The following is a 44,269-nucleotide window of genomic DNA, read 5'->3' as shown; positions in this document are numbered from 1 at the left end:
CAAAATACTCTCCTGACTTAAATGATATTGAGCATGATTTTAGTGCATTAAAGAGAGCTAAAATGTATGCGTCTCCTAACACATCTCTTGATGAAGTTATTCGTGCTTATTGTGCATAAAGAGTGTCTCATACTTATTTGAAATGACTATATGTCCTCTCGATCGGCTTCTCTAAAAGTTAGATATTCCATTGCATAGTGTGTAGGAACGCTGTCATACATTTGCGATTTTAACGCTCAGGTTTATCTATTCTAACAGCTAGATATAGAGCTCATACCAGATTTAGTTTTGTAAATATTTTAGGGGCGATCGCCTTCGGACAATATAATGACTGTAGGTATGTCTGCACTTGTGGGCGATCGCAAATAACTTCCAGATAGCGTGGTAGATACAGGGAAATCCTCAGAATCTTGTGACTTTTTCTTGACACCCAATAAAATATGCAGTAATTTAAGAAAAAATTTGAGTAAGTAAGATGATTGACTACCGAGATAACGAAAACTTGTCTTTTGAGGAATATTACGACTTCTTAAAAAGGAGCGATCTTGGTAGTCAGTATCCCAAAGAGCGTTTTGAAGAAAGGGTAAGGAAGCTGTTGACTACTCGCTCAGTCGCTGTTACCGCTAGGAATGATGAAGGGAAGCTAATCGGGGTAGCCTTTGGTATTACGGATTTTGTTTATTTCCTTTTTGTCACAGACCTGGGTGTGGACAGGTCTTATGCAAAACAAGGAATAGGAAGTGAATTATTGGTTCGCATCCGAGAGATGGTTGGTGGGGAAGATGATATTACGGTCGTTACAGTCGCACATGAAACCGCAATGGGTTTCTATGAGAAGTGTGGATATATATCTGAAAACTGTCTATTTTGGAAACCTTGCAAACTTTGGAGTGAATTCAAAGTAATTTAGCTCAGCAAAGGGATGAGTTACTTTCCCTTGTTTAATTAAGGAAAGCATAAGTAATTGAATCCAGAGAAACTCGCTTCCCCACAATTCGGTAGCAACTTTCCTGTTTTTCAATGTACTGTTTTGTTATTAAAGCTGCTGTAGTCATATCGATTAAGTGCTAAGAAACTACTGCAAAATCTGTGTACCGCCGCATCCCAGGCTCGTGAAATGCCAACACAATATCTTCCTTGGGAACCCCTGCACGCATCAAATCCCTTGCAATCCCATCTTCTGTCCAGTCTTCCTCGATCCAGAATTTACCATCGCGAATCCGAACGTAAACGGTAATACCGGTAATACGATCGCCCTTTTCCCAGCCAAGATTCATCCAGATGTAATGACCGTTTTGTTCGTCGGTAATTAAGAATGTTTCGATGTCTGGTTGAGGATGGCGGTACAATTATAGATACTCGGTTAAAATATGCTCTCTTACTTTGGGATATTCAGTTAGTTTATTCATTGCACTATTTTCTATACTATCGATCGACCTTTTTTGCCATCGCACTACGCGAATTGCGATCGCCTCAAATCCCTGATTCAGTAAAAGCTAGGTTCAAATCATCAATCAACCCCAATTGTTGGGCCCACTCTGTTAAGTAACCCCGATCCAAATTCTCTGATTGGACTTTCAGAATTCCCAAAATATCATTCCATTGTTTTTGAGACTGAGACTGTTGGCGCCAGAGCAGTTTCGCCAACACAATATCTTCAGGAGAAGCAAGCCAAAATTGTTCTACACCAGCTTCGTCAAGCGCTTCTAATCGTCGTCTTGCCATTTTTGAGCGATCGAATTCAGTATTAGAATTCAGCACAATATCAGCGTTCAATACTAAAGTCATGTGAGTGACGCTCAACACCATCCCTCTACCCTCTTGAATATCTTTTACCGAACCCGGAGGGCAGTAAAAACCAGCCGTTTCTAGTGCTTCAACTAATTGAAAAATATTGTCCCGGATTAATTCAATTACTAAATCTAAATCCCGTGTTGTTCTCGGGTCGCCATAGACAGAAGCGGCAACGCCTCCTGTAATATAATAAGAGACACCTAATGTTTCAAAAATTGGGTGCAACAGTCTAGCAATTTCGCTGGGGTCTTGCGTCCACATAGAGGGCTCACTGGTGGGGGTTAAATTTGGCAACCACTTGCTACCTAATATCGATCGAGCAAATCGCTCTTTGTAGGTTGAGGGACAAGCTTTTTTCATCCCGCGCAAGCTAACAGTTTTTGCCCAACGATTTAATTTGGCCCCCATTTGCCACCGTTGGGAATTGGTGAGTTGTCGCAGTAGGTAAAAATCAATTGCATCAGCTTCAGGAGTTTTATCATCCGATTGGGGACGGTATCCAGGTTTAATGGATATTTTCGGTATGGATTGAATCATTTTGCTTGTTGATTTCCCTAATTCTATACCTGATATCAGTTAAGAAGGTTCACTGTAGGTCTGTCTGCACTTGTGGGCGATCGCAAATAACTTCCAGGTAGCCTCGCAACTGCTACAGTGTTTCCCAACGGATCGAAGAACTCAACGCTATAACCTGTTTCTAGTCCCTCAACGTGATGCTATTCTACAACCGTACCGATATCGCCGACATCAAGTCCTTCTTCTGGAAGGTTGCACATCAAGAGGACATCTGAATAAAGCTGATAGTTTATATTGTTCCCTGTTAACTTGTGAATAGCGAGCTTATTTCAGATGGCAATTAGTAGAGATGTGCGATCGCGTGGGAGTCAGAAACCGGGTTTCTTCACCAAATTTCGGTGAGGATGCTTAAATTATGGCAGAAACCCGGTTTCTTGGATTGGGGGCGGAAACCCGGTTTCTTGGTTTCTTTCTATTCTTCAAATGTTAAATGCTGGATTAATCGATCGCTAGTTAAATCTTCTAAAAAGTAACGATAAGCATCTGCTGACTGAAATTTCGCTCGCACTCCATCTATTTTAGGTAAATTTCCCTGGCGCAAATCAATATATTCTTGATAGCTAGAAAACTCCCAACTCTCTGCCTTTTCAACTATATTAGCAGAGACTGGGTTTAAGTGAATATAGCGAGTTAAGTGTAATAAATACTCTTCTCTATCTACATGAATCGCCTGCAATCGGCCCTGAAACAATGAACCCACCCTTTGATAGCGTTTACTGAGCGCCTTAACATAAGACAGAGTAAACGCCTGCATCAGCTTGGAAAAACGATCCGTTTTCAAGTAAACTAATAAATGATAGTGATTCGGCATCAAACAATACGCAATAATATCTACACCATTCGCAATCATATGGTTTCTTAATTGGCGTAAAAAATAAATATAGTTGTCTCGCTCAAAAAAGATAAGCTGACGGTTATTGCCTCGGTTATAAACATGGTAGTAATTACCTGCTTGCAAGATAACTTGGCGACGTGGCATATTGTACTCTCTGCGTGGGGTTCAGAAACCGGGTTTCTTCCTAGATAAGTAACCGGACACAATTAATTACATCAAGCCTTTTGAAGAGGCAAGGTTTTTAGGCGGTATTTTGGGTAATTAATTGTGTCCTACTACTTATTGGTGAGGATGCTGAGATTATCGCAGAAACCCGGTTTCTTGGATTTGCGCGGGGGCTCAGAAACCGGGTTTCTTCCTAAATCTTGGTGACGATGCCAAAATTATCGCAGACACCCGGTTTCTTGGACTAACTGCCGCCAATCCGGGCGACATCGCGAGCGTTTTCTTCAAACGCAGCCGTCAGCGCATCATCACCGCTTAAACCCGATGCGATCGCCCTTTCAATGGCCTGCAACACCCGCTTATAATCCCTCGGCATCACCTTCACAAAAACCGGCACCATCTCATCCCACGCAGCCAGAACCTTCGATGCCTTCGCACTTCCAGTCAAATCAAAGTGAGTTTGAAGCATCTGCCGCAAATCGCTAATTTCCTCAACATCCTCCAATTTTTCCAAATCCACCATCGACATATTGCAGCGAGTAGCAAAATCCCCCGCCTCATCCAAAATGTAAGCAACACCGCCACTCATACCCGCTGCAAAATTGCGCCCGGTTTCGCCCAAAACTACAACTTTGCCGCCAGTCATGTACTCGCAACCGTGATCGCCCACACCTTCAACTACTGCATTCACGCCGGAGTTACGCACCCCAAAACGTTCGCCCGCCATCCCTCGGATGAAAACCTCACCAGCAGTCGCGCCGTAAAGCACTACGTTACCGACAATCACGTTTTCTTCCGCGACAAAGGTGGAAGCGTGCGACGGATACAGGATAATCTTGCCGCCGCTGAGCCCCTTGCCCAAATAGTCGTTAGCTTCGCCTTCGAGTTCCAGGGTGACTCCCTTGGGCACGAATGCGCCAAAGCTTTGCCCAGCGCTGCCTTGGAAGTGCAGGTGCACCGTGTCATCCGGCAAACCTTCCCAGTTGCGCTTGGTGATTTCGTTGCCGAGAATTGTGCCGACAACGCGGTTGACATTGGTAATCGGCAGTTTGGCGTGGACTTTTTCACCGTTTTCGATCACACCTTTGCACAAATCCAACAACACAGTCATATCCAGGGACTTTTCCAACCCGTGATCCTGCGCCATCTGACAATAGCGCCCGACATCCGCGCCAACTTCCGGCTGATAAAGGATTTTCGAGAAATCCAAACCCTTAGCCTTCCAGTGTTCCACCGCTTGCTGAGGTTCCAAAACATCAGTGCGGCCAACCATTTCATTCAACGTGCGGAAGCCCAACTGCGCCATAATTTCCCGGACTTCCTGCGCGATGAAAGTCATAAAGTTTACCGTGTGATCGGGGTCGCCGGTAAAGTTTTTCCGCAGCAGTGGGTCTTGCGTTGCCACGCCCACGGGGCAAGTGTTCAGGTGGCAAACGCGCATCATGATGCAGCCCAATGTCACCAGCGGCGCGGTAGCAAAACCGAATTCCTCAGCGCCAAGCAAGGCAGCAATTACTACATCGCGGCCGGTTTTCATTTGACCGTCAGTTTCCACGACAATCCGGCTGCGGAGATTGTTGAGTACCAAAGTTTGGTGAGTTTCAGCCAGTCCCAATTCCCAAGGTAATCCCGCGTGTTTGATCGAAGTTTGCGGCGAAGCGCCGGTTCCGCCGTCGTAGCCGGAAATCAACACGACATCGGCGTGGGCTTTCGCAACCCCGGCCGCGATCGTCCCGACTCCCACTTCCGACACGAGTTTCACGCTAATCCGCGCTTCCCGGTTGGAATTTTTCAAGTCGTGAATCAATTCGGCCAAATCTTCGATCGAATAAATGTCGTGGTGAGGAGGAGGCGAAATTAATCCCACACCCGGAGTCGAGTTCCGCACCTTGGCAATCCACGGGTATACTTTTTTACCCGGCAACTGTCCGCCTTCACCGGGTTTTGCGCCTTGCGCCATCTTGATTTGCAGTTCCCGCGCTTGGGAAAGGTACAAGCTGGTAACGCCGAAACGCCCAGAAGCAACTTGTTTGATCGCGCTGTTTTTCGAGTCGCCCCGATCGTTCGTCCAAGTGTAGCGATCGGGATCTTCGCCACCTTCACCAGTGTTCGATTTGCCACCAATGCGGTTCATCGCTACTGCTAGCGATTCGTGGGCTTCTTTAGAAATCGAACCATAACTCATCGCCCCAGTTTTAAAGCGTTTGAGAATAGATTCGATCGGCTCAACTTCCTCAATCGGTATCGATTCCCGCTGTTTGAATTGCAACAAACCGCGCAAGGTAAAATGCTGCTGGTTTTGTTCGTTAACCAGCCCTGAATACTGTTTGAAAAGCGTATAACTGCCCTCGCGCACCGACTTTTGCAGCGCATGAATTGTCTGCGGACTAAACAAATGCGCCTCGCCTTCTTTCCGCCACTGATATTCGCCGCCAACATCGAGAGTATGTCCGCTGGATGGGCGGTCTGGGAATGCGTGAGTATGGCGTAAAATTGCTTCTTGGGCGATGACTTCGAGGTCTACGCCTTCAATCCGCGATGCTGTCCAAGCAAAGTATTTATCGACTACGGATTTGTTTAAGCCGATCGCCTCAAAAATCTGCGCGCCGCGATAACTTTGAATTGTGGAAATCCCTATTTTCGAGGCAACTTTCGTCACACCTTTAGTGGCGGCTTTGACGTAGTTTTTGCAAGCTGTTTTGTACTCGACATTTAGCAGCAATCCTTCGCGGATCGAATCGGCGATCGTCTCAAAGGCCAAATACGGATTAATCGCGCCGCAACCGTATCCAATCAGTGTCGCAAAGTGATGCACTTCCCTCGGTTCCCCCGATTCGAGCACGAGTCCCGCCCGCGTGCGCGTACCTTTACGGATCAAGTGGTGGTGCAGGCCTGCAACTGCCAGCAGCGCTGGAATTGGGGCTTTGTCTGGACTGATCCCCCGATCGCTCAAAATGATGATATTCACCCCGGAGGCGATCGCGCTGTCTGCTGCTGCAAAAACCTCTTCTAAGGCTTGTTCGAGACCTTTTACACCGCTTTTGGGGTCAAACAAAATCGGCAGTGTAATCGACCGGAAATTGCCCTCATTTACGTATTTGAGCTTAGCTAATTCTTCATTGCTGAGAATGGGCGTTTTCAGTTCAATCAAATGACAGCTTTCGGGTTCTGGTTTGAGCAAATTGCGTTCAGCGCCGATGGTAGTTTCGGCAGAAGTTACAATTTCTTCGCGGATAGAATCAATTGGCGGATTGGTAACTTGAGCAAACAACTGCTGGAAGTATTCGTAAAGCAGTTTTGGGCGGTTGGAAAGCACCGCCAGCGGCGTATCCGCACCCATCGCGCCGACAGCTTCCACGCCATCTTTGGCCATCGGTGCTAACAGCAACCGCAGTTCTTCAAAGGTGTAGCCAAATGCCATTTGCCGCTGCAATAATGTTTCGGGATGAGATTCTGCTACTGCCGGCGCATCTTTCAGTTTGGCGATTTCGACCATGTGCTGGTCGATCCACTCGCGGTACGGGTGTTCTGTGGCGATTTTGGTTTTAATTTCCTCGTCAGAGACGATGCGGCCTTCCTCGGTATTTACCAGGAACATCCGCCCCGGTTGCAAGCGGCCTTTTGATACAATTCGTTCTGGGGCGATCGGCAAAACTCCGGCTTCCGATGCCATAATTACCAAGTCGTCTTTGGTAACGCAGTAGCGGGAAGGGCGCAAACCGTTGCGATCGAGCACGGCCCCGATCGAAGTACCATCGGTAAATGCGATCGAAGCTGGGCCGTCCCAAGGTTCCATCAAGCAAGAATGGTATTCGTAGAAAGCTTTTTTCTCGTCACTCATGGACTCGTGGGCTGTCCAAGGTTCGGGAATCATCATCATTACAGCGTGCGGCAAAGAACGCCCGGCCAAATTCAGCAATTCCAAAGCATTGTCAAAAATCGTCGAGTCGCTGCCTTCGATATTGATTAAATTGGGGATTTTCTTTAAGTCATCGCCGAATAGTTCCGACTCGAACAGCGATTGCCGCGCGTGCATCCAGTTAATGTTGCCGCGCATCGTGTTAATTTCGCCGTTGTGGGCGATGTAGCGGTAAGGGTGCGATCGTTCCCAGCTCGGAAAAGTATTCGTGCTGAAGCGCGAGTGAACCAGGGCTAGAGCGCTTTCCATGTCGGGGTCGTGCAGTTCGGGATAGTAATCGCCGACTTGCACCGGCATTAACATACCCTTGTAGACGATCGTCCGGCACGAGAGAGTGGAATTGTACCAGTAGGGGTCTGTGTTAGTCCTGCGGATGGCGTTGTGAGCGCGTTTGCGGATGACGTACAGTTTCCGCTCGAAAGCCGCCTCGTCAATACCTGCGGCCCGCCGGAGGAACACTTGCTGCATGAAGGGTTCGCTAGATTTGGCGGTGTCGCCGAGGGACGAGTTGTCCGTGGGAACATCGCGCCAGCCGAGCACTTCCTGGCCTTCTTCTGCCGCGATTTCCTCAAAAATGCGCTTGCCGTTTTCGCGTTCAGTTTGATTGGGCGACGAGTAAATCGCGCCAACGCCGTACTCGCCGGCTTCGGGAAGTTCGATGTTTAGGGCCGCCGTTACTTTCTTGAGAAACTTGTGGGGTAGCTGCATCAAAATCCCCGCCCCGTCTCCGGTGTTGGGTTCGCAGCCGCACGCGCCTCGGTGGTCGAGGTTTAAGAGGATTGTCAGTGCCTGCTCGACAATTTCGTGGGATTTGTTACCCTTCATGTGTACGATGAATCCGACTCCGCAAGCGTCGTGCTCGAACTGCGGATCGTACAAGCCTTGCTTTTGTGGCAGTCCGTTGCTGTTCATTTTGATGCTCCTGTCAAAGTGGCGAAAAGATGTTGATCTAGAGTAGAAGGCGGGAAGCCGATCGATCTAGTATGATGTATTATATATAGATTTACTGCATTGGGCAGATGCACGAAAAAATCAAAGCTGATGCGATCGAGCGAGCGTGAAAAAATAGTTAAAGGTGATGAGTTAACTATGAAACCGGAAGGTCTAAATATTTATGCAGAAAAAATCTCTAATTATTAGCGTATCTCCTGAAATTATGGGTGGCACTCCAGTCTTTGCTTTTACTAGGGTTCCGGTACAAACACTTCTGGACTATCTAAAAGCAGGAGAATCTATTGATGATTTTTTAGATGGATTCCCAACTGTGACTAAAGAGCAAGTCATCGCCTTGCTGGAAGAGGCAGAAAAACAGCTTGTTGGCATGGTCGCCTAACGAATGAAGCTTCTTTTGGATGAGTGCATCGATCGCAAATTGGCCATATAATTTGTTGACCATGAGATGAAAACGGTTCCACAAATGGGATGGGCAGGTGTAAAAAATGGTCAACTTCTTGCCCTTGCAGAAGCAGAGTTTGATCTTTTGATCACAGTCGATCGCAACTTGTCGTTTCAACAGAATTTGCCACAGTTCGATATTGCGGTAATTGTTCTGCAAGCACCATCCAATCGCTTGGCAGATTTGAAGCCTTTAGCTCCAAAAGTTTTAGCTATTTTAGCTATGGCAACTAGAGGACAAGTTATGATTGTCAGTGCATAGCTTTAAGAAATACGCTCACCGAGATCCGTGAATGAGAAATTAAACAAATTCACAACTCCTAGCAACCGCCAGCGATAGCCTGGGTCAATGGCTGCATTTGTATCAATAGATGCTAGAAGTTTGGCAGCAGCAGTCTCAAGAGCTAGATTAGGATTCACATTTAATGAATATTCAAGAACCAGCGCCCTTTCTATGAAGATTTGATGTAGATTGGGGCGATCGAGCGAATAACAGGTGACAACAGCTATGTTGGTTTTGCTATGGTTGTTAAGGCAAGTCGATCGGGCTGAGCACAACTCTTGCAAAACTCTACAGTCGGCTAACCAGTCCCCGCAGGTGGGCTTCGGTTTTAACTATAGATTAGTTAATCTCAAAAAACAACGTCGTTTACCGAAGGATTCAGCAAGCAATCCTCAAGGAGTGAAAATCATGGTTCAGATTCAAGAAATTTCTCAAGTATCTACCCTGCACGCACCTGCAGCACCCAACGCAATAGCCGCTACGGAATTGCGGCCTTGGGGTTCATTTACGACTCTAGAAGAAGGCCCAGGATATAAAATTAAGCGGATCGAAGTTAAGTCTGGACACCGCCTCAGCCTGCAAATGCACCACCACCGCAGCGAACACTGGATTGTGGTTTCTGGTACTGCAAAAGTTACTTGTGGCGAAACTGAACAAGTTCTGTTTACAAATCAGTCTACTTACGTTCCTCAGTGCACTTCTCACCGCCTGGAAAATCCGGGAGTTATCCCCCTGGTTTTAATTGAGGTGCAAAATGGCGAATATCTCGGAGAAGATGATATTATCCGCTTTCAAGACGATTATGCTCGTAATGAAAAGGCTAAGTAACTCAAGTTGCTAAAGATATAGCAGTAAGGTGCGCGGCGGCGCACCCTACATTCTACGGGTAAGGTACACGCCTAGGCACATTCTACATTTTCAAAACTCAACATTACTTCCCAATTACCAATTACCAGTTACCAATTACTCATAATGATTCATCTGAGCAAAACAGCAGCAACAGAAGTAACGCGCCTCAAGTCGAAGCATCCGAACCCCAATGCTTTATTTCGCCTGGGCGTGGAATCGAGCGGCTGCTCCGGTTTGTCTTATACAATGGCATTTGACGATGCGCCAGCCCCAGAAGACGCTATATGCGAGTCGGAGGGAATTGAAGTTGCGATCGACCCCCAGCACTTAAAATATCTCAATGAACTCACCTTGGATTATTCAGAAGACTTGATGGGGGGAGGTTTCCGATTTCACAATCCCAATGCCGCCCAAAGCTGTAGCTGTGGCAACTCCTTTTCTGCCAAGGAATAATCAATATGATGACACTCAAAGACTTAGAAAAAGTCCAAAAAACATTCAAAGAAGCCGGTCAAGACTACCAAGTTGAACTAGAAAGCGGGAGAATTATCATTGTGGGCCCGTCAGACATTGTATCTAGTGAAATTGGCATTCGCTTGAGTGCCTTTCTCTTCGTTTGGGTGAATCCCCGCCGTTTGGGTCGAGTTTTTGACTCCGCAGGCGGCTTTATTTTACCTGATGCTAACCTTACAGCACCTGATGTTTCTTTTGTCCGAGCCGCACGTCTCAGGCAAAGTCCCCGTTATTTCGGAGAATTAGTCCCCGACTTGGTAGTAGAAATTAAATCACAGAGCGATCGCATTAAACCGCTAGAAAAAAAGATTCATAATTTCCTAGAACTCGGAGCACAAGTGGGAATTCTGATTGACCCGGACGAAGAAACTGTTACAGTTTATCGTCAGGAATGTGAACCAATTGTGTTGGGAAATGAAGATATTTTGACTGTCCCCGAACTTTTTCCTGGCTGGGAATTGCCAATTGCTGAACTGTGGCCGCCAATTTTTACTGAAGCAGAAACTCAAACTGAAGCCTAAAGTTTATGCAGGTTTTACATAGCCAGGAATGCGAAAAGCCTCTCTTCTCTTCCTCTGTGTCCTCTGCGCTCTCTGCGGTTAAATAATTCCTATGCAACCGTAAACGATATCAGTGCAATGGAAAAGCTTTCAATCAAGCTGGTGTACCGAGAATCATCCACTGCATTAACTGCTGCCACCCGGGAGATTGAGCTAATAAATCTGCATCGAATTCATTTCCCGCATCCTGCGAAAACTCAGCGAAAGCTTCCGCCCAATTAATTACTGTTTCCACAGGCAAATAAGGCGTATAATTCCAAGAACGCTGCAAAAACTCTACCATCTCAACAGAATGACCGGTGCGGTACAAATACCAAGCAATCCAAACTAAGGTACTGTACTTGATTTGCCTTTCCAACAAACGTATTTTATCCGGCAACTCGGGGCGGGCAAAAAAATTGTCCATCACTGCGGCGAGGGATTTAGCCTGCGGTAAACCTTTGTACATGGCGCTTTGTTCGTGCTGGCGGTAGCAAACAGTTACTTGCTGCAACCACTCTGCTTCGCATCCCATTAAGGCTAAACGCAGCACTAAATCTGTATCTTCCGCCGGGGGAAATCGAGGATCAAATCCGCCGGCGCGCTCTAACCACTGACGGCGAAATACCATCGCGCTGGGTAAGACTGGTTTCCACCGCAGCCACATTTCTAAGTCTAATTTAGGGACATTTTGCCAGAGTTTGACATCTTTTAGCGGTTCGCCTATACTATTAACTAGACGCCAGCCACTGTGAACTATTCCTAGATTTGGTCGCGCTGCAAATACAGCCATTTGTGCTGCTAATTTGTCTGGTAAAAAGTAGTCGTCAGCATCAAGAAAAGCGATAAATTCTCCTCGGGCTAGCTCGATGCCGTGATTTCTGGCAATCGAAACTCCTTGATTTTGTTGGTAAATGTAGCGAATTAGATCGCCATATTTCTCTAAAACTAACTTGGTATCGTCTCTGGAGCCGTCGTCTACGACAATAATTTCCCAGTTAGTATAGGTTTGGTGCAGAACGCTATCTACGGCTTGGCCGACGTAAGCAGCGCAGTTGTAAGCCGGAATTACTACACTCACCTGCGGGGTGCGATCGCTCATAATTAATATCAAGTTTTATGGATTATACCATTTTAGATTTTAGATTTTAGATTTTAGATTTTAGATTTTAGATTAAAAAACTGGAAATGATTGATGACCGTCTGGCTGGGAACTTGCCTACAGTTGCATTCTTTTTGTGAACTGCTTGGAACTGGTATTAGAATCAATACGCGTTGAGCTGGTTTACGGAAATGCGGGCTTTGAAAGTCAGAAAAACCATGCAACCGCCCCTACAAGATTTATTGGTAAAATCCGGTGGCGTCTTTATTTTACAATACTTATCGGGTGCCCAGGAGGCTCACGCGCCCGATAAGTGACGCTTGATCAGCATAATTTGCGGTTCAAGAATTTGCCAGGGTAAGTTGTCGTGGATTAAGTATATCTTGGGGGCGGATTGCTGAAGGGTGGCGATCGCCTTTTACCTTCAAATACTTATCAACTATTTGCACAACCTGTTCGGGATTGGCTGGCTTGCTCAAAAAATCGGAAGCACCTGTCAATTTCGCCCGCGTGCGGTCAATTATACTATCTTGACCGGTCAAAAATACGATCGGAGTTTCCCGAAAAGCGGGTGTTTTTCGCAAAAAATTGCACAAAGCAAAGCCACTTGTCTTGGGCATCACCACGTCCATAAAAATTAAAGCAGGCTTTTGTTTGGCGAGGAGGCCCACTCCCTGCATGGGGTCTTGAATTTTTAGGACTCGATACCCCTCCGGCAATAAAATTTGCTCTAAAAATTCGCAAACTGTCGGACTGTCATCGATACAAGCAATCAAAGGGCGACCCGGCCCTGCCATCGCTGAGGCAAGGCGCCACTGTTCTATAGGCGACGGCAAGTCTGGTACTGTTCGGAAATTTACTAAACCTTGCTTGATGTAATTAACTAAAGCGCGAGTTGCCACTGTCACGCACTGCTTTTTCTTAAATGCAATATCCCAAAGAGTATTCTCGCCGTTGAATACGTTACCCAAAGCGATCAAAGAATTAGAACTAAATCGATTTTGCTGCAACTGAGCCGATGCTTTTAAAAGTGGTGCTTGTTCGGGATCTACCAGCCACAAACCCATTGCTTTCCACTTCTGCCAAATTTCTTCGGTACAACACAGAACTTTCTCTACTTCTGTTAAAGACAGCAGCAAAGAAGAGGTAATGGTAGAAAAATATTTCTGGGACGGACGCCACTCCCGGCGCAAACCAGATTGACCGATCAGAGCAAATAACACTTCGGAAAGGCTGGTGTGGACGATCGCCCTAGCTTGTTCCAGACTCATTTCGCTGGCTGCTATCCCTCGCTGAAGCAGTTGATATTCCCACAGTTCTCCAGCATCGAGGTTTCTGAGATCCACTTGAAAGTTTCGACAGTGTTGCCCGATCGCCCTGTACCAGCGCCTCGCTCTGTGCGCTCCTCCAGTGGCATAAACCAAACTACCCTGAAAAAAGTAAAGTTGCCACTGTTGTTCGCCTTGCTCTAACAGCAGTTTCCCCGTTGCTTGTTTCTGGCTGAGTACAGCCAGAGTATGGGACAACATTTTGTATCCGATTGCGGTAGCAGACATATCAACTCGCATCCCCTGTACTCTGTTTGTACCATTATATAGCTGCTGAGTTTTGAAAGATAACAGTAAAATTACTGAATTTAGGTTAAAAAACACCACTAATTGTGAGAATTTAACCCTCTTAGGGAGTGATTCCCCTCGGTAGTTTTAGCCATGAGGATACAACGCCTATTTGCACTATTAACTAATCATTAAAATCGGGATTCTCACTAATAACTAATTGCCTTCGCTATCTGTGGGAGGTACTGGATCGTAACCCCCTGGATGAAAAGGATGACAGCGTAAAATTCGCTTAACTGCCATTGAGCTGCCGCGGGCCGGCCCAAATCTTTCTATTGCTTCGATCGCGTATTGCGAACAAGTTGGCTGAAATCTACAGGCGTTAGGCAGGTAAGGAGAAATCCCCATTTTGTAGCCTCGGATTAATCCGATCAGCAATATTTTCACAATTTTTACCTCAGCGATTGATTAGATTAATAGGCCAATCTCGTCCCGTACCGCTGTAAGCTAGGTGCATCGAGAGCATTCACAGCGGTTAGAGTTGCGCCAACTTTTCCAGTACCAATTATACCTTTTTTCATTTTTATTTTAGATACTTAAATCACAATTTGAGGAGATAATATGGTACTTGTCTCTGAGTTGGCTACTTGACCGATACCTAAAAAATTACCGTCTCGATCGTACACCTGCAAGGGATAGGGAGGTTGGGGTATTGAGTTGTCGGGGGGATTGTTCCTACTTTCCTCCTCTGGCCCGATCGGCGTTTCGGGAATCGGGAGGCGCTGTCCTTGAAACCAGCGTTTGGTATATTCAGGGGAAAGGACGATCGCACCTAAATGTCCCAAAACCGCCGATGGCAAAATCGGGCAGAATTTATTCTCCTGCAATTGCAGTTCCAATTCTTCAAAACTGAGACTTTCCTCGATCGAAAAACCGCTACTTTCGGTGCGAGTCAAACAAGCCAAAGTACCGCCTGCATTCAACATAGCGCCCAAATCCCGTGCGATCGCCCGAATGTAAGTACCCGCCCCGCAGGCGATCGACAAATCCAATTCAGGAAAATCCCCCGGCCGCCAATCCAATATTTCCAGCCGAAAAACCTCAACATTTCTAGCAGCAACTTCCACAGTTTCGCCTTTTCTAGCTAACTCATAAAGGCGTTTTCCTCCCACCTGCACCGCACTAAAACTCGGTGGAAATTGCTCGATTTTTCCTATAAATTTGGGCAGTGCAGCTTGCACTTTTTCCAAACTCAACTCTGGCACCGGTTGAGAATGGATAATTTCTCCTTCTAAATCGTCAGTAGCAGTAGTTAAGCCAAACCGAATCGTGCCTCGGTAAGCTTTATTGTGTTGGAGAAATTGCAGCAGTCTGGTTGCTTTGCCCAGGGCGATCGGCAAAACGCCAGTCACAGCAGGATCGAGGGTTCCTCCGTGTCCGACTCGCTTGAGTTTCAATAGCCGGCGCACTCGCCCCACGCAGTCGTGAGAAGTCATGCCCGCAGGTTTGTTGAGATTGAGAAAACCGTCAGTAGTCATTAGTCATTAGTCAGTAGTCAGTAGTCAGTAGTCAGTTGTTATATCAAATCCGTTAGCATCGGAATAGTAAATTCGAGTTCACTGTTGACTGTTGACTGTTGACGCCGTGAACAGTCAACAGTCAACAGTCAACAGTCAACATCATTCCGGTGTAACCGGAAATGATATTATTTGTTATTTGTTATTTGTCATACCAAATCCTGCTTAAATAACTTTCTCTATCTTAGTCTGCGAAGGCAGACTTCGTTTGTGTAGTTTGAGGTCAAAAGCGGTTTCAAGCACCGAGTCTCATAAAATGGTTAGCCAACCCGGATTTTGTATCAGTCAACCGTCAACAGTCAACCGTCAACCGTCAACAATTCCCAATTAAAGAATAAAGTCTGCCTGACTGATAGAAGCGCGGGCAACTCCGAATAAAGTAGCCAGAGTTTCCTTGGTGCTTGTAAGCTGAATAATTGTACTCGGCGAAGTTCCTACCCCAGCGGCAATGGTGAGTTCGCCAAAGGTGAGGCCGGCAGCCAAGCGAATTTGATCCGTACCATCAGTAAAATCTGTAATGACATCAGCATCTGCCTGACGCCCGATCGCAAAAGTATCGTTTCCGGCGCCGCCAGTTAAAGTATCTCGGCCGCGATCGCCCGATAAACAGTCATCGCCGATGCCACCAAATAGCGAGTCATCGCCGGCCCCCCCAAAAAACGTGTCATTACCCGCGCCGCCCAACAAAGTATCGGTGTCTTGGTTGCCAAACAGCAAATCATTGCCAACGTCGCCCAGCATAGAGTCAGAACCTTTGCCGCCGTAGAAAGTATCGTCGCCGGCGCCGCCCAAAACGCTGTCACGGCCAGCACCGCCGAACAGTCTGTCATCGCCAATGTCGCCCAGCAGTGAGTCATCGCCGTCGCCGCCGTAGAGGGAATCGTCTGCGCCTAAGCCCAAAATGCTGTCAGGGCCACCCAAACCAAATATCAAGTTAGCGCCCGCAGTACCTCTGAGGGAGTCGGGGCCGCTGGTGCCGCGAGTGCCACCAGGTGCCCCTCCGGGACTGGTACCGCCGCCGGTGGGGGTTGGGGTTGTGACGGGAATTGGTCGAATTGGCACTGCTGATGGCATGATTCTGAAGATGGGTAGAAATTTGCAATTCTAACTTAACTTAAAACCGGAAGTTATACGCTCGCCAACCGCCTAGATCAGAAATATCGATCGCATCCGCCACAGCATAAGGTTCGCACAAAAAGCCCTGCACCGTCGAGCCGTCCTCCAACACCAGCGTACCAATTCCCAAGGGCGAGGGAATTTTAGCGACAAATCCGCCGAAAGCCGCGATCGACAACTCCCAAACTTCCACCTCGATCGCGCTACCGCCCTCTATCTGACGCACCAATCCCGGCTTGCCAAGAGCAGTACCCGTCAAAGCGTACAGCTTGTAAATCGGGCTGGTACGGCAGGCGCGAACCAAAATTCCTCCGATCTCGATTAGTTGATAATTCAGCGGCTCACCGCTCAAATGAGCGCCAACCACGGCTATTTTGACTCGTTCTTCTGAGTCAGATTTGGGGGCAATGGCTGGTTCCGGGAGGCTTGGTAGCGGCTGGCCAGTTGCGCCCAAAGTTCCCCCCAAGCGATCGTGGAAAGCAGATCCCAGGCGGCAGAGCGATAAATCGTGCCACGCAGGAGCCATCAGTGTCAATCCTGCGGGCAATCCGCTGCTTTGAAACCCGCTGGGAACTGCGATCGCGCACAAATCGAGCAAATTCGCAAAGTTCGTGTAGCGCCCGAGATTGGTGTTGAGCGCGATCGGCTCGGCTGCAACTTCTGCGACTGTATAAATCGTACCTGTCGTCGGTACCGCCAACACATCCATTGACTCCCACTGAATTTCTGCCTTCTTGCGGAGCTCTGCCAACCGGTACGACGCGCGGTAAGCCGCGACGGCATCGTAGCGTTTGCCGCCGCTGATAATTTCGTAGACGATCGGATCGATATCCTCTGGGTGCGCGTCGAGAAAATCGCCGATCGCGGCCAATCTTTCTGCTACCCAAGGCCCGCCGTAGAGTAGTGCGGCAGCATCCGCAAAGGGTTTGAAGTCAATAGGTGCGATCGTGCAGCCCAAAGATTGCAAGCGCGCGATCGCCTCTCGGTAGCGCTGTTCGGCTTCTGCATTCCCGAAAAATTCGAGTTCGCCTTGGACGGGAACTCCCACCCGTAAGCGGGATAAATCCGGCAAAACTTTCGTTTCAGGGTGGCGAGAAAACGCATCCTCAGCGTCAAAACCGCTGGCTACTTGCAGCACTGAGGCCGCATCCGCACAGGTGAGAGCGAACACAGAAACGCAATCGAGCGATCGCACTGCCGGCAGCAGGCCGCTAGTGCTGATCGATCCGCAACTTGGCTTCAGCCCGACAATGTTGGTAAAAGCAGCGGGAACCCGCCCTGAGCCTGCGGTATCGGTACCTAGAGCAAAACTCACCAATCCGGCGGAGACTGCTGCTGCGGAACCGGAACTCGATCCGCCCGGAATGTAGCGCCGATCGAACGGATTGCGGCAAACTCCATAAGGCGTGCGGGTTCCCACTAATCCTGTGGCAAACTGATCCATGTTTGTTTTGCCGATCGCGATCGCACCGGCCGCGCACAGGCGCTCTACGACTGCGGACGATCGCGCTGGAGTGCGAGCAAACGCAGGACATCCCGCCGTAGTCGGAACGCCCGCCCAATCGAGATTATCTTTGATCGCAAAAGGTATTCCGTAGAGCGGCAATTGTTGCGGATCTAGGTTTTCCAAAGCTTTGGCGCGTTCGAGGGTTTCCGCCTGCGGTGCTAAATAAATCCATACTGCCGGATCTGCATAGCGTTCGATCCGATCGTACACGCTGGCGATCACATCTGCAGGCGCGAGCGAGCCGGTGCGGTAGCGATCGAGCAGCGAATGAATGTCGAGACTCTGACTGTAGTTAACTTTTTCCATAATGCACCCTCAATTAACTCTGTCGATTTTAGATTTTAGATTTTAGATTGAAGATTTGACTTCATATCATTTCTGGTTATATGAGGATGATTTAACCGCAGAGAGCGCAGAGAACGCAGAGGGAGATCGGAGAGAGAGGAATAATTCCAATGCTAACGGATTTGACTTCACAGGCTGTGTTTGCCGATCGTTATTACAAATAGGATGTTAGTTTACCGCATTGTCGATCGTACTCGCATCCAGATTAGCGGGCGATCGAAGTATTTCTCAAGAAATATTCAACCCAGACCTTGCGGGTTTAGTCTTTGTGTGCAGGTAAACTTCGCGATTTCCAATTGCCCCGTCTCATCGCCCGGTTTAATCTTCCAAAAATTTTAATTAACTACTCCAAAAAAAAACATTTTTTGTAACATCTTACACATTTTCTCATTAAGTTTGCTGTTACCGTTTGAGACGTAGCAATCTAGTAAAATTCCACGCTACAGTATGCTTACCTTTCAAAAAGCTAAGTGCATTGCTGTTACCAACAGTCTCGAATAAATCCTTGGGTTGCAAACAGGACTTATACAGACAAGAACCGAAAAAATTTAACAGCTTCTAGGGTTCCGATTTGAATTAGTTTCTAACTCAGCTTAGAAAGTTCAAGTGCTGGTCCGAGAGAAGCAGACTGGTTCTCCCCAGATTGAATTTTAGGGAAACACTAGCCAGTTACACGGCGGGATAAAAGCCCGGGAGAAACGCGATCGGTCATCAAGACTCGGTTCGTTAGCTCTCGGGCTTTATCCTTGTATATCAGGGGGGTTTGCGGCAGCTAAGGAAGCCAAAGAAGTGCAAAAGCTCGATCGACATATTCACCTCTAACCAGCAACGAGAATATGCTATGAATATCCGATATTGCTCCCCAAAAATAACGCGATCGCCCTTGTCCTACTGCGCCATATTTTTCATCACCTTGTTTTTTGCTGTCGGCTGCGTCAACCCGGCAATTTATATCAAAACCACGACAGAAAGTGAAGCAGCTTCTTCAGTAAGTGCTAATGCAGTTAGCCTCGGATTCAGCGCGTGGCCCGGCTGGTTTCCTTGGCAAATTGCCAAAGAGCAAAAGATATTTGAAGCCAACAATGTTGCTGTAGACTTAAAATGGTTTGACGGCTACTTAGAATCGATCAGCACCCTCACAGCAGGACAGATAAATGCTAACAGCCAAACCCTCGGCGATACAGTAAACTCCATATCAGGCGGCGCCGACCAAGTAATTGTTTTAGTCAACGACAACTCGACGGGAAATGACAAAGTGATTGTCGCCGAAGGCATCAATTCCGTTGCCGATTTAAAAGGCAAAAAAGTAGCCGCAGAGGAAGGTACAGTCGATCATTTTCTATTGCTGTTAGGGCTGAGAAAAGCAGGTTTATCAGTGCAAGATATTCAATTTGTACCGCTGGAAACCGGCAAAGCTGCGGCGGCTTTCGTCGGAGGCCAAGTCGATGCAGTGGCAGTATTTGCGCCGTTTACCACGCAAGCATTAAAACGATCGAACAGCAAGGAACTGTTTAGTTCCAAAGATTTTCCGGGGGCGATTTCCGACCACTTGGTATTTACGCGAAAGTTTATTGGCGAACACCCCGATAGAGTGCAAGCCCTGGTCAATTCATGGTTTGCAACATTGGAATACATGAAAGCAAATAAAGAGAAATCTTACGAGATTCTAGCCAACCGCGCCGGAGTTAGCGTCGAGGAATACAAAGAATATGAAAACGGCACTCAGATATTTACGATAGAGGAAAACTTGAAAGCCTTTCAACCGGGAAATGACATGACATCATTGCAGTTTGCGGCGGCCGAAATGACTAAATTTCTCGTCGATGTAAATTTAGCAAAAACCCAACCAGATATCAGCACATTATTTGACGATCGCTTTATAAAAGCTTATGCCGAAGGTAAAAGCTAGAATGCAAAATTACAGCAGATTTCATGTTTATCGAGTACACCCCGATCGCCCTAGGGACTTAGGCAAAGCCCATTGGTGTCAACAACCAGCTCAAACCTAAGACCGGTCTGCTGTCTGACGATTAAGCCCAGATCCCCCCTAACCCCCCTTAATAAGGGGGGGATAAGAGTGTTCTCAAAGTCCCCCTTCTTAAGGGGGATTTAGGGGGATCTAGACTCGACGACAAGCGAGATTTCTGAAGGGTTTCCGTCTTAAGTTGACACGAAGAATGGCACGGCGCTGTGTCCTACCTCTGCTAATACCTGTCACAAATATTGGTTTTTAAAATTGCCAAAAATCACCGAAATTACTCGATAAACTATTCAGTAATTAAATCATGCCACCAAATCCCGATCCGCGATCGATCCAATCCCACCTCAAGCAAAAAAACCTAAATCCCACCGTTTTCTGGCGGATTGCGGAAGAGATACCACAACCCCTCAATATTGGGTTAACGGTAACATCGATCGCACTGCCACTGCTGCTGTGGTGGCTAGTAACAACCTTCGCCAACGTAGACCCCAAATTTTTGCCTTCACCCGGCAAAGTTTTAGAGGCATTTGGTCGGCTGTGGAACACTCGCGAACTTTTGAAAGACACAGTAGCGAGTTTGTGGCGGGTGGGAGTGGGCTTTCTGTTCGCCTTGGTTTTTTCCATACCAATTGGCGTGCTGATGGGCAGTTTTCCCAGTATTCGCGCCTTGCTGGAACCCATGTTCGGCTTGATGCGATATATGCCCGCACCAGCATTCATCCCCCTGCTAATTCTCTACTTGGGAATCGGCGAAGAACCCAAAATAATGCTGATATTTATCGGCGTCTTTTTCTTCAATTCGCTGATGGTGATGGATACAGTCAAGTTTGTTCCCAAAGACTTGATCGAAGCTACTTATATGTTGGGCGGCAATCGCTGGGAAATCCTGACTCAAGTTATTTTTCCCCACGTTTTGCCGGGAATTCTTGATGCTAGCCGCATCAACCTAGCTGCGGCTTGGCAATTGGTAATCGTCTCGGAATTGATTGCGGCAACCGAAGGTTTAGGCCGCCGGATCAGCGTCGCAGGTCGATTTCTCCGAACCGATGAAATTTTTGTGGGGCTGATTGTCATTGGGGCGATCGGACTGACTTTTGACTTGCTTTTTCAATATCTGCTGCGGGTTTCTTGTAAATGGTCAAGTCAGAAACAGTAAGCAGATGTTAAAAGTCAGAATGGTGTAATTTTTTTACTTACAATACAGAGGATAAACTCATGTTTCTACAAATCAACAACCTGCACAAAAACTTTGAAACGAAAAAGGGTAAATTAGTTGTCCTCAAGGACATCAATATGAGCATCAAGCAAGGCGAATTTATCTGCGCGGTAGGCGCATCTGGTTCCGGCAAATCTACTCTGTTGAGGCAGATTGCAGGATTGGACAAGCCGACAACAGGCGAAGTGAAAATTGATGGCAAGGAAGTTGTTTCGCCTGGGCCGGATCGAGGTATGGTATTTCAGCATTACACTCTTTTTCCTTGGATGAACGTGCAGGAAAATGCCGAGTTTGGCCTCAAACTTCAAGGTCTGTCCAAGAAAAAGCGGCGCGAACAAGCGAGCTATTATTTGAGTGTGGTAGGATTGACGCAGTTTGCTTCGTCGCTACCGAAGGAATTGTCGGGCGGGATGAAACAGCGGGTGGCGATCGCCCGCGCCCTCGCTTCTGAACCTAAAGTGTTATTAATGGATGAACCTTTCGGCGCCTTGGATATCCACACTAAAGAATCGATGCACGAATTCATGCTCGATTTGTGGCGCCGCACTCAGATTACAATCTTTATGATTACCCACGATGTCGAAGAAGCGGTGTTTCTTTCCAATCGGATTTATGCTTTGGGCGCTCGTCCCGGTACAGTGAGAAAGGAAATGTCGATTAATTTGCCCGATCGCACTCCCAGCATTAAACGCCACGCCAAATTCCACGATTACCGCGACGAACTCATGGATTTGATGCGGAAACACGGACAGGAAGCAGTTGCAATGGCTGCTTAAATAGAAATAGGTTTGTATAGCCTTTCTCAGGTAAATGAGGTACTCGTGGGCATTGGGTATTGGGCATTGGGCATTGGGCATGGGCATAGAACTCTCCCCCATACCTCACCACGCTTGAAAACCGCTATAAATATTACTTTGGGATCAGGCGGGTTGACCAGCTAATATCATGTCCGGTTGAATAGTTATAATACTTTTGTCCCATCATGCCCGATGCCCGATGCCCGATGCCCGTATAGGATTTATAAGTAATTAACCGGACTTGATATAAGACATACTATTGTTTTATTTCGCTGACCTACCCAAATACATCAAGAGGAACTTATGGTGCAACTATCATCGATCGACCCAAACTCACAAATTGATTCAAGCCTCGTATTAATCGAAGAAACCGTACCGGGCGGCGCGTACTGGTCGGGAGTCATCAAGCGGGGAAACACCCTGCGAATCACCGATTTAGAAGGCTCTCGCGGCGTTTCCATGCTGTGCTACAACGCCGACAATGCGATCGAACGTTTCAACGCAGCAGACACCGCCAAAATTCAATTCAACGCCTTTCTCAAACAAGGCATGGCGATCTACACAGACATGGGACGCATCCTATTTTCCATCACCCAAGACACCTCCGGCTGTCACGATTTGCTAGGAGGATGCAGCAACGCCATTAGCAATGCCAAAAAATACGGCGAAGGAGACTGGAAAAACTCCCGCGACAACTTCCTCAAAGCCCTAAGTCGGTGGGGATTGGGTAAAAAAGATATCATGCCCAACCTCAACTTATTTACTCGCATTGCCGTCAAACCAGACGGCACGATGGAGTTTCGCGAAGGCTGCGAAAAACCGGGTAGTTTTATCGATTTGCGAGCAGAAATGAACGTATTGACCATTATCTCTAACTGCCCCCACATCCTGCATCCGGGTTCAACTTACGATCCAAAACCCATCCAAATTCAGATTGTGAAAACCCCCGCACCCGCACCAGACGACTTGTGCCGCGCCGCCAACCCGGAAGCCGTGCGCGGCTTCATCAACACCGATGCTTTGTTCGTGCAATAGACTCGATTCCAGCACTCAATATTGTCCGCACCAATCTGCGGTGAAAAATTCTGCAATTCCATCACAAAAAGTGAACCATGACTGCAACTACCCAACAAATCCTCGATCCAAAAACAGCAATTTATAACGAAGTTTTACCAGCCAGACATCCCTGGTCTCGCGTCATCAAAAAAGGACAGATTCTTCGGATTGTAGATTTAGGCGGAAATCAAGCAGTAGATTTTTTAGTTTACAATGCCGATGACCCTTCCGAACGCTACAGCGCCCCCGATACGATCGTCAATCAAGGCAACATCTTTGTCACTACAAACAGCCAACTCATTTCCAACGAAGGGCGAACCCTGATGACCATAATTGCTGACTCCTGCGGGCGGCACGATACCTCCGGCGGCGCCTGTAGCTGCGAGAGCAATTCGGTGCGGTTTGGGCTAGATAAAAAATACCAGCACGCCTGTGTTGAAAATTTCCTCGCCGCAATTCTTCCCCACGGTTTGGGCAAGCGAGATTTAGTCAGCAATATCAACTTCTTTATGAATGTTCCGGTTAGCGAAGATGGCACTCTTGAAATTGTTGACGGCATCTCCGATCCGGGAAGTACAGTTGATTTGCGAGCAGAAATGAACGCGCTAGTTGCTATTTCTAACTGCCCGCAAATGAACAACCCTTGCAATGCTTACAATCCTACGCCGATTCAGTTAATTGTTTGGGATTCCGTGTAATCTGAAAATATCTAATTATTAGGACTTACGCACTCCGAACCAATAAACCGGGTTTTTTAACCGAGATTGAAGGTTTTAAGCAATTATTTTGGTGGACAAACTCGGTTTCTGACCCCCCTGAATAATCGATTGCCAATTAGCAATTACAGGACTTACGCACGGGGACTAAAGAAACCGGGTTTTTTAACCGAGATTAAGGGTTTAAACTAAATATAATGGTTAAAAAACCCGGTTTCCGAATACTCGTGCGTAAGTCCAAAATTACCAATGCCCAATGCCCAATGCCCAATGCCCAATGCCCAATTCCCAATTCCCTAAATGTTTAACAAAGTTTTGATTGCCAATCGCGGTGAAATTGCCTGCCGAATTATCCGCACACTCGATCGCCTCGGAATTGCTTCAGTAGCAGTATATTCTGAAGCCGACGCCCGCGCCAAGCACGTTTTCGCCGCCAGCGAAGCCGTTTGTATCGGTGCAGCCGCGGCAGCCGAGAGTTATTTGCGGTTCGATCGCATTCTCGAAGTTGCGCGCCAAACAAAAGCTCAAGCCATCCATCCGGGTTACGGTTTTTTGAGCGAAAATGCTGAATTTGCCGAAGCTTGTGCAAGCGAAAATATTGCATTTATCGGCCCGACTCCGAGTCAGTTGCGCTGCTTTGGATTGAAGCACACCGCGCGGGAAATAGCCGCTGCAAATCAAGTGCCGCTAACTCCCGGAAGCGAACTTTTAGCAAGTTTAGAGGATGCCCAAAAAGCGGCTGGGGCGATCGGCTATCCGGTAATGCTCAAAAGTACCGCAGGCGGCGGTGGCATCGGTTTGCAGGCTTGTTTTGGCGATCGAGATTTGGCAGAAGCCTTTGAAAAAGTACAGCGTTTGAGTCAAAGCAATTTTAAACAAAGCGGCGTTTTTTTAGAGAAATACATTCAAACAGCCAGACACATAGAAGTCCAAATCTTTGGAGATGGCAAAGGAAATGTCATAGCCTTGGGCGAGCGAGATTGTTCGGTGCAGCGGCGCAATCAAAAAGTAATTGAAGAAACCCCCGCCCCTGGTATTACCGACGAACAGCGAAATCAGTTATACGGTGCAGCAGTGCGGCTCGGAAAAGCGGTAAATTACCAGTCAGCCGGGACTGTTGAATTTGTATTTGATGTCGAGGCGAAACAGTTTTATTTTTTGGAAGTCAACACGCGCTTACAAGTCGAACACGGCGTTACTGAAGCTGTCAACAACATCGACCTTGTTGAGTGGATGGTAAAACAGGCTTCTGGAGATTTGTTCCCCCTGGAAGAGTACCGCTATCGGCCGCAGGGACACTCTATTGAGGTGCGAATTTATGCGGAAGATGCCGGCAAGAATTTTCAGCCGAGTTCCGGGTTGCTGAATAAAGTTGCGTTTCCCGAAAACGTCCGCTGCGACAGTTGGATAGAAACCGGGACGGAGGTTACTCCTTTTTACGATCCGCTGCTAGCCAAAGTAATCGTTTGCGGGGATAATCGAACCCAGGCGATCGTAAAACTAAAAGCTGCTTTAGATGCCAGTGAAATAGCGGGAATTGAAACTAATTTAGATTACCTCCGCCAGATTTTGGACGATTCCCGATTCAGCCGGGGCGAACTGAGCACGCGCTTTTTAAACTCTTTTGAATACGCACCTTTAACGATCGATGTATTGGATGGGGGAACCTACAGCAGCATTCAGGATTATCCGGGGCGGATTGGCTATTGGGATGTGGGCGTGCCGCCTTCTGGGCCGATGGATCATCTGGCATTTCGATCGGCAAATCGTTTAGTAGGAAATCCCGAATCGACAGCAGGATTGGAATTCACAGCTACAGGTCCAACTCTGCGCTTTAATGCCGATACAGTTATTAGTTTAACTGGTGCAACTATGAAGGGAACGCTAAACGGCGAACCCGTGCCGTTTTGGACGGCAATTCCCGTAAAAGCTGGCAGCATTCTCAAGTTAAAAGCCATTCAAGGCGGCGGCTACCGCACTTATTTAGCAGTAAAGCACGGCTTTAATGTCCCCGATTATTTGGGCAGCAAATCAACTTTTGTACTGGGCAAATTTGGCGGACACGCGGGCCGCACGCTGCGTCCGGGAGATGTGCTTAAACTGCATCAAACGGCAACTCTGGAAGCAGAATTATCTTTGCCTCCGGAACTAATTCCCACCTACAGAAATAATTGGGAAATCGGCGTTTTGTACGGGCCTCATGGCGCGCCGGATTTCTTTACTGAGTCAGACATAGAAATGTTTTTCTCTACAGAATGGCAGGTGCATTACAACTCGACGCGGACGGGCATTCGGCTGATCGGCCCGAAGCCCACCTGGGCGCGTCAAGACGGCGGAGAAGCGGGTTTGCACCCGTCTAACATTCACGATAATGCTTACGCGATCGGCACGATCGATTTTACGGGGGATATGCCTGTAATTCTCGGTCTTGACGGCCCGAGTTTGGGAGGTTTTGTCTGTCCTGCTACTATTGTGCAGTCGGAATTGTGGAAAATCGGGCAACTAAAACCGGGGGACAGCATTCGCTTTCACTGTTTGAGTTTTGCTGAAGCTTTGCAGCGGGAATTAGCACAAAATCTGCAAATTGCTACTTTTAGTTTGCCTGTTTTTAGGAAAAATGCGGAGGAATTGCCCGCAGTTTCCGCTTCTCCAATTTTGCACGAAATTCCCGAATCTCCGGGACAGGTTGCTGTTACTTACCGTCAAGCTGGGGATAAATATATTCTAGTTGAATACGGCCCCTTGGTGCTGGATTTAAATTTGCGTTTTCGGGCGCACGCATTGATGGAACAGTTGAAAGCAAATCCGTTGCCGGGTGTTATCGAATTAGTGCCGGGAATGCGATCGCTCCAAATTCACTTTGAGGGCAGCCAGATTTCGCAACAGCAGCTAATGCAGGCGCTGATTGCGGCGGAGGCGGAACTTCCGGCGATCGAGGATTTGGAAGTGCCGGCGCGAATTGTGCACTTGCCTTTATCTTGGGAAGATGAATCGACGCTGTTGGCCATTGAAAAATATATGCAGTCTGTGCGATCGGATGCACCTTGGTGTCCCAGCAATATTGAGTTTATTCGCCGCATAAACGGGCTTGACAGCATCGAACAAGTCAGAGAAATTGTATTTAATGCTAGCTATTTAGTGATGGGTTTGGGAGACGTTTATTTAGGCGCGCCCGTCGCAACTCCCCTCGACCCGCGCCACCGTTTGGTTACTACTAAATACAATCCCGCCCGCACTTGGACTCCTGAAAATGCAGTTGGCATTGGCGGCGCGTATTTGTGCGTTTACGGGATGGAAGGGCCGGGAGGTTATCAATTTGTCGGCCGCACGGTGCAAATGTGGAATCGGTTCAAACAAACGGCGGATTTCCAGTCTGGTAAACCTTGGCTTTTGCGCTTTTTTGACCAAATCCGATTTTATCCGGTTTCTCATGAGGAATTGCACCGCTGTCGGGAAGAATTTATCGAAGGGAAGTTTAAATTAAAGGTTGAGGAAATTACTTTTAATTTGAGAGAATACAATGAGTTTTTGCATTCTATTGCTAACAATGCGGCTGAGTTTAAAGCGCAGCAGCAGGCCGCATTTAATGCAGAGCGCGATCGCTGGGCCGCATCCGGGGAATTTGACGCTGAATCTGCCGCAGAATCCTCGGCGGATGTGGCTTCTGAAACGGCGGCGGAGGTTGTTTTGCCGATCGGTTGTGAGGCAGTTGTCGCCCACGTTTCGGCCAATGTTTGGCAGGTGCTGGTTAATGTGGGAGATACGGTTGCAGAGGGCGATCGCCTGTTAATTTTGGAAGCGATGAAAATGGAAATTGCTATTACTGCTGATGTTGCGGGCACTGTTGCCGAGTTGTTTTGTCAAAAGGGACAAACGGTGACAGCCGGACAAATTCTCGTGGCTGTTCAACCGAATTAATCCCTCTGTTGTCAGTTCGGGGAAAGTAGAAGCCGTTGGATAATTGCGGGATGATTTTGATTGTTTTGTGGGATGGGATATCGTAGCCAGTCAGGTGTATTTTCACTGAAGGCGAGACACCCCACAAGAATCATCATCAAATTGTGCAACCCGGCTCATTTAATGAAGGTTTAGCAGCAGTTAGGGCTTCAAAAGGGTGCGGATACATCAATCAAACAGGCTAGTGGGCGATCGCCCCCAAGTTTCCGCTGTCGGCAGTTTTTCAGAAGGCTTAGCCGCTGTCAAGCGCGATAGCAAATCTGGCTTCATCAATCAAGCTGGAAAGCTGGTTATTTAGCAGGTTCGATGCTCTGTTTAGGCTTTAAATTTGTTTGAATCTCGTTAACTTAACTCCAGCAGCCCAGAATTGACGGGCAAACCATCCTGAAATACCAGCAATTCTCCCGGCTGAATTTGCGTCCAAACTTCGTTATCTGTCAGCGGAAAAGTCGCAATAACAGCCACGCGATCGTCCTCCTTGGTCAATTCCCGGAAATCGACAGTTACATCTTCGTCGATCGAGTGAGCGCTAGCAAAAGGTGCTTGTCGCACAATATAATGCAGATTAGTAGAACAATGGGTGAACAAGTGTTCTCCATCGGAAAGTAAATAATTAAAAATTCCGTGTTCTGCCAAACTTTTAGTAATTTCCTCCAAAACCGGGTAAATTTCCGCTACAGCAGGCTTACTTTGAGGAAAAGAGGAGCGCAGCTTTTCTAATATCAAACAGAATGCTTTTTCGCTGTCAGTTTTACCAACCGGTTTGTAAACTCCGGCACATTCTGGATAAAAGTTTTCGAGATTGCCGTTGTGAGCAAACACCCAATAACGTCCCCAAAGTTCCCGAATAAAAGGGTGGCAGTTTTCCAAAGCAATTGCGCCTTGCGTAGCTTTGCGGATGTGAGCAATGACGTTAGTTGAATGAATGGGATAGCGGCGCACTACTTCAGCAACCGGAGAAGCAATCGCAGGTTTTGAGTCTATAAAAAGGCGACATCCTAAACCTTCAAAGAAAGCAATTCCCCAACCGTCTTGATGAACGTCTGTTCTGCCACCTCTTGCAGAAAAACCCTCAAAAGAAAAGCAAATATCTGTTGGAACATTGCAGTTCATTCCCAGTAATTGGCACATAGCTTTTAAATCTCTGGAGTTTGAATGGATGTCGCAGCTATTGGCAGCTACAGACTTGCGATTATACTATTATAGTATGAATTGATTTAGCCTTATAAAAAAAACACAATAATTTTGGATTTTCAACCATAATGCTACTTAAATTTTAAAAAATGCGTGAAGCCAAGCTATCCCGAACGCGCGTGCGAACCCGTTGCGGTAGGGAATCGCCCAAAATTCAATCGCGTTCCCCGCAGAACAGTCTTCATCGTTCCCTTTGTCTTGCAATTTTTTTAATTAAATTCATGTAAGATTCAATTTTCTGGGGGAAAATCTGAAAGTTGTTTGATATCCTTCAAAACTATTTGAGGCTTCCCTTTGTACTGTTCTACCTTCCCACTGACATACACATATCCCCGTCCCAGACCTGCATAACGTTTCTCAATTAGCCGCTTCAATGGAGCCATTTCATCAGTTTCAGCATCCGGTATCCACAAATCTAATTTATGATAAACTGAGCCAGCATAAATCAGAGCGCTACCGCCGATCCATTTAGTAATTCCCGCCTGCAAATCGCAGAAAATAGTAATAGATTTAGCTTTCTCAGAAGCAGCTAATATTTTCGGGTAGTGCAACCTCAAAGAAAGCGCTCCTGCCGTTGCTTCCGACAACCGAAACTCTTCAACAATCGAGCCTCGCATCGACCACCAAGGCAGTAAATTAGCATAGTTGCGAGAAGGAATTTTGGCATTAATAATCGGATTCCAAATCATCAGATTGTAAGCTTTTGCTGCCGATTCTGCTTCAGTCATTTGGCGGTGATACAATCTGGAGCGCCCGTATTTGACAAAGTAGGGACTCCAGCCTTCTTCAATCAGTTTAAGATTGTAATTTTCTCCATTTTTATGTACGTAACAGAGGAGACGCCCGTAGTTGTCGCGGTGTTTTTGTAGAGCCACTTCAACCGCATCGTCTGTATCAAATTCTATGTCAATTTGAGCAAGTCCGCCATCTGCTGTGGCGAAGTATTTTTTAGCCATTTCCGTACCTGCTTTCCCCGCCGCAGTTACAGGTTTGGAGCCTCCCGGATGACTTTCTTCTGTATCGACGCAAATCAGCCGCAGAGACTCGGTTTTGCCGTTGAGAGAAATTTTGATGCTGTCGCCATCAACTACTTTAGTTATTTGCAGGCTCGGAATTCTGGTTGCCATATTTTCAACCCTGTTGCACTTAAGATTTCATGCAGGTATCGGTTGAATCATACACGAGTTCGCTATCAATAGCAACTGTAATTTTTGTTGTTTGTATTAATATTTGTCAACTGTGGCGTATTTTATTAAGTCGGGGAAAAAATATCGAAAATCTGATTCTAAGCGCTGATAGTTAGCTGTCAAATCTTCTATGCCGCTTGCCAAGTTATTTGTCCGCTTGACTCGGGCCGACATTCTTGTAAGAGTGATGCCGATTTCGGCAATTTCCTGATAAGATGAAAGCAAGTCGCGGGCAATTATTGTTGGCAGCACCCGCTGGAGAGATTCAGGCAATATATCGCGATTGTCTTGCAGGACTTTATAGACATGGCGAGAAAAATCGGGAAGCGGAATTTCTGAATATTCCAGCCAATTTTTAGCTAAGAAGTGGTCGTAAAACACGTCAATCAAAACTCCCGCAAACCTGCGTCTCTCGGCACAAACAAGGCTTTTACTCGATCGCACTATTGGGTGAGAGTCCGTGTAGGTATCTACTTTGCGGTGCAAATCGATGCCTTTTCTAATTTCATCGGAATAAAGGTTGACAGCCGTTCCTTTGACAAAATCTCCTAAGAGGTTGCCAATCAGGGATTCTGGCGTGCCTTTTGATAAGAATAGATGAGCCAAATAATTCATTGCTACAGTAAAAATATCTAAGATAGCATAAGGAGAAAGAATAATGGCTGTTCTGGAATGTGTAAAACCGGGTGCTAAACTCGGTCAAATTATTCTTGCCGTTGATCTTACTGTTGCCGGTGCTGTCGATCGCATTTTAGCAAAAATTCAAGACTTAGGATATGACCCAGAAATCCGTCATGTCAACTATCCGTCTGGAGTTCACGTCTTGGCAATTCTCAAAGACGAACAGCATTCAGAAGCAGTCGATGATGACTACTTGTTAGAGGAGTGGCTGCAAGTAAGATCGGAAATAAACCCCGATGCGGTTCATTTGTGGCGCGGCAAATAAACCAATTAACAATTAAACCGCAGATAAACGCAGATAAACGCAGATGATCTGATGGGAAATTCATCTGCGTTCATCCGCGTTAATCAGCTAAAATCTGCGGTTGCATACCCCTACGAACCTCCCCGCAACTTATCTAAAACCGTCCGGTCTTCCAAAGTCGAAGTATCCCCAGAAACCTCTTCTCCCGCAGCTAAAGAACGCAGCAACCGCCGCATAATTTTACCACTTCGCGTTTTCGGCAAAGCATCGGTAAATCGAATTTCGCCGGGACGGGCGATCGCCCCAATTTCCTTAACAACGTGCTGCTTCAATTCCTTAGCCAATTCATCGCTAGGTTGCTGGGAGTTGTCCAGCGTGACAAAAGCCACAATATCCTCACCTTTAATCTCATCAGGTTTACCAACAACCGCAGCTTCCGCCACCGCTGGATGCGATACCAAAGCTGACTCGACTTCCATTGTGCCGAGTCGGTGTCCGGCCACATTAATTACATCGTCAACGCGGCCCATTACCCAGAAATAACCGTCTTTGTCCTTGTGCGCGCCGTCCCCTGCAAAGTACACAAATTCGCCATCTTTCGGGTGCAAATATTCCCAATAGGTGCGGCGAAAACGGTCTGGATCGTTGTAAAGTGTACGCATCATTCCCGGCCAAGGATGTTTCACCACTAAATAACCGCCGCTTTCGTTAGTTACTGGTTCGCCAGCTTGGTCAACAACATCGACCACAATTCCGGGGAACGGTAGGGTTGCAGAACCGGGTTTTGTAGGAATTGCACCGGGCAAAGCGGTAATCATAATTCCCCCGGTTTCTGTTTGCCACCAAGTATCGACGATCGGACAATTCGAGTTGCCAATTACTCGTTGATACCACATCCAAGCTTCGGGATTGATCGGTTCGCCGACGGTTCCTAACAATCGTAAAGAGGACAAATTGCGCGCGTTGGGCAAGTGTTCGCCCATTTTCATGAATGTTCTGATGGCGGTGGGTGCAGTGTAGAAAACGGTGACGCCGTATTTTTCAATTACATCCCAAAAACAGCCAGGATTTGAAGGGCGAGGAGCACCTTCATACATTAAAGTTGTCGCACCGTTGGACAGCGGCCCGTAGACAATATAACTGTGTCCAGTAATCCAGCCGACATCAGCAGTACACCAGTAAACATCGGTATCTTGGAGGTCGAATATCCATTTGGTTGTCATGTGGGTATAAAGGTTATAACCACCTGTTGTATGGACGACACCTTTCGGTTTGCCGGTACTTCCCGAAGTGTAGAGTACGAACAGCATATCTTCGCTGTCCATCGGTTCGGCGGGGCAGTCGGCGGAGGCGTCTTTTTGCAAGTCGTGCCACCAAAGATCGCGCCCCGGTTCCATGTCAATTTGCTGTTTGGTACGCTGAACTACCAGAACGTTGGTAACGCTGGGTACGGCATTATTTGCTAATGCTTTGTCTACTTGTGTTTTGAGGCCGACGGCGGTATCTTTGCGGAAGCCACCGTCAGCGGTGATGACGAGTTTTGCTTCGCCGTCGTTTAGCCGATCGCGCAATGCTTCTGCACTAAAACCGCCAAAAACAACGCTGTGTACTGCACCGATTCTGGCGCAGGCTAGCATGGCGATCGCAGCTTCGGGAATCATGGGCATATAAATGCCGACGCGATCGCCCTTTTGGACTCCCAATTGTTTGATGACGTTCGCCATTTGGCAGACTTCGCGGTGGAGTTGCGCGTAGGTGAGTGTGCGGGAGTCTCCGGGTTCGCCTTCCCAAATCAGGGCGGCTTTATTTTTGCGCCAAGTGGTTAAGTGGCGATCGAGACAATTGTAAGAAATGTTAATTTTGCCGTTGACAAACCATTTAGCAAAAGGCGGTTGCCAGTCGAGCACGGTATCCCAGTTTTGGAACCAGTGCAATTCTTGGGTGGCGAGTTCTGCCCAGAAGGCTTGGGGGTCAGCTTTGGCTTTGTCGTAGATGGCTTGGTACTCTTCTAGGCTTTTGATGTGAGCTTTTTGAGAGAATTCAGCAGGCGGCTGAAATAGGCGTTTTTCATGAAGAATTGATTCGATGGTATCTTGTGACATTGCTTTTAACTTTAACTTCAATTAGTCTTTGTAACTATTGTTTGCATAAGTTGGGGCAAAAGTATGTTTATTTTCCTTAAGACTTTGGGTAATTTTGTAAGAGGTTGAGAGGTTGTTCTTTTTTTGTTCGCCGATGAATGCCGATTAACGCAGATGAAGAGGATTTTTTAGCCTATTTAATGCTTGATTATTGTTACTAATTATTGTGCTACATTTTTTATAGTTTTTGGTAAGTTATATCAGCTATAATTAGGTAGTTAGTAAAATTTAATTAAATTAAAGCTATGACCCAAAATTTAGAAGCAAGCCAACTTTCGCTAAACGACGTTCGCCGCCTTCTCAAATTGGAAAGACAAACAGGAGGAGGTTTTACTGATTTTTTCTCTCTGGAACCTCTGACGGATTTTGAACAGCAGCAACTGTGGGAAATCAGCAATGACTTTTGGCGGTATCTAGAAGCAGGTAAAGTGTCTGAAGAATTGGTTAAGTTTTTAGCACTTTCACCGTTAATGAGATTAACGGGATTTTTTAAAGTTCCTGTGGTGCTGACAATGGAAGATAGCATCCCGATCGAGGTTGAGGATGGGGATACTTTAATTAAAGGGCGCTTGGATATTTTAGCGGTAAATCAGCCGGATGCAGAGCTCGCGGCGGCACAGTTTTGGATTTTGGTAGTGGAGGCGAAAAATAGTGCGATCGATCCTTGGGCCGGTTTGCCGCAATTGCTGACTTATGCTTATAAAAGTTTGCAGCAGCAATCGTCTGTTTGGGGATTGACGACGAATGGACGTAACTATCAGTTTGTGTATCTGACGCGCGGCAATCCTTGTACTTATCAGATTTTACCAGACTTGAGTTTGACTGACAGGGAGCGATCGCTCTTGTTGGCGCAAGTGTTGAAAGCTATTTGCAAGTTGCAGAATGTGCAGTTACAGTTGGCTTAATCTCTCAGGTGAAAATCTGTGCTTACCCATACTGCCTAGACAGATATTCTGTAACATCGGGGGAAACACCTTTAGTCGCTAATCGCCCTCTATCGCTGGCTCCAAATGTTGTTAACTTCTGTTTAGAAACTGCCGCTTTAATAATAAATTAAGATTTGTTAAAAGTTTGCTCTCTTGAGTGACAAACTACAATTTGTTCTCTAAAATAAGATAGAATTTGACCCGGAAACTGAAGGTAAGAAAATGTCTGAACTTAGACAAAATTTAATTACCAGAGATTGGGTTATCATCGCCACCGAAAGGGCGACAAGACCGGATCAATTCGCTAACAAAAAAAAGTGCGAAATATTAGTGCCACCGCACCGTGCCGATTGCCCGTTTTGCGTGGGAAATGAGGAAGATGGAACCTTAGAAACTTGCCGTTTGGGCGATTCCCTACGGGATAGCTTCGCTTCACGCACTGGCTGGAAAGTCAGGGCAATTCGCAACAAATATCCCGCCCTCTCCCCGACAGCAGAATGGATGAGGATATCATCGGGAATTCACCGCACGATGGCGGGAATCGGCATTCACGAGGTAATTGTAGAACATCCGCGACACGATTTGACGACAGCTTTGTTGAGTGTGGAAGAAGTTGCCAACATACTTTTAGTATACCGCCAGCGCTATGTAGAAATTAGAAAAAATTCTTACATTGAAACAATTATTATCTTCAAAAATCACGGCGAAACTGCCGGAACTTCTCTGGAACACCCCCACTCGCAGATAGCAGCGACGCCAGTTGTACCCAGCCAATTTCGTAGCCGCATCGACGAAGCTATTAGATATTTTGATGACACCGGAGAATGTCTGTTTTGCCGGACTTTGGAAGATGAATTAGCGGCGAAGGAAAGAGTGATTTGTGAGAGTGAACATTTTGTGGCTTTTATCCCTTACGCTGCACTTTCACCGTTTCACACTTGGATTTTTCCGCGCCGGCATTCCTCTTCGTTTGATGAAATTACTGATACGGAAATTACGGATCTTGCTGATACTTTGAAAACTGTACTGGCTAAGTTTTATTACGGATTGAACAATCCCGATTACAACTATAATATTCGATCTGTGCCGATCGCCCAACGGGCAACAAAATACTTTCACTGGTATATCGCAATTATTCCCAGAGTCACCAAGCAAGCTGGGTTTGAGTTGGGCAGCGGGATGTTTATCAATACTGCTTTGCCCGAAGAAAGTGCGGCGTTTTTGCGATCTATCGAAATTCCTACCGACAGTAATTTCCTCCCCATCTAAAGTATCCTACATCACAACAGTCAAATTTACTTCAAATTGAGGTGGAAATGCACGCAGGCAGTCTGAATTGCGAGTCTGTCTTGGGGGAGGAAAGTGATATTATTTGAGATTTGATATTTGAGATTAAAAAATTGGGGATCAAGAATGATCTAAGGGTTTAGATCACCCGGCTACAGTTGCATTCTTTTGTGAAAGTGGTATCATTTACGAGCTCAACTTATGAAGGTACAAATACTTAGGGATTGTACCAAACTCACAATAAACTTTCGACATACTGCCAGCCGTCGTCGCTAAAAGTAGCTCTCAACATATCTCTAATTTTGGCATCGATCGATAATATCCCCTCACCGGAGTCACAATTCTCGCCGATGTCGCAACTGTCTTCAGACATATGTTCTTGGATGTGGGCCAGAGTATCGGCGAAATTAGCCAGAAAATAATGTTCGTGCACCCACGCTGTCGGATCGGGTATTTCTGCACTCCCAAAAGCTCGATCGACTAAATCTTTTTTGGCAACATCGTCAGTCTGGTTTTTCATGTTGAGTTCGATTTAGGTAGATTTTGTAACTTATCCCATTTTAACCTTAATTGTCAACAGAATCGCGCTCCCGATCGACCACAGCAGTGACAAATTTGTGTAGTTTGTGCGATCGCGATCCTAATTTTTTGGTCGATCGCGTGTTATTATACTACCTCACACTCCGTGACCAATAATTTTCACCTCTGGTAAAATACACTTGGGCATCATTCCGTGAACTCCTTTTTGAGGATTGTTGACAGCCTGCGTAATCCGAAAATTTACCGCGAGGGAACACAAAACATAAGCATCTTCCTCTTGGAAACCTGCAAACTTTTGCAGCCAATAAACCGTCTGTTTTACCGCCATCTCAAACGCTTCATCTAATGTTCTACCAAATCCCATAATCACAATATGAGTGGGCGTTTCTGCAAACGGAAATATCAGAAATAAATCCTTGCGTAAGATGATTTGAATAGTCCCATTCATCGAAGTTTCTATAGCAGTACCGTCAACTTCACCATCTCCTTGTGCCGAATGTCCGTCGCCGATGGACAGTAAACCGCCCCGCATAAAAACAGGTAAAAATAACCGCGTTCCTGCTTGGAGTTCCTGATTGTCCATATTGCCGCCGTAGCGCGCTGGAGGAATAGAAGAACGGTTGATTTCTGCATTGGCAACGCCGATAATTCCAAAAAAAGGATGCAGGGGAATCCGAATGCCGCTACCTGCAGGAAATTCAGCATTTTTTTGCTCTAAATCTAGCGGAATAAACCGCAATTTAGGTTCTGAGAAATACTCCGGTAAAGCTCCCCATCCCGCGCGAATTGCATTAAATCCTACTGATAAACTCGGGTAAACATCCTCAATGTGAATTTCTAAAACGTCTCCCGGTTCGGCATTGTTAACATAAATGGGGCCTGTCAGCAAGTGGGGCCCAGGGCCAACTTTGCGGTTGGGAGGCAAATTCTGACAAATATCTAAAAATTCGGGGGTGAGAAATTCGGGCGGCGCTTTGTCAGCAACATAATATCCTGAATAGGTTTCGATATCGATGCGATCGCCCGAATCCACTCTTAAAGCAGGTTCGATATTCGGAGAAAAACCGCCCAAGTGTACGGTTTTGCAGTTAGCTTTGAGAAGGTGGCGGGTCATGGGATTTTAGATTTTAGATTTTAGATTTTAGATTGAAGGAAGGGTGTTAAGAATGTTATATCGTAAGTCTCAATCATTTTTGATAATTTTTTTTAAGGAACCGCAGAGGGCGCAGAGGGCGCAGAGAAAGAGAATTGAGAGATCAGAAGATGTGAAAAAATGGTTGAAGTTTGTTAGATGGAAAATATTTTACTAATTTCTTAACTTTTTGATAATGTTGGTAGTTTAAAATTTCCAGTTGGCGGGGCGGGTTTATATGTATTTGGGGGGGGACTTCTGTTTGGCTTCTGAAACGCGCCCCTACAAAATAATGGCTAATGACTTATGTTGACACCATTGCCCAATAAAGTAGAAATTTCTCAAGGTTATTCTCGCAATCCCTGGTTTTTTGGTGTTTTGATTTTGATTGTCCTATTGCTAGGTTTCATGATGCAATCTTACCTTAACAAACCTCAGCTTTTAACCGATCCGTTTTTGCAACTTCCAACAGCAAACTCGGTGCGAGTTGTCTGGTTCACCGAGTTTCCTGGTACTCGCAACACAGTTGATTACGGCGAAAATTTGAATCAAGTTGTGACGGCAAATACTACCAAGCTAAGCCACACTCGCGAAGACAAAGACTCGCGCATCTCCGATGAAATCAAACAAAGCATAATTGACAGCAATCCAATTGTCCGCGACATCTGGCGCCACGAAGCAGAAGTCCCCAATTTAATGCCCGGTGTTCGCATTCCTTATCGAGTTACCAGCCAAAGGAAAGACGGCGCATCTGTTAGCAGCAAATTTTTCACTTTTTCTCCCACACCAGCAGCAGGAAGTGCGCTCAAAATTCTCCTAACTTCCGACCATCAATTGATGCCTATGACAGCAGCAAATCTCCAGAAAGTAGCCGAAACAATTGGGAGAGTTGACGCAGTTTTTATGGCTGGGGATTTAATTAATATACCCGATCGCGCTTCCGAATGGTTTGACGATTACCGAGGCCGCGCCTTCTTTCCCGCTTTGCAAGGTCGCGCATTTTCCGAACTGGACAAAAACGGCATCAAAACCGTTTACAGCGGCGGCGAACTGATCCAACACGCGCCTTTATTTCCCGCCATTGGCAATCACGAAATCATGGGTCGCTTTGCAACCCACAGCAAACTTGATGACCAATTTAACGATCCTTTTCCCCGCGCCGCTGCCGAGAAAATATACGCTCAACGTCCTGCATCTTTGAATCCCAATAATGACCCTTCAGTGCGCGAAATATGGCTGAAAAACAATACTTTTAATAGCGATACCTATGACGAGATTTTCAATTTACCGGGAGGCAAAAATTACTATGCTGTGACTTTTGGGGACGTGCGGCTAGTGACTTTATACGTTGCGAATATCTGGCGGACTCCGAATTTAGATCCGGGTGCCAGAGGCAGGTATCGCGAACGGGACGCAGATTTTAATAATCCCGAAAAATGGGGATACGGACAGCATATTTTTGAGCCGATTGTCAAGGGTAGCGCTCAATATAATTGGCTGCAACAAGAGTTAAAAAGTGCGGAATTCCAGCAGGCAAAATATAAAATTGTGATGTTTCACTACCCGCCGCATTCTCTGGGTGACAATATTGTACCGGCTTATACTGACCCAGTGCAAATAGTCGATCGCGCTCTCGATGGCGAGATTAAAATGGTGCGTTACGAGTATCCGAAACAGCAAGATTATCTGATTCGGGATGTAGTGCCGCTACTAGAAACAGCGGGCGTGCAGTTGGTATTCTACGGACATTCGCACTTGTGGAATCGGTTTGTCAGTTCCAGCGGAATGCACTTTTTGGAGACTTCTAATGTGGGCAACAGTTACGGTGCTTTTGCGGGGGAAAAGCGCCGATTTGTGCCGCCGGCATATCGGGAAGATTACAGCGCTATTGGAGATCCGAACGGATTGGAACCTGTGGTGCCGACTGTTGCGCCTTTGTTGGGAGAAGACGGGCGGCCGCTGCCGTATATTGATAGCAATGATATTACGGCTTTTACTATTTTTGATACGGGGGAGGGTACGGTTAGCAGCTACTATTTTGATACGCGGAAACCGGAGTCTGAAGTGGTGAAGTTTGATGAGTTTAAGTGCGAAAGGTAAGGGCACGGCGTTGCCGTGTCCCTACAGATATCTGAGTCAACTGAGATGTTGCACTATTCTCAATTAGCTGTTTAGCAACGGGCCGGAGAGCCCGTTCCACAATAACATTGAGTTTTGTGGAACAGGCCTCTTGCCTGTTCTTAAGAATGCTGCAAGATGTAATACCAAGTTGCATTGTGATGTAGAATCTAGTTGAGGGTGATAAATGTCAAATAATTTGGAAATTTCCGAAAATATTCGGCTGTTGACTCAACCGTCTTATAGCCCCAAATTAATGCCCGTTGAACATCTGTGGGAAGATTTACGAGAAAACTACTTTAATAACCGAATATTCAAGTCAATGTCTAAGGTAGTCGATGAACTTTGTCATGGACTTGTCAATCTAGCATCTAATCCGGAACGCTTGCGCTCAATGACTTATTTCCCACATTTTAGAATAAGCTCTTTGAAAGCAACTTAGTATCAGCTTATACAACAGACCTACAATGTTCGCTGGAAAAAAAGTCGAGCTAATCGCTCACTGAAAACGTGTTAATACTTTGTTCAAACGTTGGCCTGCGCTGTTCAAATTCCTCAGCAGTGGTAGAGAATGCAACAATCCACATATTGCTCCCTTGCTTAATCGTGTAGATTATCTGTTTGGCAGTTACACCGGAAATTGTTGCTTCTATCACGATCTGACCTGCCTGATAGCGGTCAAGCGACACTTTCTTCTGCTCCACGACACGAAATTCGCTGGGTAATTGTTTAGGAATCAGATCCAAGTATGTATCTATTGTCACTGTAGGTCCAACTGACTCTATAGCAATAGCGACATTACTCAGAAAACCTGCTTTACTAACCTTCGAGTCAAAAGCCCAGATGACGAATGCGGATGGATTCTGTTTGAGTGACTGAGCTACCTGCTGATAGTAGGGCCCCAAAGATTCCAGCTTCTGAACCACCACGTCCAGATATTGGCTGAGATCTCCGCCGCTATAACTCTCCGGTAACTGCAATTGTACACCGCGTCCCTCAAATTTTTTCCAACCTGGGATGGTCGTGGTTTGTGTGGGGACAAAGGGACTTGATGTTTGTTGAGAGGTTTGTGGCTGCTTGCAGCCTATGACTAGGCTTGGTAGCAACAGACAGAGTACCAGCAAAAAGTTTTTCTTATTCATGGAATTACGGTTTATATCCCAATTTGGTATCACTCATGATTGTACGTCTGAACGCAACTTGGTATAAGATGAAACTGAGATGTTGCACCCTTTTTAATTACCTGTTTAGGAACGGGCCGGAGAACCCGTTCCACAAGAAAATTGAGTTGTGTGGAACAGGCATCTTGCCTGTGCTTAACAAAGGTGGAAGATGTAAGATTAAATCTTGTCTTTCGCAGGTGGAACCAAACCAGTTTTATTCAAACCCGCATCAATCTGCCTGAGCAATTTAAAATCGTCTTCGGGTAAGGAATTAACAGGCGAGTGTTTTTCCAGAAACGAGAATGCTTGGCGGAATTCACGCGGCCGGGAGTCGATCGCACTATCGAAATGACAAGGTACAATCCTTTGAAAGTCCCAACTCGCCACTTGATCCACCCAATCAAGAGTTTCCCTCGGCGCGCGGTTGAGAATCAAAGTCTGCAAAATCGGCGCGACAAACAACCGCCCTCCTCCCCGCAAAGCCTCAAAAGATCGCACCCAATCTGTTTTCCACTTGAACGGATACAACCCGAAATAAGCTTTCCTAGAGCGTTCTGGCGCTTTGCGTGCGCTGGCAAATACCTCCGACCACGGTGGCACTTCCAGCACGCTGGGGCTAAAATACATGGCAAATAAGGCGATTCTCTGCCACCCTTTGCGCCGATTTTCGTGGGTGTCTGCCACAATGTCCGAGGCGCTTTCTTTGGCGTGAAACAGCAGCGGGTAAGAGTCGAGTTGGACGATCGCGGGCGGATTTTCGGGAATCGAAACTATGGAATCTGTTAACATCAGCGTGCGCGATCGTCTGTGAAATAACGCAACTTCGGCAAATCTGCCCAAACCGAGGTCGAGGGGGCCGAGAATTGCCCAGTCAAATTGATCCGCTAACGGCGTGTTGCTGCTGTCAAACGGCAGTACAGAGGTGCGTTTCGCCGGCAAACCCAGCCAACTCAGCGGCAAATTCACCGGGAAACTCCACTGCTGCGGGGCGACAAACACCTGCGCTTCGGGAAAACACCTCGCAAAGGGGCCGACAAAAACTTTGTGCTCGATGCCCGAAACCGTTGTCAGCAGGATGTACTTCACCTCGCCGTGCTCTGCTACTAACTCTTTTACCAAGCGGATGCACTCAGGAGTCGGTGCAACGGGGGCGTAGACGAGAAGGCCTTCGGGTTCTAGTTTAATTACTGTCATCCGAATCGGGACGATCACGTAAAAAATGCCTTGTAGCTGGTCAAAAGTCCAGATTGTGTCCTTGACTATTTCCTTGCGGATGGTGCGCCGCTTGCTGTAGGGATAGAGGGGGACAACTGGCCAAAATGCCCAAGAATAGTCCCGATAATCAATCTGTGCTGATGTTGGTATGCCTTCGCCCTCTGCCACTGGTGCGACTCCTTGCCGATTTTTTTGTACGTGCGTGCGATCGAACTGTTTTTATCTTATTTCACTCCTGTTGCGCGGATTCGAGGAGTTGAAACCGGGTTTCACCAGGCCTGGGTGCGAGAACTATTAAACCAACTGTTCAGGATCAATGCCTAGTTCCCGCAACCGCGCCGCTAGTCTTTCCTCTCGCTGTTGAGATTCTGTCAGTTGCTGTTGAGATTCTGTCAGTTGCTGTTGAGCTTCAATTACTTGCTGTTGAGATTCAATCAGTTGCCGTTCCGCCGCCGTCGCCCTTTCACCCGGACTCAAAATCAACCCTCCTTGGGCCGTAAACCACCGCAACCACAACCGATTCATACTCTTATAAGTGCCTTGCCACCAACCTAAACTCAACTGCAACTCAGGAATAAATAACCGCCCATCAATTAATTCTGCCGGTTCATAGTGGCCTCCTACAAGATGAAAAGCTCGCAATTCATCCGTGTAGCGACTGAAAATAAAATAGTAAGGAATCCGCAAAATTTGTTCATAAACTTGCCACTTAGTCGGCGGTTCCCCAGCTTGTTGAACAGTCCGCCCTAAATCTTCATCTTCAGTGCCCGGCGATAGCAATTCCACCACCACAAACGGATTTACCCGTTCTTGCCAAACTACATAACTCAAACGCATATCGCGCCCTTGATAAAGCCTTGGCACACCCACCGCAGCAAACCAATCCGGGCGTTTATGCCAGCGCGGTTGTGTTGCATCGTAATACAAATTTAGGTCACTGGCTGTAAAGACTTGTTCCGCATCCCATCCCGGCGGCAAAAAGGTGAATTCCAAGAGTTGCGGCTGATCTAAATGAAATGTATCGGGCAAACCAGGCTCCTTTGGGTCTTCGCTAGGTAAATCATACATTGTTGGCAAACTCTGCCGGGGGTCTAAAGGCGGTTCAGCTTGAGCAGGCGGGTAAGTCGGGAATGTCATAATGAATTCTGAGGTTGCTTATCCTGATATGATTATAGCCTTGTGAGAATGTCTTGCATTTCCAAAGAATTCCCATTAACTCTCAATCTCAAATCTCAAATCAAAACTCCAAAATCGATATGACTCAAAACTACCGCATCACTCTTTTACCAGGAGACGGCATCGGCCCTGAAATTATCGCTGTGGCGGTAGATGTCCTGAAACTTGTCGGTAAACAATTGGACATCGGCTTTGAATTTCAAGAAGCTTTAATGGGCGGCGCTGCTATTGACGCAACAGGCAATCCGCTGCCCGAAGAAACACTGGAAAAATGCCGCAACTGCGATGCAGTATTGTTAGCAGCAATTGGCGGTTACAAGTGGGATAATTTGCCCCGCGAACAGCGCCCCGAAACTGGATTATTAGGACTGCGCGCCGGATTGGGATTATTTGCAAATTTGCGTCCGGCGACTATTTTACCGCAATTGGTTGATGCTTCTAGTTTGAAACGGGAAGTTGTCGAAGGCGTGGATATTATGGTAATCCGCGAACTCACAGGCGGCATTTATTTCGGCAAACCGAAAGGTATTTTTGAGACGGAAACAGGCGAAAAACGCGGTGTTAATACGATGGCTTACACCGAGTCAGAAATTGACAGAATCGGGCGAGTTGCTTTTGAGACGGCCAGGAAGCGGGGGAAAAGGCTGTGTTCCGTTGATAAAGCGAATGTTTTGGACGTTTCGCAACTGTGGCGCGATCGTATTATTGCCCTTTCTTCAGAATACCCTGATGTCGAACTTTCTCACCTCTACGTTGACAACGCCGCCATGCAGTTAATTCGCTGGCCGAAGCAGTTCGATACAATTGTCACCGGCAATTTATTCGGCGACATTCTTTCCGATGCAGCGGCGATGCTAACTGGTAGCATTGGGATGCTGCCTTCTGCTAGTTTGGGAGCAAGCGGGCCGGGAGTTTTTGAACCCGTGCACGGTTCCGCACCAGACATCGCCGGACAAGATAAAGCCAATCCCATCGCCCAAGTTTTAAGCGCGGCAATGATGCTACGTTACGCCTTAAATCAACCGGAAGCTGCTAATAAAATCGAGCAAGCCGTTGTCGAAGTTTTGGATCGAGGTTATCGCACTGGCGATATCATGTCAGAAGGCATGAAACTCGTTGGCTGTCGAGCGATGGGCAATGCTTTAATTGAAGTTCTGCAAGGTTGATTTATTTACCTGGTAGGGACTAATTCTTACTCCATTAGTGTCAACTTAAAGTTAAACGTAGTATCAGTCTTCTGTGTGAGTCACAATCCTCTCGATCCCCCCTAACCCCCCTTAACAAGGGGGGAACAGGAAGCACTCAAAGTCCCCCTTTTTAAGGGGGATTTAGGGGGATCGAGACTTCGATACAAACGAGAGAGATACAGGGTTTTAGTCTTAAGTTGACACCCATAGGGCGTAGGTACAGTATTAGAACTTGACAAAAGTAGGAAAGCATGATAAGTGAATTTAGGAGCTTGTTAAATCCT

The 44,269-nt window shown here is 46.8% G+C and carries 38 protein-coding genes, 1 pseudogene and 1 riboswitch; of the genes and pseudogenes, 19 read left to right on the top strand and 20 right to left on the bottom strand.

The window, feature by feature from the left end:
• Both QUA36_RS23445 and QUA36_RS23440 read left to right on the top strand, forming a co-directional pair.
• A pseudogene (locus QUA36_RS23445) lies at positions 1–119 on the top strand (IS630 family transposase); the annotation flags it as partial.
• 356 nt (positions 120–475) lie between these two features.
• Positions 476–910, top strand: coding sequence for a GNAT family N-acetyltransferase (locus QUA36_RS23440; RefSeq protein ID WP_333168755.1), 435 nt, complete (start codon positions 476–478; stop codon positions 908–910).
• Between the two features lie 157 nt (positions 911–1,067).
• On the opposite strand, the gene QUA36_RS23435 is transcribed toward QUA36_RS23440, so the two are convergent.
• The 4 genes from QUA36_RS23435 to gltB all read right to left on the bottom strand — a co-directional run bounded on the left by QUA36_RS23435 (position 1,068) and on the right by gltB (position 8,201).
• Positions 1,068–1,349, bottom strand: coding sequence for a XisI protein (locus QUA36_RS23435; protein WP_333459275.1), 282 nt, complete (start codon positions 1,347–1,349; stop codon positions 1,068–1,070).
• Between the two features lie 124 nt (positions 1,350–1,473).
• Positions 1,474–2,331 carry a hypothetical protein gene (locus QUA36_RS23430; RefSeq protein WP_333459274.1) on the bottom strand — a complete coding sequence of 286 codons (858 nt, stop codon included), beginning with the start codon at positions 2,329–2,331 and terminating at the stop codon, positions 1,474–1,476.
• 451 nt (positions 2,332–2,782) lie between these two features.
• Positions 2,783–3,349 (bottom strand): transposase, encoded by a 567-nt coding sequence (locus tag QUA36_RS23425; RefSeq protein WP_333459273.1) that lies wholly within the window; start codon positions 3,347–3,349, stop codon positions 2,783–2,785.
• A gap of 265 nt (positions 3,350–3,614) precedes the next feature.
• A complete protein-coding gene (gene gltB / locus QUA36_RS23420) occupies positions 3,615–8,201 on the bottom strand; it encodes a glutamate synthase large subunit (protein WP_333459272.1) in 4,587 nt (1,528 codons plus the stop codon).
• A gap of 202 nt (positions 8,202–8,403) precedes the next feature.
• On the opposite strand from gltB, the gene QUA36_RS23415 reads away from it, so the two are divergent.
• Positions 8,404–8,622 (top strand): DUF433 domain-containing protein, encoded by a 219-nt coding sequence (locus QUA36_RS23415; protein ID WP_333166575.1) that lies wholly within the window; start codon positions 8,404–8,406, stop codon positions 8,620–8,622.
• Positions 8,623–8,688: 66 nt separating this feature from the next.
• Complete coding sequence (locus tag QUA36_RS23410) at positions 8,689–8,946, top strand: hypothetical protein (protein ID WP_333166578.1); 258 nt, start codon at positions 8,689–8,691, stop codon at positions 8,944–8,946.
• A gap of 2 nt (positions 8,947–8,948) precedes the next feature.
• On the opposite strand, the gene QUA36_RS23405 is transcribed toward QUA36_RS23410, so the two are convergent.
• On the bottom strand, positions 8,949–9,251 hold the full coding sequence (locus QUA36_RS23405) for a hypothetical protein (protein ID WP_333459271.1): 303 nt from the start codon (positions 9,249–9,251) through the stop codon (positions 8,949–8,951).
• A gap of 124 nt (positions 9,252–9,375) precedes the next feature.
• Here QUA36_RS23405 and QUA36_RS23400 point away from each other — a divergent pair, with 124 nt between their 5' ends.
• The 3 genes from QUA36_RS23400 to QUA36_RS23390 all read left to right on the top strand — a co-directional run bounded on the left by QUA36_RS23400 (position 9,376) and on the right by QUA36_RS23390 (position 10,850).
• Positions 9,376–9,795, top strand: coding sequence for a cupin domain-containing protein (locus QUA36_RS23400; RefSeq protein WP_333075032.1), 420 nt, complete (start codon positions 9,376–9,378; stop codon positions 9,793–9,795).
• 144 nt (positions 9,796–9,939) lie between these two features.
• Complete coding sequence (locus QUA36_RS23395; RefSeq protein WP_333166580.1) at positions 9,940–10,269, top strand: iron-sulfur cluster assembly accessory protein; 330 nt, start codon at positions 9,940–9,942, stop codon at positions 10,267–10,269.
• Between the two features lie 8 nt (positions 10,270–10,277).
• Positions 10,278–10,850, top strand: a complete 573-nt coding sequence (locus QUA36_RS23390) for a Uma2 family endonuclease (protein WP_333166633.1) — start codon at positions 10,278–10,280, stop codon at positions 10,848–10,850.
• 133 nt (positions 10,851–10,983) lie between these two features.
• Here QUA36_RS23390 and QUA36_RS23385 read toward each other — a convergent pair whose 3' ends face one another.
• The 6 genes from QUA36_RS23385 to atzF all read right to left on the bottom strand — a co-directional run bounded on the left by QUA36_RS23385 (position 10,984) and on the right by atzF (position 18,032).
• Complete coding sequence (locus QUA36_RS23385; protein ID WP_333459270.1) at positions 10,984–11,970, bottom strand: glycosyltransferase; 987 nt, start codon at positions 11,968–11,970, stop codon at positions 10,984–10,986.
• Between the two features lie 341 nt (positions 11,971–12,311).
• Complete coding sequence (locus QUA36_RS23380) at positions 12,312–13,526, bottom strand: response regulator (RefSeq protein ID WP_333363252.1); 1,215 nt, start codon at positions 13,524–13,526, stop codon at positions 12,312–12,314.
• Positions 13,527–13,742: 216 nt separating this feature from the next.
• Positions 13,743–13,973, bottom strand: coding sequence for a membrane protein insertion efficiency factor YidD (gene yidD / locus QUA36_RS23375; RefSeq protein ID WP_190732478.1), 231 nt, complete (start codon positions 13,971–13,973; stop codon positions 13,743–13,745).
• Between the two features lie 149 nt (positions 13,974–14,122).
• Positions 14,123–15,064, bottom strand: a complete 942-nt coding sequence (truB, locus tag QUA36_RS23370; RefSeq protein WP_333459269.1) for a tRNA pseudouridine(55) synthase TruB — start codon at positions 15,062–15,064, stop codon at positions 14,123–14,125.
• Positions 15,065–15,430: 366 nt separating this feature from the next.
• Positions 15,431–16,177: a calcium-binding protein gene (locus tag QUA36_RS23365; RefSeq protein ID WP_333459268.1), complete on the bottom strand. Its 747-nt coding sequence runs from the start codon at positions 16,175–16,177 to the stop codon at positions 15,431–15,433.
• A gap of 40 nt (positions 16,178–16,217) precedes the next feature.
• Entirely contained in the window at positions 16,218–18,032 is a 1,815-nt protein-coding gene (gene atzF, locus QUA36_RS23360) for an allophanate hydrolase (protein WP_333459267.1), read from the bottom strand.
• Between the two features lie 586 nt (positions 18,033–18,618).
• A riboswitch (guanidine-I (ykkC/yxkD leader) is annotated at positions 18,619–18,769 on the top strand.
• A 143-nt stretch (positions 18,770–18,912) separates the two neighbouring features.
• Between atzF and QUA36_RS23355 the strand changes: the two genes are divergently transcribed.
• From QUA36_RS23355 to QUA36_RS31425, 7 genes are all read left to right on the top strand, one after another.
• Positions 18,913–19,980 (top strand): ABC transporter substrate-binding protein, encoded by a 1,068-nt coding sequence (locus QUA36_RS23355; RefSeq protein WP_333459266.1) that lies wholly within the window; start codon positions 18,913–18,915, stop codon positions 19,978–19,980.
• Between the two features lie 376 nt (positions 19,981–20,356).
• The gene (locus tag QUA36_RS23350) at positions 20,357–21,208 is read left to right on the top strand and encodes an ABC transporter permease (RefSeq protein WP_333459265.1); all 852 of its coding nucleotides are present in this window, start codon (positions 20,357–20,359) and stop codon (positions 21,206–21,208) included.
• A gap of 59 nt (positions 21,209–21,267) precedes the next feature.
• Positions 21,268–22,044, top strand: coding sequence for an ABC transporter ATP-binding protein (locus QUA36_RS23345; protein WP_333459264.1), 777 nt, complete (start codon positions 21,268–21,270; stop codon positions 22,042–22,044).
• A gap of 324 nt (positions 22,045–22,368) precedes the next feature.
• Complete coding sequence (locus QUA36_RS23340; protein ID WP_333459263.1) at positions 22,369–23,100, top strand: urea amidolyase associated protein UAAP1; 732 nt, start codon at positions 22,369–22,371, stop codon at positions 23,098–23,100.
• 77 nt (positions 23,101–23,177) lie between these two features.
• The gene (locus tag QUA36_RS23335) at positions 23,178–23,819 is read left to right on the top strand and encodes an urea amidolyase associated protein UAAP2 (protein ID WP_333459262.1); all 642 of its coding nucleotides are present in this window, start codon (positions 23,178–23,180) and stop codon (positions 23,817–23,819) included.
• Between the two features lie 318 nt (positions 23,820–24,137).
• Positions 24,138–27,755, top strand: coding sequence for an urea carboxylase (uca, locus tag QUA36_RS23330; protein WP_333459261.1), 3,618 nt, complete (start codon positions 24,138–24,140; stop codon positions 27,753–27,755).
• A gap of 196 nt (positions 27,756–27,951) precedes the next feature.
• Positions 27,952–28,092 (top strand): WG repeat-containing protein, encoded by a 141-nt coding sequence (locus tag QUA36_RS31425; RefSeq protein WP_445251252.1) that lies wholly within the window; start codon positions 27,952–27,954, stop codon positions 28,090–28,092.
• A 44-nt stretch (positions 28,093–28,136) separates the two neighbouring features.
• Here QUA36_RS31425 and QUA36_RS23325 read toward each other — a convergent pair whose 3' ends face one another.
• The 3 genes from QUA36_RS23325 to QUA36_RS23315 form a co-directional block, all read right to left on the bottom strand.
• A complete protein-coding gene (locus QUA36_RS23325) occupies positions 28,137–28,925 on the bottom strand; it encodes a class II glutamine amidotransferase (protein ID WP_333231590.1) in 789 nt (262 codons plus the stop codon).
• A gap of 293 nt (positions 28,926–29,218) precedes the next feature.
• The gene (locus QUA36_RS23320; protein WP_333459260.1) at positions 29,219–30,115 is read right to left on the bottom strand and encodes a thermonuclease family protein; all 897 of its coding nucleotides are present in this window, start codon (positions 30,113–30,115) and stop codon (positions 29,219–29,221) included.
• A 96-nt stretch (positions 30,116–30,211) separates the two neighbouring features.
• A complete protein-coding gene (locus QUA36_RS23315) occupies positions 30,212–30,790 on the bottom strand; it encodes an ACP phosphodiesterase (protein WP_333459259.1) in 579 nt (192 codons plus the stop codon).
• Positions 30,791–30,833: 43 nt separating this feature from the next.
• Here QUA36_RS23315 and QUA36_RS23310 point away from each other — a divergent pair, with 43 nt between their 5' ends.
• Complete coding sequence (locus QUA36_RS23310) at positions 30,834–31,121, top strand: hypothetical protein (RefSeq protein WP_333145265.1); 288 nt, start codon at positions 30,834–30,836, stop codon at positions 31,119–31,121.
• A 110-nt stretch (positions 31,122–31,231) separates the two neighbouring features.
• Here QUA36_RS23310 and acs read toward each other — a convergent pair whose 3' ends face one another.
• Entirely contained in the window at positions 31,232–33,202 is a 1,971-nt protein-coding gene (gene acs, locus QUA36_RS23305) for an acetate--CoA ligase (RefSeq protein ID WP_333459258.1), read from the bottom strand.
• A gap of 284 nt (positions 33,203–33,486) precedes the next feature.
• Here acs and QUA36_RS23300 point away from each other — a divergent pair, with 284 nt between their 5' ends.
• Together QUA36_RS23300 and galT are read left to right on the top strand one after the other, a co-directional pair.
• On the top strand, positions 33,487–34,146 hold the full coding sequence (locus QUA36_RS23300; protein WP_333166612.1) for a restriction endonuclease subunit R: 660 nt from the start codon (positions 33,487–33,489) through the stop codon (positions 34,144–34,146).
• 243 nt (positions 34,147–34,389) lie between these two features.
• The gene (gene galT / locus QUA36_RS23295; RefSeq protein ID WP_333459257.1) at positions 34,390–35,436 is read left to right on the top strand and encodes a galactose-1-phosphate uridylyltransferase; all 1,047 of its coding nucleotides are present in this window, start codon (positions 34,390–34,392) and stop codon (positions 35,434–35,436) included.
• A gap of 253 nt (positions 35,437–35,689) precedes the next feature.
• On the opposite strand, the gene QUA36_RS23290 is transcribed toward galT, so the two are convergent.
• On the bottom strand, positions 35,690–35,974 hold the full coding sequence (locus QUA36_RS23290; protein WP_333166617.1) for a hypothetical protein: 285 nt from the start codon (positions 35,972–35,974) through the stop codon (positions 35,690–35,692).
• 156 nt (positions 35,975–36,130) lie between these two features.
• Complete coding sequence (locus tag QUA36_RS23285) at positions 36,131–37,108, bottom strand: acetamidase/formamidase family protein (protein ID WP_333452687.1); 978 nt, start codon at positions 37,106–37,108, stop codon at positions 36,131–36,133.
• 324 nt (positions 37,109–37,432) lie between these two features.
• Here QUA36_RS23285 and QUA36_RS23280 point away from each other — a divergent pair, with 324 nt between their 5' ends.
• A complete protein-coding gene (locus tag QUA36_RS23280) occupies positions 37,433–39,226 on the top strand; it encodes a metallophosphoesterase family protein (protein WP_333459256.1) in 1,794 nt (597 codons plus the stop codon).
• Positions 39,227–39,735: 509 nt separating this feature from the next.
• Here QUA36_RS23280 and QUA36_RS23275 read toward each other — a convergent pair.
• The 3 genes from QUA36_RS23275 to QUA36_RS23265 form a co-directional block, all read right to left on the bottom strand.
• Positions 39,736–40,386 carry a hypothetical protein gene (locus QUA36_RS23275; protein WP_333166626.1) on the bottom strand — a complete coding sequence of 217 codons (651 nt, stop codon included), beginning with the start codon at positions 40,384–40,386 and terminating at the stop codon, positions 39,736–39,738.
• A 198-nt stretch (positions 40,387–40,584) separates the two neighbouring features.
• Positions 40,585–41,790: a DUF4336 domain-containing protein gene (locus QUA36_RS23270; RefSeq protein ID WP_333459255.1), complete on the bottom strand. Its 1,206-nt coding sequence runs from the start codon at positions 41,788–41,790 to the stop codon at positions 40,585–40,587.
• A 126-nt stretch (positions 41,791–41,916) separates the two neighbouring features.
• On the bottom strand, positions 41,917–42,759 hold the full coding sequence (locus QUA36_RS23265; protein WP_242716859.1) for a Uma2 family endonuclease: 843 nt from the start codon (positions 42,757–42,759) through the stop codon (positions 41,917–41,919).
• A gap of 119 nt (positions 42,760–42,878) precedes the next feature.
• Between QUA36_RS23265 and leuB the strand changes: the two genes are divergently transcribed.
• Positions 42,879–43,964 carry a 3-isopropylmalate dehydrogenase gene (leuB, locus tag QUA36_RS23260; RefSeq protein WP_333259240.1) on the top strand — a complete coding sequence of 362 codons (1,086 nt, stop codon included), beginning with the start codon at positions 42,879–42,881 and terminating at the stop codon, positions 43,962–43,964.
• Positions 43,965–44,269: the final 305 nt, after the last annotated feature.

Source organism: Microcoleus sp. Pol10D4 (assembly GCF_036701555.1).
Classification (GTDB): Bacteria; Cyanobacteriota; Cyanobacteriia; order Cyanobacteriales; family Microcoleaceae; genus Microcoleus.
The sequence above is the reverse complement of the archived record's forward strand: the minus strand, read 5'-3'. Positions and strand labels throughout refer to the sequence as shown.

What these genes read in the sequence shown, in the direction of transcription:
- QUA36_RS23440 (WP_333168755.1), top strand. Translation starts at nt 476, where the DNA reads ATGATTGACTACCGAGATAACGAAAACTTGTCTTTTGAGGAATATTAC.
- QUA36_RS23430 (WP_333459274.1), bottom strand. Translation starts at nt 2,331, where the DNA reads ATGATTCAATCCATACCGAAAATATCCATTAAACCTGGATACCGTCCC.
- QUA36_RS23425 (WP_333459273.1), bottom strand. Translation starts at nt 3,349, where the DNA reads ATGCCACGTCGCCAAGTTATCTTGCAAGCAGGTAATTACTACCATGTT.
- gltB (WP_333459272.1), bottom strand. Translation starts at nt 8,201, where the DNA reads ATGAACAGCAACGGACTGCCACAAAAGCAAGGCTTGTACGATCCGCAG.
- QUA36_RS23415 (WP_333166575.1), top strand. Translation starts at nt 8,404, where the DNA reads ATGCAGAAAAAATCTCTAATTATTAGCGTATCTCCTGAAATTATGGGT.
- QUA36_RS23410 (WP_333166578.1), top strand. Translation starts at nt 8,689, where the DNA reads ATGAAAACGGTTCCACAAATGGGATGGGCAGGTGTAAAAAATGGTCAA.
- QUA36_RS23400 (WP_333075032.1), top strand. Translation starts at nt 9,376, where the DNA reads ATGGTTCAGATTCAAGAAATTTCTCAAGTATCTACCCTGCACGCACCT.
- QUA36_RS23395 (WP_333166580.1), top strand. Translation starts at nt 9,940, where the DNA reads ATGATTCATCTGAGCAAAACAGCAGCAACAGAAGTAACGCGCCTCAAG.
- QUA36_RS23390 (WP_333166633.1), top strand. Translation starts at nt 10,278, where the DNA reads ATGACACTCAAAGACTTAGAAAAAGTCCAAAAAACATTCAAAGAAGCC.
- QUA36_RS23385 (WP_333459270.1), bottom strand. Translation starts at nt 11,970, where the DNA reads ATGAGCGATCGCACCCCGCAGGTGAGTGTAGTAATTCCGGCTTACAAC.
- QUA36_RS23380 (WP_333363252.1), bottom strand. Translation starts at nt 13,526, where the DNA reads ATGTCTGCTACCGCAATCGGATACAAAATGTTGTCCCATACTCTGGCT.
- truB (WP_333459269.1), bottom strand. Translation starts at nt 15,064, where the DNA reads ATGACTACTGACGGTTTTCTCAATCTCAACAAACCTGCGGGCATGACT.
- QUA36_RS23365 (WP_333459268.1), bottom strand. Translation starts at nt 16,177, where the DNA reads ATGCCATCAGCAGTGCCAATTCGACCAATTCCCGTCACAACCCCAACC.
- atzF (WP_333459267.1), bottom strand. Translation starts at nt 18,032, where the DNA reads ATGGAAAAAGTTAACTACAGTCAGAGTCTCGACATTCATTCGCTGCTC.
- QUA36_RS23355 (WP_333459266.1), top strand. Translation starts at nt 18,913, where the DNA reads ATGAATATCCGATATTGCTCCCCAAAAATAACGCGATCGCCCTTGTCC.
- QUA36_RS23350 (WP_333459265.1), top strand. Translation starts at nt 20,357, where the DNA reads ATGCCACCAAATCCCGATCCGCGATCGATCCAATCCCACCTCAAGCAA.
- QUA36_RS23345 (WP_333459264.1), top strand. Translation starts at nt 21,268, where the DNA reads ATGTTTCTACAAATCAACAACCTGCACAAAAACTTTGAAACGAAAAAG.
- QUA36_RS23340 (WP_333459263.1), top strand. Translation starts at nt 22,369, where the DNA reads ATGGTGCAACTATCATCGATCGACCCAAACTCACAAATTGATTCAAGC.
- QUA36_RS23335 (WP_333459262.1), top strand. Translation starts at nt 23,178, where the DNA reads ATGACTGCAACTACCCAACAAATCCTCGATCCAAAAACAGCAATTTAT.
- uca (WP_333459261.1), top strand. Translation starts at nt 24,138, where the DNA reads ATGTTTAACAAAGTTTTGATTGCCAATCGCGGTGAAATTGCCTGCCGA.
- QUA36_RS23325 (WP_333231590.1), bottom strand. Translation starts at nt 28,925, where the DNA reads ATGTGCCAATTACTGGGAATGAACTGCAATGTTCCAACAGATATTTGC.
- QUA36_RS23320 (WP_333459260.1), bottom strand. Translation starts at nt 30,115, where the DNA reads ATGGCAACCAGAATTCCGAGCCTGCAAATAACTAAAGTAGTTGATGGC.
- QUA36_RS23315 (WP_333459259.1), bottom strand. Translation starts at nt 30,790, where the DNA reads ATGAATTATTTGGCTCATCTATTCTTATCAAAAGGCACGCCAGAATCC.
- QUA36_RS23310 (WP_333145265.1), top strand. Translation starts at nt 30,834, where the DNA reads ATGGCTGTTCTGGAATGTGTAAAACCGGGTGCTAAACTCGGTCAAATT.
- acs (WP_333459258.1), bottom strand. Translation starts at nt 33,202, where the DNA reads ATGTCACAAGATACCATCGAATCAATTCTTCATGAAAAACGCCTATTT.
- QUA36_RS23300 (WP_333166612.1), top strand. Translation starts at nt 33,487, where the DNA reads ATGACCCAAAATTTAGAAGCAAGCCAACTTTCGCTAAACGACGTTCGC.
- galT (WP_333459257.1), top strand. Translation starts at nt 34,390, where the DNA reads ATGTCTGAACTTAGACAAAATTTAATTACCAGAGATTGGGTTATCATC.
- QUA36_RS23290 (WP_333166617.1), bottom strand. Translation starts at nt 35,974, where the DNA reads ATGAAAAACCAGACTGACGATGTTGCCAAAAAAGATTTAGTCGATCGA.
- QUA36_RS23285 (WP_333452687.1), bottom strand. Translation starts at nt 37,108, where the DNA reads ATGACCCGCCACCTTCTCAAAGCTAACTGCAAAACCGTACACTTGGGC.
- QUA36_RS23280 (WP_333459256.1), top strand. Translation starts at nt 37,433, where the DNA reads ATGTTGACACCATTGCCCAATAAAGTAGAAATTTCTCAAGGTTATTCT.
- QUA36_RS23275 (WP_333166626.1), bottom strand. Translation starts at nt 40,386, where the DNA reads ATGAATAAGAAAAACTTTTTGCTGGTACTCTGTCTGTTGCTACCAAGC.
- QUA36_RS23265 (WP_242716859.1), bottom strand. Translation starts at nt 42,759, where the DNA reads ATGACATTCCCGACTTACCCGCCTGCTCAAGCTGAACCGCCTTTAGAC.
- leuB (WP_333259240.1), top strand. Translation starts at nt 42,879, where the DNA reads ATGACTCAAAACTACCGCATCACTCTTTTACCAGGAGACGGCATCGGC.